The sequence below is a fragment of the Streptomyces sp. NPDC058665 genome (genome assembly GCF_042714995.1).
Taxonomy (GTDB): domain Bacteria; phylum Actinomycetota; class Actinomycetes; order Streptomycetales; family Streptomycetaceae; genus Streptomyces.
Genome location: NZ_JBHXRX010000012.1, coordinates 1 through 56735, shown reverse-complemented (window position 1 = coordinate 56735; position 56735 = coordinate 1). Strand labels below are relative to the sequence as shown.

52 protein-coding genes (1 of these 52 running past the window's edge) are annotated in these 56735 nt (G+C 68.4%); 35 read left to right on the top strand and 17 right to left on the bottom strand.

The features are described from left to right. The 4 genes from ACFWV8_RS10225 to ACFWV8_RS10210 all read right to left on the bottom strand — a co-directional run. A protein-coding gene (locus ACFWV8_RS10225) for a hypothetical protein (RefSeq protein ID WP_384199477.1) crosses the window boundary here: on the bottom strand, positions 1 to 207 show its 5' portion. 237 nt of this gene lie to the left of the window's left edge; the window shows 207 of its 444 coding nt (coding positions 1-207); its start codon is at positions 205 to 207; its stop codon lies off the left edge, out of view. 65 nt (positions 208 to 272) lie between these two features. Beyond that, positions 273 to 695 (bottom strand): DUF3592 domain-containing protein, encoded by a 423-nt coding sequence (locus ACFWV8_RS10220; protein ID WP_384199475.1) that lies wholly within the window; start codon positions 693 to 695, stop codon positions 273 to 275. A 10-nt stretch (positions 696 to 705) separates the two neighbouring features. Further along, entirely contained in the window at positions 706 to 1377 is a 672-nt protein-coding gene (locus ACFWV8_RS10215) for a hypothetical protein (protein ID WP_384199473.1), read from the bottom strand. A gap of 25 nt (positions 1378 to 1402) precedes the next feature. Beyond that, the gene (locus ACFWV8_RS10210) at positions 1403 to 2935 is read right to left on the bottom strand and encodes a hypothetical protein (RefSeq protein ID WP_384199471.1); all 1533 of its coding nucleotides are present in this window, start codon (positions 2933 to 2935) and stop codon (positions 1403 to 1405) included. A 377-nt stretch (positions 2936 to 3312) separates the two neighbouring features. On the opposite strand from ACFWV8_RS10210, the gene ACFWV8_RS10205 reads away from it, so the two are divergent. The 19 genes from ACFWV8_RS10205 to ACFWV8_RS10115 all read left to right on the top strand — a co-directional run bounded on the left by ACFWV8_RS10205 (position 3313) and on the right by ACFWV8_RS10115 (position 24112). Continuing rightward, on the top strand, positions 3313 to 4191 hold the full coding sequence (locus ACFWV8_RS10205; RefSeq protein ID WP_384199469.1) for a hypothetical protein: 879 nt from the start codon (positions 3313 to 3315) through the stop codon (positions 4189 to 4191). Between the two features lie 131 nt (positions 4192 to 4322). Then, on the top strand, positions 4323 to 5030 hold the full coding sequence (cpaB, locus tag ACFWV8_RS10200) for a Flp pilus assembly protein CpaB (protein ID WP_384199467.1): 708 nt from the start codon (positions 4323 to 4325) through the stop codon (positions 5028 to 5030). Between the two features lie 7 nt (positions 5031 to 5037). After that, on the top strand, positions 5038 to 6285 hold the full coding sequence (locus tag ACFWV8_RS10195) for a CpaE family protein (protein ID WP_384199465.1): 1248 nt from the start codon (positions 5038 to 5040) through the stop codon (positions 6283 to 6285). A 114-nt stretch (positions 6286 to 6399) separates the two neighbouring features. Further along, positions 6400 to 6816: a TadE/TadG family type IV pilus assembly protein gene (locus ACFWV8_RS10190; RefSeq protein ID WP_384199463.1), complete on the top strand. Its 417-nt coding sequence runs from the start codon at positions 6400 to 6402 to the stop codon at positions 6814 to 6816. A gap of 1 nt (position 6817) precedes the next feature. After that, entirely contained in the window at positions 6818 to 7198 is a 381-nt protein-coding gene (locus tag ACFWV8_RS10185; protein WP_384199461.1) for a TadE family protein, read from the top strand. Between the two features lie 64 nt (positions 7199 to 7262). Beyond that, complete coding sequence (locus tag ACFWV8_RS10180) at positions 7263 to 8603, top strand: CpaF family protein (protein WP_384199459.1); 1341 nt, start codon at positions 7263 to 7265, stop codon at positions 8601 to 8603. Between the two features lie 69 nt (positions 8604 to 8672). Beyond that, complete coding sequence (locus ACFWV8_RS10175; RefSeq protein WP_384199457.1) at positions 8673 to 9614, top strand: type II secretion system F family protein; 942 nt, start codon at positions 8673 to 8675, stop codon at positions 9612 to 9614. Positions 9615 to 9634: 20 nt separating this feature from the next. Further along, positions 9635 to 10525 (top strand): DUF5936 domain-containing protein, encoded by an 891-nt coding sequence (locus tag ACFWV8_RS10170; RefSeq protein ID WP_329382349.1) that lies wholly within the window; start codon positions 9635 to 9637, stop codon positions 10523 to 10525. Between the two features lie 58 nt (positions 10526 to 10583). Next, complete coding sequence (locus ACFWV8_RS10165; RefSeq protein WP_384199455.1) at positions 10584 to 11915, top strand: sensor histidine kinase; 1332 nt, start codon at positions 10584 to 10586, stop codon at positions 11913 to 11915. Positions 11916 to 11981: 66 nt separating this feature from the next. After that, positions 11982 to 13088, top strand: a complete 1107-nt coding sequence (locus ACFWV8_RS10160) for a response regulator (RefSeq protein ID WP_384199453.1) — start codon at positions 11982 to 11984, stop codon at positions 13086 to 13088. Continuing rightward, on the top strand, positions 13081 to 13803 hold the full coding sequence (locus tag ACFWV8_RS10155) for a pilus assembly protein TadG-related protein (protein WP_384199451.1): 723 nt from the start codon (positions 13081 to 13083) through the stop codon (positions 13801 to 13803). Before ACFWV8_RS10160 ends, ACFWV8_RS10155 begins: the two co-directional genes overlap by 8 nt. Before the next feature lie 30 nt (positions 13804 to 13833). Further along, positions 13834 to 14421, top strand: coding sequence for a hypothetical protein (locus ACFWV8_RS10150; protein WP_384199449.1), 588 nt, complete (start codon positions 13834 to 13836; stop codon positions 14419 to 14421). Beyond that, positions 14421 to 15089 carry an OmpA family protein gene (locus tag ACFWV8_RS10145; RefSeq protein ID WP_384199447.1) on the top strand — a complete coding sequence of 223 codons (669 nt, stop codon included), beginning with the start codon at positions 14421 to 14423 and terminating at the stop codon, positions 15087 to 15089. Before ACFWV8_RS10150 ends, ACFWV8_RS10145 begins: the two co-directional genes overlap by 1 nt. A 254-nt stretch (positions 15090 to 15343) precedes the next feature. Further along, positions 15344 to 16012: a TnsA-like heteromeric transposase endonuclease subunit gene (locus ACFWV8_RS10140; protein WP_384199627.1), complete on the top strand. Its 669-nt coding sequence runs from the start codon at positions 15344 to 15346 to the stop codon at positions 16010 to 16012. Next, positions 16009 to 18144 (top strand): Mu transposase C-terminal domain-containing protein, encoded by a 2136-nt coding sequence (locus ACFWV8_RS10135; protein WP_384199445.1) that lies wholly within the window; start codon positions 16009 to 16011, stop codon positions 18142 to 18144. The genes ACFWV8_RS10140 and ACFWV8_RS10135 overlap by 4 nt, the downstream gene beginning before the upstream one ends. A 32-nt stretch (positions 18145 to 18176) precedes the next feature. Beyond that, positions 18177 to 19256: an ATP-binding protein gene (locus ACFWV8_RS10130; RefSeq protein WP_384199443.1), complete on the top strand. Its 1080-nt coding sequence runs from the start codon at positions 18177 to 18179 to the stop codon at positions 19254 to 19256. Beyond that, complete coding sequence (locus tag ACFWV8_RS10125) at positions 19253 to 21895, top strand: TniQ family protein (protein ID WP_384199441.1); 2643 nt, start codon at positions 19253 to 19255, stop codon at positions 21893 to 21895. The genes ACFWV8_RS10130 and ACFWV8_RS10125 overlap by 4 nt, the downstream gene beginning before the upstream one ends. A 319-nt stretch (positions 21896 to 22214) precedes the next feature. Continuing rightward, positions 22215 to 23840, top strand: coding sequence for a pentapeptide repeat-containing protein (locus ACFWV8_RS10120; protein ID WP_384199439.1), 1626 nt, complete (start codon positions 22215 to 22217; stop codon positions 23838 to 23840). Positions 23841 to 23893: 53 nt separating this feature from the next. Beyond that, complete coding sequence (locus ACFWV8_RS10115) at positions 23894 to 24112, top strand: hypothetical protein (protein ID WP_384199437.1); 219 nt, start codon at positions 23894 to 23896, stop codon at positions 24110 to 24112. A gap of 167 nt (positions 24113 to 24279) precedes the next feature. Here the strand turns inward: ACFWV8_RS10115 and ACFWV8_RS10110 are convergent, their stop codons facing one another. Then, positions 24280 to 26955, bottom strand: a complete 2676-nt coding sequence (locus ACFWV8_RS10110) for a KGGVGR-motif variant AAA ATPase (protein WP_384199435.1) — start codon at positions 26953 to 26955, stop codon at positions 24280 to 24282. Between the two features lie 5 nt (positions 26956 to 26960). Beyond that, positions 26961 to 27377: a hypothetical protein gene (locus ACFWV8_RS10105; RefSeq protein WP_384199433.1), complete on the bottom strand. Its 417-nt coding sequence runs from the start codon at positions 27375 to 27377 to the stop codon at positions 26961 to 26963. Between the two features lie 442 nt (positions 27378 to 27819). Here ACFWV8_RS10105 and ACFWV8_RS10100 point away from each other — a divergent pair, with 442 nt between their 5' ends. After that, positions 27820 to 28452, top strand: coding sequence for a DUF2461 family protein (locus ACFWV8_RS10100; protein ID WP_384199431.1), 633 nt, complete (start codon positions 27820 to 27822; stop codon positions 28450 to 28452). Between the two features lie 20 nt (positions 28453 to 28472). Here ACFWV8_RS10100 and ACFWV8_RS10095 read toward each other — a convergent pair whose 3' ends face one another. Beyond that, a complete protein-coding gene (locus tag ACFWV8_RS10095; protein ID WP_384199429.1) occupies positions 28473 to 29036 on the bottom strand; it encodes a dihydrofolate reductase family protein in 564 nt (187 codons plus the stop codon). 281 nt (positions 29037 to 29317) lie between these two features. Between ACFWV8_RS10095 and ACFWV8_RS10090 the strand changes: the two genes are divergently transcribed. From ACFWV8_RS10090 to ACFWV8_RS10075, 4 genes are all read left to right on the top strand, one after another. Next, the gene (locus ACFWV8_RS10090) at positions 29318 to 29551 is read left to right on the top strand and encodes a hypothetical protein (RefSeq protein ID WP_189110170.1); all 234 of its coding nucleotides are present in this window, start codon (positions 29318 to 29320) and stop codon (positions 29549 to 29551) included. Positions 29552 to 30039: 488 nt separating this feature from the next. Further along, on the top strand, positions 30040 to 31470 hold the full coding sequence (locus ACFWV8_RS10085; RefSeq protein ID WP_384199427.1) for a polymorphic toxin-type HINT domain-containing protein: 1431 nt from the start codon (positions 30040 to 30042) through the stop codon (positions 31468 to 31470). Then, positions 31470 to 31871: a hypothetical protein gene (locus ACFWV8_RS10080; protein ID WP_384199425.1), complete on the top strand. Its 402-nt coding sequence runs from the start codon at positions 31470 to 31472 to the stop codon at positions 31869 to 31871. Before ACFWV8_RS10085 ends, ACFWV8_RS10080 begins: the two co-directional genes overlap by 1 nt. A 64-nt stretch (positions 31872 to 31935) precedes the next feature. Continuing rightward, on the top strand, positions 31936 to 32745 hold the full coding sequence (locus ACFWV8_RS10075; protein ID WP_384199423.1) for a hypothetical protein: 810 nt from the start codon (positions 31936 to 31938) through the stop codon (positions 32743 to 32745). A gap of 24 nt (positions 32746 to 32769) precedes the next feature. On the opposite strand, the gene ACFWV8_RS10070 is transcribed toward ACFWV8_RS10075, so the two are convergent. Next, complete coding sequence (locus tag ACFWV8_RS10070; protein WP_384199421.1) at positions 32770 to 33141, bottom strand: DUF192 domain-containing protein; 372 nt, start codon at positions 33139 to 33141, stop codon at positions 32770 to 32772. A 286-nt stretch (positions 33142 to 33427) separates the two neighbouring features. Between ACFWV8_RS10070 and ACFWV8_RS10065 the strand changes: the two genes are divergently transcribed. Next, complete coding sequence (locus ACFWV8_RS10065; RefSeq protein WP_384199419.1) at positions 33428 to 34354, top strand: prepilin peptidase; 927 nt, start codon at positions 33428 to 33430, stop codon at positions 34352 to 34354. Positions 34355 to 34376: 22 nt separating this feature from the next. After that, the gene (locus ACFWV8_RS10060; protein ID WP_384199416.1) at positions 34377 to 35174 is read left to right on the top strand and encodes a class I SAM-dependent methyltransferase; all 798 of its coding nucleotides are present in this window, start codon (positions 34377 to 34379) and stop codon (positions 35172 to 35174) included. Between the two features lie 19 nt (positions 35175 to 35193). Here ACFWV8_RS10060 and ACFWV8_RS10055 read toward each other — a convergent pair whose 3' ends face one another. Next, entirely contained in the window at positions 35194 to 36390 is a 1197-nt protein-coding gene (locus tag ACFWV8_RS10055) for a winged helix DNA-binding domain-containing protein (RefSeq protein WP_384199414.1), read from the bottom strand. 127 nt (positions 36391 to 36517) lie between these two features. On the opposite strand from ACFWV8_RS10055, the gene ACFWV8_RS10050 reads away from it, so the two are divergent. Continuing rightward, a complete protein-coding gene (locus tag ACFWV8_RS10050) occupies positions 36518 to 36907 on the top strand; it encodes a winged helix-turn-helix transcriptional regulator (RefSeq protein ID WP_384199412.1) in 390 nt (129 codons plus the stop codon). Between the two features lie 259 nt (positions 36908 to 37166). Here the strand turns inward: ACFWV8_RS10050 and mgrA are convergent, their stop codons facing one another. Beyond that, positions 37167 to 38204 (bottom strand): L-glyceraldehyde 3-phosphate reductase, encoded by a 1038-nt coding sequence (gene mgrA, locus ACFWV8_RS10045; RefSeq protein WP_384199410.1) that lies wholly within the window; start codon positions 38202 to 38204, stop codon positions 37167 to 37169. Positions 38205 to 38391: 187 nt separating this feature from the next. Here mgrA and ACFWV8_RS10040 point away from each other — a divergent pair, with 187 nt between their 5' ends. The 5 genes from ACFWV8_RS10040 to ACFWV8_RS10020 all read left to right on the top strand — a co-directional run bounded on the left by ACFWV8_RS10040 (position 38392) and on the right by ACFWV8_RS10020 (position 44328). Continuing rightward, entirely contained in the window at positions 38392 to 39156 is a 765-nt protein-coding gene (locus ACFWV8_RS10040) for an isoprenyl transferase (RefSeq protein ID WP_384199408.1), read from the top strand. A 412-nt stretch (positions 39157 to 39568) separates the two neighbouring features. After that, positions 39569 to 40885 carry a PhoH family protein gene (locus ACFWV8_RS10035; RefSeq protein ID WP_329382315.1) on the top strand — a complete coding sequence of 439 codons (1317 nt, stop codon included), beginning with the start codon at positions 39569 to 39571 and terminating at the stop codon, positions 40883 to 40885. 390 nt (positions 40886 to 41275) lie between these two features. After that, a complete protein-coding gene (locus ACFWV8_RS10030; RefSeq protein ID WP_384199406.1) occupies positions 41276 to 41977 on the top strand; it encodes a transglycosylase SLT domain-containing protein in 702 nt (233 codons plus the stop codon). A 132-nt stretch (positions 41978 to 42109) separates the two neighbouring features. Further along, entirely contained in the window at positions 42110 to 43501 is a 1392-nt protein-coding gene (locus ACFWV8_RS10025; protein WP_384199404.1) for an AI-2E family transporter, read from the top strand. Further along, positions 43498 to 44328: a hypothetical protein gene (locus tag ACFWV8_RS10020; protein ID WP_384199402.1), complete on the top strand. Its 831-nt coding sequence runs from the start codon at positions 43498 to 43500 to the stop codon at positions 44326 to 44328. Before ACFWV8_RS10025 ends, ACFWV8_RS10020 begins: the two co-directional genes overlap by 4 nt. A gap of 6 nt (positions 44329 to 44334) precedes the next feature. Here ACFWV8_RS10020 and ACFWV8_RS10015 read toward each other — a convergent pair whose 3' ends face one another. Genes ACFWV8_RS10015 through ACFWV8_RS10005 form a run of 3 tightly spaced genes read right to left on the bottom strand, consistent with a single transcriptional unit; the run spans position 44335 to position 46091 of the window. Continuing rightward, entirely contained in the window at positions 44335 to 44880 is a 546-nt protein-coding gene (locus tag ACFWV8_RS10015; protein WP_384199400.1) for a carboxymuconolactone decarboxylase family protein, read from the bottom strand. 9 nt (positions 44881 to 44889) lie between these two features. Continuing rightward, complete coding sequence (locus tag ACFWV8_RS10010) at positions 44890 to 45159, bottom strand: hypothetical protein (RefSeq protein ID WP_384199398.1); 270 nt, start codon at positions 45157 to 45159, stop codon at positions 44890 to 44892. Further along, entirely contained in the window at positions 45156 to 46091 is a 936-nt protein-coding gene (locus ACFWV8_RS10005; RefSeq protein ID WP_384199396.1) for an SPFH domain-containing protein, read from the bottom strand. The genes ACFWV8_RS10010 and ACFWV8_RS10005 overlap by 4 nt, the downstream gene beginning before the upstream one ends. 263 nt (positions 46092 to 46354) lie before the next feature. Between ACFWV8_RS10005 and ACFWV8_RS10000 the strand changes: the two genes are divergently transcribed. After that, the gene (locus ACFWV8_RS10000) at positions 46355 to 48625 is read left to right on the top strand and encodes a transglycosylase domain-containing protein (RefSeq protein WP_384199394.1); all 2271 of its coding nucleotides are present in this window, start codon (positions 46355 to 46357) and stop codon (positions 48623 to 48625) included. A gap of 22 nt (positions 48626 to 48647) precedes the next feature. On the opposite strand, the gene ACFWV8_RS09995 is transcribed toward ACFWV8_RS10000, so the two are convergent. Both ACFWV8_RS09995 and ACFWV8_RS09990 read right to left on the bottom strand, forming a co-directional pair. Continuing rightward, the gene (locus ACFWV8_RS09995; protein ID WP_384199392.1) at positions 48648 to 50111 is read right to left on the bottom strand and encodes a catalase; all 1464 of its coding nucleotides are present in this window, start codon (positions 50109 to 50111) and stop codon (positions 48648 to 48650) included. Between the two features lie 241 nt (positions 50112 to 50352). Continuing rightward, on the bottom strand, positions 50353 to 52272 hold the full coding sequence (locus ACFWV8_RS09990) for a SpoIIE family protein phosphatase (protein WP_384199390.1): 1920 nt from the start codon (positions 52270 to 52272) through the stop codon (positions 50353 to 50355). Positions 52273 to 52418: 146 nt separating this feature from the next. Here ACFWV8_RS09990 and ACFWV8_RS09985 point away from each other — a divergent pair, with 146 nt between their 5' ends. After that, positions 52419 to 52553: a hypothetical protein gene (locus ACFWV8_RS09985; protein WP_384199388.1), complete on the top strand. Its 135-nt coding sequence runs from the start codon at positions 52419 to 52421 to the stop codon at positions 52551 to 52553. A gap of 255 nt (positions 52554 to 52808) precedes the next feature. Here the strand turns inward: ACFWV8_RS09985 and ACFWV8_RS09980 are convergent, their stop codons facing one another. Then, complete coding sequence (locus ACFWV8_RS09980; RefSeq protein ID WP_384199386.1) at positions 52809 to 53483, bottom strand: DUF402 domain-containing protein; 675 nt, start codon at positions 53481 to 53483, stop codon at positions 52809 to 52811. Positions 53484 to 53598: 115 nt separating this feature from the next. Continuing rightward, complete coding sequence (locus ACFWV8_RS09975) at positions 53599 to 54993, bottom strand: class II fumarate hydratase (protein WP_384199384.1); 1395 nt, start codon at positions 54991 to 54993, stop codon at positions 53599 to 53601. A 106-nt stretch (positions 54994 to 55099) separates the two neighbouring features. Between ACFWV8_RS09975 and ACFWV8_RS09970 the strand changes: the two genes are divergently transcribed. Beyond that, the gene (locus ACFWV8_RS09970; protein WP_384199382.1) at positions 55100 to 56674 is read left to right on the top strand and encodes a ricin-type beta-trefoil lectin domain protein; all 1575 of its coding nucleotides are present in this window, start codon (positions 55100 to 55102) and stop codon (positions 56672 to 56674) included. Positions 56675 to 56735 lie beyond the last annotated feature (61 nt).

Here is a 56735-nt window from a genome sequence, read left to right as displayed (position 1 = left end):
GGGGAGGTGGATCAGCATCAGTCTGCCGTTGAAGGTCTCCAGGTTCGTCGAGGTGGCCAGATGATCGTTGACCAGCGTGGTCTGGAGATACTCCGTCACGAGCAGGACGACGATGCCGGCCGCCCAGGCGCGTGCGAGCGCGAACACCGCCGCTCCGCGTCCCTCGTCCCGTGGGGTCGACGCCCCCGGGTAGCCGTACCTGGTCATGGCAAACCGCCTCCGTAGTGCTTGTGTTCAACGGGTCCGGAGGCGGGAACCTGAATCCCGCGCTCTCAGACCACCGTGAGAAGAAAAACCGCCGCGAAGCCGGCCGCCGCCAGCCCGCAGCCCGCCACCAGCACCCCGTACTGGAGCACCGGCGACCAGTTGCCGCGGCCCGCGACCGTCGCGGTGCGTTCCGGGGCCGCCGGGTCGTACGCGACCGTCACCGGGTCGCCCACCCGTACCGACCGGCCCGCCAGATCCTCGAACTCGATCTGGCGCCCGTCCGGCGTGCGGAACGCGAAGAAGTACTGCCGTGCGTCCGAGCGGTTGTACGGCTCCTGCTCGATCCGTACGCACGTGCCTTCCGCCCGAATACCCGATCGCAGCGCCCGATTCACGCCCGAAAGGCGACGCGCGTAGTGCGTGGCCAACCAGCCGAAAAGCAGAATCATGCCGCCGAAGAAAAGGTAATCGCCGCCCGGAACATCCATTGTGGACCGCCTATTTGACCGTGATCGATTCGATGATCTTCGTCAGATCGCTTTTGCTGAGCTTCCCCTTGACCGCGTCGATCCGCACCGCGTACGTCCGGTCACCGGCGTCGAGGCCCGCGACGATCACGCCGGCGACCCGGGTGCCCGCCTTCGGGTCGAGCGTCCCGCCCGGGGTCCCCGCCCCGGATCCCGCGCCCGAATCCTTCTGGGTGAACTCGAAGTTGACCTGGCGGGCCTCTTCGTCGCCGTCCGGGCCGGAGACCGTGATCTCCTCCTGCTTCCCGAGCGTCGAGCCGAGCGCGACCCCGGCCTCGGCGCCGATCGCCGCCTCCTCCACCGAGTCGGCGTCCGTGAAGTCGAGCTGCACCGTGATCATCCCGACGGTCCCGCTCTCGTCGTCGAGCGTCGCCGCAGCCGCGTTGTACTTGCTGCGTTCACTCGCGCCCTGCGCCTTGAAGGCGGGCGGGTGCGCCACCGTGACCGCCGGGGTCTTGAGCGTGCCCCAGCCGTCCGGCACCGTGCCGCTGCTCGCCTCCGAGCCGCACCCCGCCGCGAGCAGGAGCGTCGCGAGCGCGGCGGACGCCGTCGCGTAACCCGTGCGCACGGCCGCCCCGGCGGTCCTGTCTCTCGATGTCGCGTTCCGCGAGTTCTCCGCGTTCTTGCCGGTCATGGCTCTCATGGCGAGTGTGCTCCTGTCCCCGAGATCAGTTCGCACAGTAGCTGTACGGGACGTAGCTGCGGTTGTTCCCCTGTGGCGCACCCAGGAACTGCGCGTCGTTGAGGTTCTCCTCCTTCTTCTCGGTGGAGACCGAGAAGCCGAAGCTCAGCCCCAGGTTCAGCTCGAACCCGTACTCGGCGGCCTCCGTCTGGCCGGTGTACGTGTTCCTGCTGGAGAGGCCCTCGTCGAAGAGGAGCTGGCCGAACGGGTCGTCCGCGCCGGGCCGCTTCGTCGGTGCGTGGTCGTCAAACATGTAGGCGAACGGCGCCCCGTTGTCGCCGGTGCCGTCGAGCCACTGCTGGGCGATCGCGCGCTGCTTGGCACCCTCGGCACCCGGCTTGAGGACGATGGAGTTGGTGACGACCTCGATCCCGGTCTCGTTCTCGGTGCCCTTGCCGCTGCCGCTGCCGCCGCGCTTGTCGCCGTCCTTCTTGCCGTTGTCGCCGCCGACAGTGACGCCGTCCTTCGTGGCGCCCTTCTCGACGGTACGGGTCATGTCGATCCGCAGCAGCTCACCGGTCGTCTTGTCGTGGCTGACCGTGATGGTGCCGGTCTGTGTGTTGGTCGCGCTCGACTCGCCGCTGATGGGCCCGGCCTCGTAGCCGACCTTGCCCGTGTACTCGATGGCGGCGCTGTACGTGTACGACTTGAGGTTCCGGTAGTTGTTGTCGGTCCACGTCACCTCGGGCGAGAACTTGAAGCTGCCGCCGAGCGTCCCGCTGAGCTTCTTCTCGTCGCCCGCCGAGAGCTTCAGACCGCCGGCCGCGCTGGCCTCCAGGCCCACCTTGCCGTAGCTGATGTGCCGGTTGCCGAGCTTCTCGTCGATGCGCTTGCGGAGCTGCTCCTCCTCGTACATCGGGCCGCTGTCGAACAGGTACGCGATGGCGTTGCCGAGCCCGCCGCCACGTGAGTTGGCGTGCCGGTTGGCCAGCTCGTACGTCTTCAGGTCCTCGATGTCCTCGCGGAACTTGGCCGCGTCCTCCTCGCTGTCGAAGACCCAGGTGTCCCCGTTGGTCACCTTGATCCCGGCACCGAGCTCCACCTTGTCCGAGCCGAACTTCCCGACCTTGGCGCCCGGCTTCCAGTCCTTCTTGGCGGCGATGGACGCGGCGTCGGTGAACGTCATCATCACCTGCTGGTCCTTGTCGTCGACCTTGCCGTCCTTGTTCACGTCGTTCTTGGACTGGAAGGTCTGCTGCTGGAAGCCGTACTCCTCGCCCCACTCGATGAACAGCAACTTGCCCTTGGCGCCCGCCTTGTCGCTGATCGAGGAGATCTGGCAGAGCGGCGGCTCGTAGTCGGCGTCCGTCTTGGGCGCGGCCTGGCCCGGCTTCCCGTTGCCGGGGGTGCACGGCCCGAACGTGACCAGGCACTTCAGCTGTTCGGCGATGGTCCCGTCAACTCCGGTGCCCACCATCGCTCCCGCGACGGCGGCCACGACCACGACCATGCCCACGTACTCGGTGGCCGAGGTGCCGCGGTCGCCCCGTGGTCGTCCCCGTACCAGTTCCCGTCTCATCCGACCGTCCCCCTCGGTGGCCGTACACCTTCGCGTGTACGAATCGATTTGGAGCGTACGGAGGGCCTGCCACCCGTGGCGTGGGTCCGTGGACCCAACCCGGACCCCAACCCGGACCCAAACCGCCCCAGTTGCCTGGTGGGCGCTTCTCGGGTCGGCTAGTTTCGAGATCAAATGAAACATGGGTTAACGCCTGACTGCTTCGTCCGATTTTGGTGGTGCGTACGGTGAGAGCGACGTACCACTGGCATCTGTGAGGTGTTCTCTGCGTCCTAAGTCGTGGATAAAGTGCCTACCGAACACCGACCAGTAGTCCGCAGCAGAAGAGAGAACCGCGGCCGCCGGAACTCCGACGGCCGAGCTGAACGGGGAACCAGGTGTCAACCGCCATAGCCGTCACCAGTCATGACCTGGTGCTGCCACCCACCGACCAGCAGACGCCCCCGGCGGCCCTGCTGCAGGCGCCCGATGCCCAGCCTCTGGAGGCCGCGCTCGCGGACATGCAGGTTCTGGTGGAGCAGCACGGCTACGTCGTCGCCGTCTACCCCGCCTCGATCTCCGTGGCGCACGAACAGCGGCTGCACACGGTCCGTTCCGTCCTGGAGAGCGACCGTATCTCCCTGCTCAAGCTGGATCTCCCGCCGCTCGGACTCGCCGTACTCGTACGCCAGCTACGGCAGTTGTCCATCTGTGACTTCAGCGCCGGCGTCGTCGCGTCGGCCGCGCGGCTGCTCTCCCACTACATCCACGCCGGCGCTCTCCTCAACTCGGTCACCAAGCTCGACCGGGTCCCTGTCAGTCTCAAGTCGCACGCCAAGTCCTGGGTCCCGGGCTCGCAGTTCGGTGTCCTGGCCAATCCCGATCCCCAGTTGATCAAGATCGGCAACGGTGAGCTCACCGGACCCGAATTCGGGACACAACTGCTGGTGGCAAAGGGACAATTGCAATCGGACTGGGTGACCGCGACACTCGCACCCGCCTGGCGGGTACAGGGAGTACAGGAGATGTCACTGCTCTCGGATTCCCCGCGCTGGTGGGGGACGTCCAAGATGATCGAATTCGCCGCGTTCCTGCCGGATATCTCCGTTCTTTACCAGCTGGTTTCATCCGTACGTCGAGAGGTGTGTTCCTGGTGCGGTCTCGAACTGATCGGTGATCGCTGCGGATTCTGTTCGGCTCCGCTGCCGACGGCCGAGAACCAAACGAACGGCTCAGGTGTCCTGAACCAAGGAACACAAACGCGCCACGGGTCGTAACCCGCCGGCCGGGCGGTCCCCGCGGAACGGAGGCCGGCCGGCTCCCGGGCCGTCACGGAAACCGCTCTCTCCGTGTCCCCGCCCACCCAGCCAGTCCCCGTCCCACGTCTTCGAACGAGGTTGTCCCGCTCATGAATTCACGGCAACGCCGCGGCATCATTCTCCTGCTCCTCTCCGTCCTCTGCGCCTTCGGCGCCTTCGCCGGCGTGCTCTCGGTGATCAGCGACGTGAATTCGAAGGTCGGCCCCGAGGTGCCCGCGTACCGGCTGAAGGCGGACGTCGCTCCGTACACGGCGCTCGAAGAGGGGCAGTTCGAGAAGATAGAGATGCCCAAGCGCTGGCTTTCCGACAACGCGGTCACCGACCTCTCGGTCCTCTCCGGCAAGATCGCGGTCACCCAGCTCAAGAAGGGGTCGCTGCTCCAGGACGACATGATGGTCAAGCGGCCCGCCCTCGCCAACGACGAGCAGGAGATCGCGATCATGATCGACGCCGCGACCGGCGTCGCGGGCAAGATCAACGCGGGTGACCTCGTCAACATCTTCGCCACCTTCGACGCCCAGGACCAGGACGGCAGCCCGGAGTCCCGGATCATCGTGCCCAACGCCAAGGTCATCGACGTCGGTTCGCTGACGCCGCTGGAGCCCAAGGAGGACGACCGGAGCAGCCGGCCGACTTCGGCCGTCCCGATCACCTTCGCCCTCAAGACCAAGGACGCCCAGCGCGTCGCTTACGCCGAGTCCTTCGCACAGCACGTACGCCTCGCCCTGCTTCCCGACGACAGCCCCACCACGCTGCGCCCCGGGGAGAGCACCTACACCCTCGAAGGGGACAAGTGAGGGACGAATGACGACCAGAATTCTCCCGGTCGTCGGTGACGCCGACGCCGCCCGATCCATCACCACCCTGCTCAGCCAGCTCCCTGACGCGGAGCCGGCCGCGCCGGTCGGTGACTCGACCTCGCTGATCGACACCCTGGCCAGGCTGGCCGCGGAGTCCATCGACGAACTGCCGGAAGTAGTTCTGGTACATGAGCGGATCGGTCCCGTCCCAGCCCTGGAGCTGATTCGGGAGGTGGCCCTCCGCTTCCCGGCGGTCGGGGTCATTCTGGTCACCGCCGACGCGAGCCCCGGCCTCTACTCGGCCGCCATGGACTCGGGCGCGCGAGGACTGGTCGGACTGCCGCTCAGTTACGAGGAACTCGCCCAGCGCGTCCAGGCCGCCGCCGCCTGGTCCGTGGGCGTACGGCGCCATCTCGGCCACGGCGGCGACGTGTTCACCGGTCCCGGTGGCACCGTCGTCACCGTGAGCGGCGCGAAGGGCGGCGTCGGTACGACCGTGGCAGCCGTCCAACTCGCCCTCGCCGCAAAGGCGTCGGGCATGACGGTGGCACTCGCCGACCTGGACCTCCAGGCCGGCGACGTCGCCTCCTACCTGGACGTGCAGTTCCGCCGCTCGATCGTGGACCTCGCCACCATCCAGGACATCTCGCCCCGCGTACTCCAGGACGCGGTCTTCACCCACCACACCGGCATCGGGCTGCTGCTCGCGCCGGGGGAGGGGGAGCGGGGCGAGGAGATCAACGACCGCTCGGTGCGCCAGATCGTCAGCGCGCTGCGCAACCGCTACGAGGTCGTGATCATCGACTGCGGCACGCAGACGACCAGCGCCAACGCGGCGGCGATCGAGATGGCCGACACCACCCTGCTGCTGACCACACCGGACGTGGTGGCGGTACGAGCCGCCAAACGCATGGTCAGGCTCTGGGACCGGCTCCAGATCCGCAAGGCGGAGGAGACCACGATCGTGGTCAACCGCTATATGCGGAACACCGAGATCCAGCCCCCGCTGATCGAGAAGATCACCAGCACCAAGGTGTCCCGGATGGTCATCCCGGCGAACTTCAAGGAACTGCACGCGGTGGTCGACGCGGGCAGGATGCAGGACCTGGAGGCCAAGTCGACGGTGAAACAGGCCCTCTGGGGGCTCGCCGGCGAGCTCGGTCTGGTGAAAACCCCCGAAGGCGCGGAGAAACAGGGGAAGTTCAAGGGAGACCGGGGCTCGGTCGGTGTCCGCCGCGGACGATCGAAGTGATGACGGGGGAATGACAGGGGTGACGGGGACGGGGACGGGGACGGGGCCCACGGGGACAACGGGGGCGACGCGGATGACCAGAGGGACGAACAGGCCGAGGGGGCACGTTGAGCCATGAGCAATCCACAGATACGGACACCTGAGCGCGGCAGAGCGGCGGTGACGGCACGCCTGCGCGGCGACAGCGGCCAGGCCGCGGTCGAGTTCACCGGCATGATGCCGATCATCCTGATCACCGCCGTCCTGCTCTGGCAGGCCGCGCTGGTGGGCTACACCTTCTCGCTCGCGGGCAACGCGGCGGACGAGGCGGTGCGCGCCGGGACCGCGGCGTACCCCGGCACGGGCCAGCAGGCCTGCCAGGAAGCCGGCGAGAAGCATCTGCCGGACGCCTGGAACTCCGAGATCGACTGCAACACGGACGGGGAGCTCTACAAGGCGCGGGTCGATCTCGACGTGCCCCTGCTCTTCCCCGGCTCGGTCAGTCTCCCGATCACCATTCCGGGCCGCTCCGCCGCCGTGAAGGAGAGCTGACATGCCGAAGCGATTCCTCCTCCGGAGGACCGGCGCCGAGACCGGCGAGAAGGGCCAGGCCGCGATCGAGTTCGCCGGCCTCGTCACCCTCATGATCTTCGTCGGCCTCGCAGCCGTCCAACTCGGCCTCGTCGCCTACGCCGTACAGCAGGCGGGCACGGCATCACGCGCCTCGGCCCGCGCCGCCTCCACGCTGGATGTCGACTACGCCCAGGTCGGCCGGGACTCCATGAGCGACTGGCTGGCCGACGGCGCCACCTTCGAGCGGAAGCCGGCCTTCGGCGACGAGGTCAAGATCACCGCCCGTGTCCCCGTCCCGGCGATACTGCCGGTCTTCGACTTCGGGGACGCGGAGAGGTCCGCCACCATGCCACTCGACTGACCCGCGGCGGCAGCACCCACGCACCACCCGAGCATCACACCAGCAGCATCTGGGAGTTGAGGACATGAGCCTGAGGGCACGCATCAACAGCCCTGAGCCTTCGAACGGGCTCAGCGAGGAGAGCCTGCTCGTCGGCGTGTACCGGGGCAAGCTCCTCGAAGAGATCGACCTCGCGGAGATGTCCTCGCTGGCCGCGGCCGAACGCCGCGCCAGGCTCGAACGCGTCCTCGGCCACATCATCAGCCGCGAGGGCCCCGTCCTCTCCTCCGGCGAGCGCTCCCAGCTCATCCGCCGCGTCGTCGACGAAGCCCTCGGCCTCGGCATCCTGGAACCCCTGCTCGAAGACGCCTCCATCAGCGAGATCATGGTCAACGGCCATGAGCAGGTCTTCGTGGAGCGCAGCGGCCGGCTGGAAATGCTGCCGATGCGGTTCACCTCCAACGAACAGCTGATGCAGACCATCGAGCGCATCGTCTCCACCGTCAACCGCCGTGTGGACGAGGCGAATCCGATGGTCGACGCGCGACTGCCGTCCGGCGAGCGTGTCAACGTCATCATCCCCCCGCTGTCGCTGAGCGGGCCCATTCTCACGATCCGGCGCTTCCCCCGGGCCTTCACCCTCCAGGAGATGATCAGCCTCGGCTCGCTCGACGAGCAGATGATGATCCTGCTGTCCGGGCTGGTCCGCGCGAAGTTCAACGTGATCGTCTCCGGCGCCACCGGCACCGGCAAGACCACGCTCCTCAACGCCCTGTCCGGGCTCATCCCGGACGGCGAACGCATCGTCACCATCGAGGACTCCGCCGAACTCCAGCTCCAGCAGCAGCACGTGATCACGCTGGAGACCAGGCCCGCCAACGTGGAGGGCAAGGGCCAGGTCACCATTCGCGACCTCGTACGCAACTCCCTGCGTATGCGCCCCGACCGCATCATCGTCGGTGAGGTCCGTGGCGGTGAGACGCTCGACATGCTCCAGGCGATGTCCACCGGTCACGACGGCTCGCTCGCCACCGTCCACGCCAACAGCGCCGAGGACGCGCTGATGCGACTCCAGACCCTGGCGTCCATGTCGGAGGTCGAGATCCCCTTCGTGGCGATCAAGGACCAGATCAACAGCGCCGTCGATGTGATCGTCCAGCTGACCAGGCACGCCGACGGCTCCCGCCGGATCACCGAGATCGCCATCGTCGACTCCCACGGCCGTGAGGAGTACCGGATCGTCTCGGTCTGCCGCTACCTCGCGCAGCCCATGGCGGCCGACGGACGCATCCACGGCCACTTCGAGTACTACCCCCTGCCCCGGCGGATCGCGGAACGCCTCTACATGCGCAGCGAACCGCTTCCCCCCGCCTTCGGCGTCGCCGAGTCCGAGGAGCAGCTCGCGCTCCGGAAGTCGGCCGCCTGACCGCGGGCCCGCCCACCCGCCCCCACAACCGTCCCTGCCCGCCGCTCACCCAGAAGGTCCCCGCACGACATGGATAATCTCCCGCTCCTGACGATAGGCATCACGCTGCTGACGTGTGTGCTCGGCGTCATCGGCGTGCACGTCTACTCGGCGGGCAAGGCCCAGCGACAGGTGCTCGTCGACCGGATGTCCCAGACGGGCCAGATGACGGCGGTCGGCGGCCGGCGACGGCGGTTCACCGGGCTCGACCGAAAGCTGCGCGACACCGGCATCGGCAGGCGCATCGAGCGCAAACTCGCCGTGACCGGCCTCGATCTGACACCGGGTGAGTACTTCATCTATGTGCTCGCCGGGCTGCTCGGTCTCTACTTCATCATCGGCGCCATCTTCGCGCCGTTCTTCGGTGTGCTGGCCGCGCTCGTCGGCGTCTGGGGCGGCAACGCGTTCCTCAACTGGCAGCGGGTCAAGCGGACCGAGGCCTTCATCAACCAGCTGCCCGAGCTGACCCGCGTACTGGCCAACGCCACCCAGGCCGGCCTCGCGATGCGTACGGCCCTGGTCATGGCCGCCGAGGAGCTGGACAACCCGGCCGGCGAGGAACTGCGCAAGGTCGCCGACCAACTGGCCGTCGGACACTCCCTGGACGACGCGCTCGGCGAGCTGGCGGAACGGCTGCCCTCGCGTGAACTCGTCGTGCTCGTCACCACGCTGATCCTCTCCAGCCGCGCCGGTGGCCAGGTCGTCAGCTCGCTGCGCAACCTCACCGAGACGCTGGAGGAGCGCAAGGAGACCCGGCGAGAGGTCAAGACGATGCTCTCCCAGATCCAGGTCACCGCGCTCGCCGTCCCGATGCTCGGTCTCGGCTTCCTGCTGATGATCAACGCCACCACCCCCGGCGCGCTGGACAAGATGACCGGCTCGGCGCTCGGACAGATCGGCACCGTTGTCGCGTTCGGTCTCTACGGCGTCGGCTTCTTCTTCATCCGCCGCATGTCCCGCATCCAGGTCTGAGAAAGGAGGGCACGCACACCATGGAACTTCTGCTTTCGGCCCTCATGGGGCTCGCCGTCTACGGCGTCTTCCACGGCGTACGGCTCTACCGCGCCGACGCCAAACTCCCCAGCGACCTGGCGATCGCGCTGGAGGTCGGCGCCACCCGCACCACCGCCGTCGGCTCCGGCATCGACCGGATGGGCATGCGCTACGCCCCGTCCGTACTGCGGATGATGGGCCCCAAGCGGGTCGACGCCCTGCGCCGCCGCCTCGACATGGCGGGCAACCCCGGCGGTATGACCGTCGACCGGTACGCCGCCCGCCGGGCCGTCTACGGCGCCCTCGGCGCGATGGCCGCGCTGTCGCTGATCGTGCGCGGCCAGACGGTCATCGCGGTCGTCGCCTTCGCGTACGGCATGCTCTGGACCGACGTCATCATCCGCAGCGCCATCCGCAGGCGCCGCTCGGACATCGAGCGCACACTGCCGGACTTCCTCGACGTCCTCGCGGTCGTGGTCTCGGCGGGCCTCGGCTTCCGGCAGGCCCTGGAGCGGGTCGCGGAGAAGTACAAGGGGCCGTGGTCGGACGAACTGCGCATCACCCTGCGCCAGATGGACATGGGTGTCAGCCGCCGCGAGGCGTTCGACCAGCTCCGCAAGCGCAACGCGTCCGAGCAGGTGTCGATGTTCGTCACCGCGCTCCAGCAGGGCGAGGAGCTCGGCGCCCCGATCGTCGACACCCTGATCCAGATCGCCAACGACATGCGCCGCACCGACGCGCAGAACGCCCGGCGCAGCGCCGCGCAAGCGGTGCCGAAGACCACCCTCGTCGTCACCATGGTGATGCTTCCGGCGACCATGATTCTTATCGTGCTCAGCTTCTACTACGGTTCCGGCGTGGACTTCGGCGAGATTCTCTCCGGAGGCTGAGGCACCAGTTGAACGCGTCCACCCGAAACCCAGGCACCCGAGCGGGAGGTGACCCCCGATGGCCCCACGGACCACGACTCTGACCGGCGGAATCCACAGCGAGATCCCGGGTACGGCGACCACGCCGAACCACATTCCCTCGCTGCCGATCCAGGTCAACGCCCTTCAGGCGCTGTGCCGTCAGACGTTCGGCTTCCGGATGGCGATGATCGTCCTGGCCGCCCCGTTCGCCCTCGAACGCACGGCGCCGGGATTCGCCACCTGGCTCGTGGGCTCCTCGGTGCTCGTCACCTTCATGGTGTCGTACATCCTGCTCCGGGACTGGGAACGCTTCGGGCCGATCCTGCTGCGGCACCCGTCGCTGCTCGCGGTCGACACCCTGTTCGGCGCGCTGCTGCTGGCCACCGCGTCCCCGGACTCGACCCTCGCGTACGTCACCATCTGTACGCCGCTGCTGGCCGGGCTGGTCTACGGCTGGCGCGGCGCCGCGCTCTTCGCGGTGCTCCAGTCCCTGATCGTGGGAGGTGCCTACGCCGTCAACACCGAGGTGGAGGTGGCCTTCAACGCTCTTCTGCTGCCCGGTCTCTGCATCGTCGCCGGTGCGATCGGCAGCACGCTGCGCAATCTGATGCTCGGCTTCGGCACCGCCAGCCAGGCGCTCACCGAGGCCCGCGCCCGGCTCGCCGTCACCGGCGCGGTCGAGGAGGAACGGGCCAGGCTCGCCCGGGAGATGCACGACTCGGTGGCCAAGACCCTGCACGGTCTCGCCATGGCCGCCGACGGTCTCGCCAGCACGGCCGACCGGATGGACCCGCTCACGGTCAAGCACCAGGCGGAACTCGTCGCGCGCTCGGCCCGCCGCGCCGCCGCCGAGTCCCGCGAACTCCTCTCCGACCTGCGCCGGGAGTCCGGTCTGGACGGCGGGGTCGACGTCGCCGCCGAACTCCGTTCACGCACCGAGGACTTCGGCCGGCGTCATGGCCTCCAGGCGTCCTTCCGCGAGCTCGGCGAGAGCGGTATGCCGCCCATTCCGCAGGCCGTGGCCCGGCACGCGCTGACCATCGCCACGGAGGCGATGGAGAACGCGCAGCGGCACGCGCACCCCACGTACGTCGACGTATCGGCGGGGGTGGTGCGCGACGTGCTGCGGATCAGCGTGTACGACGACGGCAAGGGCCTGCCCGAGGGCACCTCGCTCGAAGACCTCAGACGCGCCGGCCACTTCGGCCTCGTCGGCATGGTGGAACGCGCGGCGTCGATCGGGGCCCGGATCCGGATCGGCAGAGGCCGGGCGGCGAAGGGCACGGAAGTACGACTGGAACTCTCGCTCGACGCTCTGGGCCTGTCCCAGAACGTGACTCCGCAGCAACCCGCACCACTGCTCAACTGATCCAGGAGCACCCGACCGCACCGTCAACCAACCACCGTTCCCACCCATGGAGAGGAGGCCGCAGCCATGCCGGACGATTTCTCACGGAGTTCCGGGCAGCACTGGACGCAGCAGTCGCACGTATCGCAGCACTCGTCCTCGCACGCCACCCCGCTCAGCTCGGAGCACACCGCTGGAGTCCCCACGTCAGCACCGCCGGCGGCATCCGAAGGATTCCCCGCCCTGCCAGGTCCGATGCCCACAGCGCCCCCACTGCGTGTCGTGGTCGCGGACGACAACCCGGTCGTACGCGCGGGGCTGACCGTCCTGCTGTCGGGCCGTGACGACATCGAGGTCGCGGCGGAGGCCGCCGACGGCCGCCAGGCGTACGAACAGACGGTCCAACACCACCCGGACGTCGTCCTGTTGGACGTCCGTATGCCGGGTGTCGACGGGATCTCCGCCCTGCCGCATCTGGTGCGGCTCGCGCCGGTGCTGATGATGACGTACAGCCGCGAGAGCGAGATCGTCCATGAGGCGCTGCGGCTGGGCGCGGGCGGCTATCTCGTCCACGGTGAGTTCACCGCCGACCAACTGGTCGCGGCCGTACGGGACATCAAGCAGGGCCGGGCCCACTTCACGCACTCCGCGTCCAGCGCGCTGCTGGCGAGTGTGCGGGGTGCGGGCGGCGCGGACCCGGGCGCGGGCGCGCTTCCCGAGGGGCTCGGTACGGCGTTCACCGGACCCGGCTACCAGCCCGCGCAGCCGGGCCATTCATCTGCGAACGCACACGCGGGCCAGGGCCATCCGCCGTATGTTTCTCCCCCAAATCACCAAGTAACACCCGGTGATCGGGAGTTGAACCCGCAACAATTTGCTCCTGGGTCTTCGCTTTCGCAAGCGAATGTGGCACATTCTTCTCAGGGGCAGGCGATGCCGGGGATGCCGGGCACGGCTGGGGCCGCCGGTTCGCCGGACAGCCTCTACTCGGAGCTGAGCCAGCGGGAGGTGGAGATCATGGACCTGATCGCGTCGGGAATGACCAACCAGCAGATCGCCTCCGCCTGCTTCATCAGCCAGAAGACCGTCAAGAACCACATCAACCGCATCTTCGCCAAACTGAACGCCGGCAGCCGGGGCGAGGCCATCGCGTTCTGGCACGGAGCACGAGGGGGGTCGGCCGGTCGTGGCTGAGCGTGCTGAGGGCCTTGAGGGCCGGGAAATCGAGAATTCGGGCGGGCGCGACTCCCGCGAGGCGGGGCAGGCCGCTCCCATATACATCACGATGGTGGCGGCGCTGCTCTTCCTCGCGCTCGCGTTCTTCGCGGTCGGCCAGGCGGGCGCCACCCGTAACGGCGCCCAGTCCGCGGCGGACGCGGCGGCACTCGCGGCGGCCCAGGAATCACGGGACCAGTTCCGGCTCGACCTCCTGGCGAATCTTCTTCAGCCCGGCTATCTGGACGACATCTTCAACGGCAACCCCCTGGGCACCTACAACGGCTGCGTCGCCGCCGGTCGCTTCGCCGAGGAGAACGACGCGGACGTCGACGTGCCCGAGGGCGGCTGCGGCTGGACGGGTGACGGCAGGTGGGGCTTCACGGTCCATGTCGTCACCAAGGAGACGATGGGCGACAGCGTGCTGGGGGACGAGGCCGACGAGAAGGCCAGGGCCCACGCCACGGCGGTCGTCGAACCCCGGTGCAGCTTCAAGCCGGCGGAAGAAGACGAGGGCTCCGACGAGGGATCCGAGGAGCCCGATGAGGGAGACGAGGGAGATGAGGGTGAGGAAGAGCCTGTCTCCCCGGGTGAACTCGACTGTGATGGTAAGGGTCTTGTGACCATCGACCCGAAGAACCCCGTGCTGCCTGACATGTCTGTCCTGTTCTCCGTCCGACTGGCCGAGGACTGACCGCGAGTGAACGCAAAGGATCATTTACTGATGAATATCCGGCATGGAATGAAGGCCCGTAGGGTGGCGGGCTGCGCCCTCGCGGCCGTGGCGCTGACCGTGTCTCTGACGGCGTGCGGCAGTGGCGACGACGGCTCGAAGGACGACGGCGCCTCGTCGTCGGCCCCGAGCGGGGACAAGTCGAAGGACGACGACGGCGGCAACACGGTGCCGGACACCAGCCAGACCCTTGCGACCATCAACGGGTCCAACGGATTCCAGGTGGTGATCAACACGGCCGCCCGCGACGACGGCGGATTCCTGACGGTCTCGGGGACCATCAAGAACACCAACGGCGACAGCACCCAGGTGCCGCTCCAGTGGAACGGCCAGGAGAACCAGGTCAAGCGCACCGGCCGGTCCCTCGCCGGGATCACGCTGGTCGACAAGACGGAGAAGAAGCGCTACTACGTCCTGCGGGACACCGACGGCTACCCGCTGACCACGACGGGCATCACCCGTCTGGACGGCAACGCCACCGAGAACTTCTTCGCCCAGTTCCCGGCGCCGCCCGACGGCACGTCAGAGGTCGACATCCAGGTTCCGCTGATGCCCAACGCGACGATTGAGATCTCCTGATGCGTGCCACCACGGCGCGCACGCGCCGGGCCTGTGTGCGGCCGGCGGCGACGGCCATCGCCGCCGCGGTCCTCTTCACCAGTGTTCAGTTCACGATGGCGGCGAGCGCGTCGGCCGACGAGTCGCCGAGCACCCCGCCCGGCACGGAGTCGACGCTGCCGCCGCCCGAGGTCGACGGCGACAACCCGGGGCTGAAGCTCAGGGACGGTGCCACTCTCGCCCCGGCGCGGGTGCTGCCGATCATCTCCGTGGTCGAGTCCGAGGGCGGTGAGGAGCGCCGCGAGGACACCAGCGAGACGGTGAAGTTCGCGCTCCAGTCCGAGGTGCTCTTCGGCAAGGACAGCGCGAAGCTCTCCAGCGCCGCCAACGACCGTATCGCCGCCGTGGCGGCGGAGATCGAGAAGCAGGGCGCCCAGAAGGTCCGCGTCTTCGGCTTCACGGACAACCTGGGCTCGTCGGCGCACGGCGACGTCCTCTCCAAGGAGCGCGCACAGGCGGTGCACGGAGTCCTGGAGAAGGAACTGTCCGCCGCCGGCATCACGTACGAGATCCGGGGCTACGGCGAGCAGTACCCGATCGCGGACAACGGCAGCGAAGAAGGACGCAAGAAGAACCGCCGCGTGGAGATCTCCTTCCCACGCGGCGACGCGGACAGCTCCCAGAACTGATCCGCCGGTTTTGTGGGGTCTCAGATTTCTTGGCCGAATCTCAGAGGAGATGGCCAAGCGGTGGCAGATATGCCGTAGTTCTGAGACTGCCTGTTCAGGCGGTTCACTCGTTTGGGTGGCCCGGACTCCGGTTCGGGCCACCCAAGCAATGATCGTTGGCACCGTGGTCTCACAGGCGAACGCCTGTGAACTGGGGGTGCGGAATGGGAATCGCTGCTGCGACCGTGAGTGTTCGCCGTCAAGACGGCACGGCTGTGGAAGATCGGGCGTGGGAGACCACGCCCGTTGAGCTTCTCGGGGCGGCAGTTCCGTGGAGGACGTTCCGCTGGCACAAGGGGCAGCGCCACTACTCGGGGACCTATTGGTCTGCGACGGTAGACGGCCACGTGATCTACGAGTCGCGTCTGGAGCTTGGACGTCTCCTCTTCGCTGACTTTGATCCCGGCGTCCGTCACATCGTGGCGCAACCCTTCCTGCTGAAGGTCGTGCTTGGGGGGAAGGTGCGCAAGCACATCCCGGACTATCTGCTGCTCGCCGAACAGGGCCCTGTGGTGGTGGACGTCAAGCCGCTGCGCCGGGTGTCGAAGCCCGAGGTGGCCTTTACCTTCGACTGGACCCGTCAGTTGGTGGAGTCGCGGGGATGGCGGTACGAGGTCTGGAGCGAGCCGCCCCCGGTGGAGCTGGAGAACATCCGATTCCTGGCCGGTTACCGCAGGAGCTGGCTGTTCGGCCCGGCGATCATGGATGAGTTGGCCGGGGTGGAGCTTGACGGAGTCTCTCTGGGGCAGGCCGCGGGCTTACTGCCGAGTCATTCGGAGCCTCAAGTTCGAGCCGCCGTACTGCATCTGCTCTGGAAGCAGGACTTCACCGTCGATCTCGGCATGCCCATTACGCCCTCGCATGTGCTCAGGAGGGCGGCATGAGCAGGGCGGGAGCCAGGGTCGGTGTCGGCACACGGTTCCGCTATGACGGCGAGACTGTCGAGGTGGTGGAGATGGCTGCTACCACGGCCGGCAACGAAGTGGTTCTGAAGGATGGCCAGTGCCGTCTTCTTCGCCTGTCCCTCCGGGAGTTGTTGTTCGCCGAACGGGCCGCCATCGTCCCCGAGGCCGACGGACCGTCGGCAGACGATGCCGACGAGATCGCCTCTGTCGTACTGGGGCAGCTTGACATGGACGAGAAGCGGAAGGTCCTCGAGCGGGCTGAGCACGCCCGTGAAGTACTCACGGGCTATCGGTCTGGCAGCCCGGAACTCGCGCGCGAGGGCGAGCCCCGGCCCGAGTACTCGCCTGAGGCGCCCTTGGAGGCCCGATACGAGGCGAAGGCTGAGGAGCTCGGGGTCGGCAAGCGCTCTGTCCGGCGTTGGGTCGCCGAGTTCCGCGAGCATGGAGAGGCGGGCCTGGCCCGGAAGAAGGGACTGGACCACAGACCGCAGGCGAAGGCGGACGAGCGGTGGGTGGAGACCGCGTTGGAGGTGATGGTCGAGCACACCGGGGAGTCGAAGCCGTCGCGGACGATGGTGATCGAGAGGACTCGGGCCCGTGTGATCGCGCGGTACGGGGCGGATGTGGTGAAGCTGCCGAGCCGGGCGACGGCGTTTCGGCTGCTGGAAGATTTGGAGCGTCGGCATCCGCTGTTCCGGCTTAGCACGAAGCGGAACCGGGACATCGCCGATCGCCCGGACGGGGTCTATGGGAAGCTGCGGCCGACGCGGCCGGGTGAGTACCTGGTGATGGACTCCACGCGGCTGGATGTGTTCGCGTTCGATCCCCTCACGCTTCAGTGGCTGCAGGCTGAGCTTTCAGTCGGTATGGACTGGTACACGCGCTGCATCACCGGGATTCGGATCACGCCGGTGTCGACGAAGGCAGTGGATATCAGCGCGGTTCTCTACCAGTCGTTCCGTCCCCGCCCGGCGGGGCATAACTGGCCACGGCACGCAGTCTGGCCCGAGCACGGCATCCCCAGGACGGTGCTGGTTGACGTCGATGCGGTCGAGGGGCCGGGGATGGCCTCGCCGCCGCTGGTGCCGGAGACGCTGGTGGTCGATCACGGCAAGGTCTACGTCTCGGAGCATCTGACCAGCGTCTGCCGCCGGATGGGCATCTCGATTCAACCGGCGAGGCTGCGAACGGGCCGTGATAAGGGACCCGTTGAACGCTATTTCCGCACCCTCCGCGAGGGGCTGCTGCAAGCCCTTCCGGGCTACAAGGGACCGGATATCCACTCACGGGGCGAGAGCCCCGAGGACGATGCGTTCTTCTTCCTCGACGAGTTGGAGGCGCTCATCCGGGAGTGGACCGCGACGGTGTATCACGGTCGGCCCCATGCGGGTCTGGTCGACCCGGGGTTGCCGGGGCTGCGGCTGTCGCCCGCCAAGATGTTCGAGCACGGCATGGCCAGGGCCGGCTATATCGAGGTACCCAGGGATCCGGATCTGGCCTTTGAGTTCCTGAAGACCGAGTGGCGCACGATCCAGCACTACGGTGTCGAGATCGGCCGCCGCCGCTACAACGGGCCCGCACTCAACCCGTACCGCAACACCAAGAGCCCCTACCAGGGCCCGGCCAGGGACAGTTGGCCGTTCCAGGTGGACCCCGACGACATTACCCGGATCTACCTCCGTGATCCTGCCGATCGCCGCTGGCATCCGCTGGTCTGGGAGCACGCGCCGTCGGCGGATATGCCGTTGAGTGAGGACGCGCTGGCGTTCGCCCGGAAGCTGGCGGCGGCGAAGTACCGCTACCCCGATGACCGGCTGGCCGTCGCCGATCTGCTGGAGCGCTGGAACCTCGGTCTTGGCACCTCGATCGCCGAGCGGCGCATGGCCCTGCGACTGTCGCGGGAGCAGGCAGGCATCGAGCTGCCGGAGATCGAGGCGGAGCCGGTCATCTCCCTGCCGTCCGTACGCAAGGCCCTGGGACAGGAAGCGGGGCGGTCCGAGACGGCGGATGCGGAGCCGGTCGTCGCCGAGACGGGTGATGACGACGACGTCGATCTGGAAGACCTCACCGACGAGGACGACTTCTACGCGGACGCCCTGGAGGATGCGTGAGCCTTGATGCCGGACTGCCGAATCCTGGCAATTTGGCTCTGTCGAAGAAGGAGGACTTCAAGGCGTTCGCTGACGCCCCCCGACGAAGCCAGCCCGAGTTGTTGACACGGGCCCGGCTCAAAGCGTTGAGCCCGCAGGCGAGGGCGGAGTACGACCGGTTGCGGCGGATCTGGCATGCCAACCTCGGGCCGATCAAGACTCCGCAGCTGATCGAACTGCACGAGGACCTGTGGGACATCACCGACAGTAACTTGCAGGACGGCGACAAGGCCAAGGGTGCCGTGGCCGTCGACGCCTTTCCCGGCCTGGGCAAGACGACTTCGGCGCTGGCCTTTCTGCGCGAGTTCCACCGCAGGGAGATCGCGGAGAACGGTGAGTTCACCGCCGAGGGGCACGAGCGCTGGCCGGTCTGCCGGGTCGGACTGACCGGCAACACCGGAATGAAGGACCTGAACCGGGCCATGCTGGAGTTCTTCGAACACCCCGGACGCGTCCGCGGCACCACCGTCCAGTTCGGCCGGCGGGCCCTGGACTGCATATTGTCCTGCGAGGTCCGCGTGCTCGCTCTGGACGATCTGCACTTCTTGAAGTGGCGGAAGACCAGCGGCATTGAGGTGAGCAATCACCTCAAGTGGATCGCCAACGAGTTCCCCGTGACCCTGCTGATGATTGGAGTCGGACTCGTCGACAAGGGCTTGTTCAGCGAAGGCGAGGCGACGGGGGACGCGGCACTGGCCCAGACCGGCCGCCGCACCACCCGGCTGAGTATCCGCCCATTCACGATCGACAGCGAGAGCGGGCGCCGGGAATGGAGGCAGATGCTCCTGGCGCTCGAACAGCGCATCGTCCTCGTGGACAAGCATCCTGGAATGCTCGCGAACGACCTGTCCGACTACCTCTTCGCCCGCAGCACCGGCCACATCGGCTCACTCATGACACTGATCAACCGCGGCTGCCAACGGGCCGTCCGCAGCGGGAGCGAGTGCCTCGACCGTGATCTGCTCGACCGCGTGAAGAACGACGAGGCGTCCGAGAACGCCCGCCGCGAACTCGAAGCCGCCTTGGAAAACCGCCGACTGACCAGCCGCCCCCGATCGCGTCTGTCCGCATGAGGAACACCCTGGGGACGTTCCCCATCAGGCTGAAGCCACTACCGGGTGAGGCGCTCGATTCCTGGCTCGAGGCCCTCGCACACCGCATGCACACCCCCCTCGGCGACGTCCTTCTGGCCCTGGGACTGCACTCACAAGACCAGGACGGGCCATACAGCGACTCGACGCGGACTCTGACCAGGCTCCTTCCCTCTGGCGCCGCGACGGTCATCTCGCGGGTCACCGGCACTGCGCCCGACATCCTCCACGCGATGACTCTGGCCCACTACGACCAGCGAGTTCTGACCCTCGACCATGCTTCCGGACTGGTCAGCAAGGCGTCACTCTGGGGGAGGAGCACCGGCTCCCGGTTCTGCCCGGACTGTCTGGCCGACTCCGGTGGGCGGTGGCTCCTGACCTGGCGACTGGGCTGGGTTTTCGCCTGCGTTGAGCACAGTCGGCTGCTGGCTGATCTCTGCCAGCAGTGCGGAAGTGTCCAACGGCGCCGATCGCCCGCCACGAGTGACATCCCGTCCCCGGGGCACTGCTCGAATACCCCTCACGAGGACGGCCCCGATCGCCGGAAGCGGCGCTGTGATGCCGATCTGACCCAGACCATCACCCCTCTGCTCGACCGAGGCCATCCTGCGATGGCCGCGCAACGGCTCCTGGACGTGTTGGCCGAGTCCGGTATCGCCGACTTCGGCCTCTATGCCGACGATCCGCAACCCGCAACCAGCGCGCTGGCCGACCTGCGAGCCTTCGCCGGACGCGTCCTCGCCCACACCGCCAGAGAAGCGCTGGCTGAACATCTCCCGGAGGGTCTTGCTCTCACCCGTGACGAGACGAACACCCTGTTCTCGCCGGAGGACCCTGACTCATTGGCCCGCCGAGGGATACTCGCGCCGAAGAGCGCCGCGATCACGGCTGTCGGCGTCACCATCGCCATGAACGTCCTGACCCGGCAGGACATTCAGCTGGCCGGCGCCGCCATGCGATGGATCACCACTCCACATTCCCTGCGGCGGCCTGCGAAGAGTGTGAAGATCTCGGCTCCTTGGGGACGGGGCACCACCGTACTCTTCCGGTCGGTACAGCTTGCCGCCGTCGGACCTCAGCTCAGAGCCATCGACCAGATCCGCTACCGCGTCCTCACAGCCCGCCCGGGCGCCCTCGCCCACCCACGCAACCGGGCTCACCAACGCGTCCGTTCCATCCCCGCCATGCTCTGGCCGGAGCTCGCACTGCCGATCGCGCCGCCCGACCACCACCACTACCGGATCATGAGACCAGCCCTGGCCTGCCTGGTCGGACTCGTCGGAATCCGTCAGTCCACCGATGCCGTTGCCCGGCACCTGGGCAAGGCCACCACCGGCTTCATGGCCTCCCGCATGCTCAACCAGCTCCGGGACCACCGCCACTGGCCGGACATCCAGACCGCGCTCACCAACATCGCGGACTACCTCGACGCACAGCCCGCCCCGATCGACTACCAGCGACGACGGCGTATCGACTACACCCACCTACTGACCGACGACGAGTGGGCCGACATCGCCCGGCACCTCGAAATCCCCCGCGGCAGCGGCGTTCAGGCAAGACTCTTCCGAGGCCATCTCTTCAAGCGCCTGAGCGGCCTGCCGTCACACCTGGCCCCGCCCACCTGCACCCCCACAAACGCATCCTTCCGCACACAGCAAGGCATGATCTACCGGAGGCTGACCCCGGGACTTTCCGCGCGCCTCGACCAAACCGGCCTGATGTTCCTCCGCAGCAAAGGGATCACCGACGAACCCGTGACCTGGCACCCTCCGGCCAGCCTCATCAACGGCCTCACCCTGCCCGGCCCCGACCCGGCCGAAATCGACACCAAGGCCCTGCACCGGCTGATCCGCGACTCCGGAATGACAGCCACCCAGGCCGCAGAACATCTCGGTACGACACTCGACATGGTGCGATGCCTCCTCGACCGGGCCCCGGCCCCAGACCTGACCATCCGCCAGCCGCGTCGAACCCCCGTCGCTGACACCATCCGCCCCTATCTGGACCGGGACACCTTCACCAAGCTCTATCTCGAGCAGCGGATGTCCTTGGGTTCGATCGGCGAGATATACGGTGTCTCCGCCGACGTAGTCAGAGGTATCGCCAACGAATACGGCATCCCGATCCGCACCCCGAAGGAGTACCGGCGCGGACAGGAGATCACCCGCGAATGGCTCCACGAGCAGTACATCACCTGCCACCGTTCGCTCACTGACATCGCCGAGGAAGTCGGCATGACGAGTTCGAACATCGCCAACTGGGCCAAGAAGCACAAGATTCCCTTGCGCCCGCGCGGTGGCGCAAGCCATGACGAAAGTCTCCGCATCCGGGACACCGCCAAACAGGCACCGCGCCTTCTGCGTCCCGCCCTCAACGGCCTTGGCGCCGAGGAACGGCTCCGGCGATTCGTGAAAGCCTCCACCTACCCAACCCTCGGCGCGGCTGCCCGCGACATGGACCTCAACGGCCCAAGACTCGTCATGCAAATCAACCGACTCGCCCGAGAGTTGGGCGGTCCACTCTACGAACGGGCTGAACGGGGCCGCCCCATGAAGCTCACGCCACTCGGCAAGCGAGTTGTGAAAGCCGCAATGGACTGGCTCTCAGAGCTGAGGCGCTGACGCCTCTCAACAAGAACGGCGTCGCTGATGCCAGATGCTGGCCTCGCTCAAGCGCGACCCGGGCGCGGTCGGGCTTGACTCCCTGCTGACGGAGATCACCATGCCGACACTCAGGCTCTGACTCTGATCGTGTCTTGGGGAGATGTGGTACCGCCCTGCAACTACTTGCGGCGTGTCTGCGTCTTGCTTGTATGTGATTACCCTTCATTCGATTAGCGGGCCGCCGTGGACGTACTGTGCGCACGGCGCGAATGAGACCGTCGGCGGCTCGGTGTGCTGCAAGGGCCGCACCATCGCGCATGATGTCTGCCTGGCGCATATGTCCGATGCTCAGCGTGCTGAGCATCTGGACAGCTTGGGCCCAGGCAGCAGTCTCGACTACCGGGGGACGACATTCACCCCAGAACTACTGGAGGAACTGCTGGCTTCCGTCACTGGTTCCGGGCCCCGGGAGATCACGCGTGCTAGCTTCACCAAGGCGGTGTTCACCGATTATGCCGATTTCAGCGGGGTCACGTTCACCGGCGTAGCCGACTTCACAGCAGCTGAGTTCCCTGAGGGAGCCCGCTTCACCGGAGCGACGTTCGGTTCAGCTCACTTCGAAGGTGCGGTATTCGGCTCGGACGTTCAGTTTGATGGAGGAGTGTCCTTCACCTCTGTCTCTTTCGGCGGGGCCCGCTTTGGCGGAGGTGCCTTTTTCGACTCGGCTGACTTCGGCTCTACCAAAGAGCTGTTCCCCAATGTGACGTTTGCCTACGGCGCGCATTTCACGAAGGTGGAGTTCAAGAGCAGAACACACATGGGGCCGCTAGTGTGCGTGAGAGGTGTTGACCTGACGCATTCAGTGTTCAGAGAGTCTGCAACAATCGAGGCAGCGGCGGATCACCTTGAGCTCCGACACACCCAGTGGGATTCCACGGCAGCGCTGCGGCTGCGCTATGCGACGGTGGATCTGAGCAATGCCCGCTTCGAGTACCCGATAACCATCACCTTCCACTCCGAGCCTTTCTCCATCACTCACCAGGGTGGACGCCTAAACCTCGACTTGCGGGCGGCCGCAGTGGACCTTCCCACTCCCGGCGATGACCTCCCTGAAGATCCTCTGCATGGCCATGACCGCGCCGTACAGGTGACATCTCTTCGTGGCGTGGATGCCGCACACCTGACCCTGACCAACATCGACCTGACAAAGTGCGTGTTCTCCGGCACGATCCACCTCGACCAGCTACGCATGGAAGGTCGGTGCCCGATGGCCCCGGCCCCGTCCGGCATCTCATGGCGCCGCGGTCTGCCCGTACGCTGGACACGTCGGCACACCCTTGCGGAGGAACACCACTGGCGGCGTTCGCAACACACAGCCGGTGAGTGGGTACAGGCTTCCGACGACGTGCAGGTGATCCACCCGCCGGAAACGGCAGCGCTGTACCGGCAGCTGCGCAAGTCGTTCGAGGACGGCAAGAACGAACCGGACGCTGCGGACTTCTATTACGGCGAGATGGAGATGCGGCGCAAGGACACCGGCCGGCCCAAGGGTGAGCGGGTCCTGCTCACTGGGTATTGGGCGGTCTCCGGATACGGACTGCGCGTCTCCCGTGCGCTGGGCTGGCTGCTGTTGGCCGTAGTCCTGACTGTGGCGCTGATGATGCTGTGGGGAGTACCGCAGGACGTCCCACAGCAGGAGACGACGGGGAAGCTCACCGGCCGGGAAATCACCCTGACTACCGACACCCCTGGCCCGACCGATCCTGACGGAAAGTTCCTCGAACGTATTTCCGCTGAGCGGTTCGAGAAGGCACTGGGCATCGTCACCAGCGCGGTGGTCTTCCGTGTCCCTCGCCAGGAACTCACCACCAGTGGCACGTATATCGATATGAGCTTCCGTGTCGTCGCACCCGTCCTACTCGGCCTCGGGGCCCTCGCTGTTCGTGGCCGCGTTAAGCGCTGACCAGGCGCAGACCTGACGTATTCCGGCTGGCCTCGATCTTGACCGATTGCCAAGTGATTCTTATCGTGTCGCCGCATTGGAGATGTGAACTGCTGTTGACCGCATCGAGCGGCGAACAGTTCCTGAGTCTGCTCGACGTGCTCCCCGCCACCTTCGACACGCTTCCGGAGACCTTGGACGCGGTGTCCAAGGCGGACATCGCCGGTCGCATGGAACGAGTATCGGCCCAGCGTGAGTGGGGCGGAGTAGATGCCTGCGGAAGCCAGTTCTGAAGAAATGCCACGAATCTGAGATGCGAACTCGTGGACAACAAGGACTGAGACAGCCCGAGAAGGTGCTGGTCAGCGCGACGCGCTATGACACGGAGCGCGAGATCGCTACAACAGCGATGTAGGGTCTCAAAACTCGCTGCATAATCGCCGTGAGACTCTTCCGGGTTTCACACACCCCGAACCACGCGTGCCCTGCCTTGCGTGCGGAAGCCTAGGGCGTGACGGTAGATTTCCGGCATTCGGTAGCGTCCGTCAGCGTCCCTGGCCATTGCGCCCCACTGCTCCAGGGCCTCGACATCATCAGGAGCCAGGTTCAGGTCAGCCGCGTCAAAGGGCATCTTGACGGACTCCGAGAAGGTTGCCATGTGCCGCAAGAGTTTCCCGAGCCGAGGATTTTCCTGGTTGATCTCCTCGACTTTCGCACGGCTGCACGCACCCAAAGCGCGGCGCATGGCCGCTGGGATCAACACTCGGTCCGGCCAGCGCTCATCGCCAGTCGAAGCGGTAGCCGCCTCGCGCAGGAAGCGGACGACATCGCGGGCTTGAATCTGTTCTTTGAAGTCCGCGAGAGCAGCAGGAACCCACCGCTCTGTCCATGCTTCACGTGAATTCTCGGTACCGAGCTTCGCGCCCCAGAGGGGAAGGAGCGCTTGGGCGATTTCTTCGAAGGTCATGTCCGCGATCGGAGGCTCTGGCGTCGTTACGGCGTTGGCACTTGACGCAATCCACAGCGAGAGCCTGAGCGCGTCTTCGGTGTCCCAGCGGAGCTCGTAGGGGGCGTAGCGGTCGAGGAACTGTCCGAGGTTCTGCTTGATGGCCGCGCGGACCAGGTCCTGACGCACGAATACCACGAGGCCGAGCGTGCGATTGCGCAGGCGACGGAGCCAGGCCGGAACCTCAACCAGCAGTGTTCGGAGGGCGATGCGCCGAGGTTCCGCCTCGAGGGACTCGAGCCAGTCCTCCAAGCCGTCAATCACGAAGACACAGGCTCCGGACGTGTCCAGGGTCCGCTGGATGAGGAATTCCTCAGCTGGTTCGTCATGTGCGGCACCGGCTGACCACGCCAGGCATTCCAGCCAGCGCCGCTTCCAGAACTCTGCGTCATGGGCCTGTGTGTCCGTGAGGCCGGCGTTCAGATGGCTGCGGAGTTCATCAGCGGTGACGCCTGGCCCACCTGCCGCGCGGTCTCTGAGTACTTGCGGTGAAAGCACGCCGGTTTGCGGCTCCGCGATATTGGCCGGGTCCAGGACAGGAATGACCATTGCTGTCCGCTCGACGCTCTGACCGTTCTCGCGCGCGAATGCGTCCCATGTCCCAGCCGTGCACATCCTGGCGAACGTGAATGTCTTGCCCGCGCCCTTCGCACCGACGACCACCGCTACTGGAAGGTCAGTGCTGTGATCTGCGATCAGGCGACGTACCGGCTCGGTCGTGAGGAAGCCGAGGCTGGAGTCCATACCCCGTCGCTCAGCGAAGACGAGACGACCTGCTGTGCTTTCCAGTGCACGTCGACGCTCGTCCAGGGTTGACGGCTCGTCCGCAGACGTGGGTACCGCTTGTGTAGCGCTTGGTGCGAACTCGCTGAGCAAGCTGGGCAGACCGCAGCGTCGGATGACTTCCACAACTGCGTCCCAGCTCTGCGGAAGCGCGAGCAGCTCTTCGCGGAACGGACTCAGCAGCGGCTCGGTCAGGACTTGTTCGTCCACTGCGAGATCATCTGAGGTGTACTCATCAGTGGCCGCAATGGCAATGGTGGACGACAGCGCTGCGGACAGCCCCCTTCGTGCCTCCTCGGCATGAAGGTCATGGACGTCCAGCCGGTACTGCGTCACGATCGCGCCGGGAGTCGGATCCGTTCGTGCTACCGCCGGAGACTGGGCCCCCAACTGCCGGATCATGGTCTCGGTTCCCTGAAGGGACTGGCTACTGACTGTGGTAACGAAGATCCGCGTCACGCGGGGGTCCAACAAGATGGGCGCTGCCAGCTCAGAGGCTCCGGCCCGCAAGTCCAATACGACGGTGTCGACCTCGGCCGCGACGGCGAGGGCCGCAAGGGATTCGCTGAGGAAGTACGGTGAGCGATCCTCGGTCAAAAGGTCGGTGGGGCCGATTCGGGGCGGACCGAGTCGACTACGTCGGCTGACGGGAAGCACGGTCACGCGGCCTAGCCCCGGATAGCGTGAGACTCGCTGGTTGGGAAGATACGCGGCAGCAATTTCCACCGCCTGTGTGGGGTCACCCAGCTTGGAAGAGTGCAGGAGGGCGAGGACATCCTCGTACGCGACATCACAGCGCCCCCCCTGTGCTTGGTACATCCAGGTGATGCCGGGGGCCTCCAGGTCTGCGTCCACGAGGAGAACATGCTGGCCTTGGGAGGCCAGGAGGTCAGCCAGCGCCACGGCGTGCAACGTGCGCCCCACACCACCCTTGAATGAGTGGAATGCGATGAGTTGCTTGTCGCCGGCAAACTGAGCGGCCTCCGGACGCGGCAGTGCGTCCCCCAGCGCAGAGGTGACACGACGCTCACTGAGCTTCGGACGGCGTGGGGCCGCTCCGGAATCGGTCGCTTCGATCAGGCGCACAGGTAGCGACTGGGGGGCGTGAGCTGTGGGGCGATCCAGGGTGAGTTCCAGGCCCGCATCATGTTCGGCGGCTGATCCAAGGCCGAACTGACTGTCTAGCCAGTCGCGGACGGCCGTGCTCTCAGTACCCGGACGAACTGTCAGCTCCAGTGTGTCCCACCAGGCGTCGACCTCCAGCAGCCACTGCGGCCACTGGCCCTCGGTGGCTGCATGCGCCAGTTGAGAATCGATGTCCACCCAGGTGAAGAGCTTGCCGGCCATAACGCTCAAGATCCTTTCCTGGCGTCCTTCACCAGTGCTTTCAATGCTTCCAGCGCAGCTTTCTGATCATCTGCGCGTAGTTCTGCACCATAGCGCCAAGCCTCGTGCAGCTGATGGCTCTCGATCCAAGTGCTGTCCTTGTGCCGACGGCAGCGCAATGGGTCTTGCCCGGGGGTGGGGTCCTGAAGATTCAGTGCCTTGGCCAAGCGGCGCAGATTGTGCGATCGCAGGTCACTGGGTAGGCCAGAAGTATCCTCGCGCTGCAGAATCCAGCGCAGCACCTCGGCCTTCAACCCGCACTCGGCAGCATAGAAGAGCAGCAACCCGCTGCTCGCCCCATCCCCCGCTTGCTCGGCGGCCTCTCCCTGTTTCGCGAGCCGCTCGCGGCTTCGCCGCAGCTCGCCTACCCCCACGTCGACCATCGCATCAGACTACTGGCGGAGGAGCGGCTCCTCCCGGAGATCCTCGGATGTGGCAGTCAGGACTCGCATCGTCAACCGCATGACGCGAGCAAGGCTGTGCGTGAGCGCAGAACAGTTGATCGCGGAAACCGGCCCGAAGAAATGCCACGAGACTGAGACTCAAGCACGTGGACAAGAACTGAGACAGGCTGGGAAGCCGATGGTCAGCGCGACGCGTTGTGACACAGAGCGCGAGATCCTACAGGTTTGTAGGGTCTCAGACCTCGCTGCGTAATCTCGGCGAGAACCGCACGGCGGCGGCACTTGTGCCGCCGCCGTGAGACTCGCAGGCCGGAGCGTCACCTGGTCGGTGACGAGAACAGTGGCGAACGTTCCGCGGCCACCAACTCCAGTGCCGCAGCAACTCTCCGCGTGCGATCAATGGGTGAGCTAGCATCCGCGCATGCGTGGACAGTTCACCGGCTGGCCGGAGCAGGCCATGGATGTGTTGTGGCAGCTCCAGGGCGAACCGGCCCACGCGACCCGCGAGCGCTGTCGCGCGGACCGTGAACGCCTGGTCCGGCAGCCGATGATCGCCCTTCTCAACGAGGTTGCGGACACCGACCCCCGGTACGAGGACTTCTCCGTCTGGCACTACCGCACCGACTCCTGGTGGTGGCAGCACCAGGGCGCGGTGATCCGGCTCGGGCGCAAGATCGAGATCGGTCTCCGGTTCTCCCTGGACGGCCTGCGGATCCAGGGCGCCTGGTGGTACCCCGATCCCGGCCAGGTGGACATGTTCCGCAGAGCCGTGGCCGCCGAGGGGAGCGGCCGCGAACTGTCCGCCATCGTCGAGGACGTGCGGAAGAAGGGCTACGACATCTCCGGGGACGTGATGAAACGCCCCCCGCGCGGCTATCCGGCAGACCACTCCCGTACGAACCTGCTGCGCCACCGTTCGCTGATCGCCGCGCGTTCCCTCGGCTGCGAGGAGTGGCTGCACACCCCCGAGGCGGTCGGCCGGGTTCTCTCGGCCGCCGCCGACCTGGACGCCCTGCTCATGTGGCTGGTCCGCCACGTGAAGCGCACCGCCTGACAGCGCTCCCGGACCTGCGCTCAACGCCTCGTCTCGTACCTGTTCAGGATCACGCCGCCTTGAAGCGTCCGCGTCTCCACCAGGTTCAGGTTCACCCAGCTGTCCAGCGCGGCGAAGAACGGCGTGCCGCCGCCCACCAGCACCGGCGCGGTGGCCAGCACGTACTCGTCGATCAGCCCGGCCCGCATGGCCGCCCCGGCGAGCGTCGCGCCGCCGATGTCCATCGGGCCGCCGTCCTCGGCCTTGAGCCGGGTGATCTCGGCGACCGCGTCGCCGGTGACCAGGCGGGTGTTCCAGTCGACCTTGTCGATCGTCGAGGAGAACACCACCTTCGACATGTCCCGCCAGCGGCGCGCGAACTCGATCTCCGCCGGGGAGGCGCCCGGCTGCTGGTCGCCGGTCGGCCAGTAGGAGCTCATCGTCTGCCACAGCTTGCACCCGTACAGCGTCAGCTCGGTCGCCCGCAACTGGTCGGACCAGAACTGGAACAGCTCGTCGCTCGGCACGCTCCAGCCGATGTCGTCGCCGGGCGCGGCGATGTAGCCGTCCAGGGACACGTTCATGCCGTAGATCAGTTTCCGCATGGCGCCAGCCTTCCGTGAATCGGTCTCACGCGTACAGACCGACGCGGCGCGGGAAACTCATCGGTGCGCGATCCGCCGAGCCGGTTCTCTGTCCCCCGGGCCCAATTCGACGGTTGGGCCCGGGGTTGGGCCTTGGGGCCCATGCCCGTAGGAGCGTGCCGCCGTATGTTTCTCATGTCGCCAGCGAGACCGGCCAGGAGGAAGCCGGAAGCGCGGGAGACACCAAAGACTCGTACGAGTCGGCCGGTCGTCGGCCGGCCTACACACAGGGGGAAAATCTCATGTCGAACGTCACGCTGAAGGCCGCCACCAACGCCAAGCTCTACGTCGGCACCTGGGCGAACACCGCCGTCGCCGCCATGAAGCGCCGCAGCGACAAGGGCCAGGGCGCGGTCGAGTACGTCGGCGTCATCGTCCTCGTCGCGCTGATCATCGCCGCGATCGTCGGCTCCGGTGTCGCGGACGAGATCGCCGGCGGTCTGTCGGACAAGGTCGGCGAGATCCTCGGCGGCTGATCCACCGGACTCGCAGCGAGCAGGGCAGGCCGCATTCATTCCCGCCAGGATGGTGCCGGACCTGCCCTTCTCGCTTCCGTGACAGGGGTCTGTACGGCAGACCCCCGATGACCCCCCACCTCTGCCCCGTCCGCCTGTACGCCAGGCGGCCGGGGCAGTGCCCTGTCCGCGCGCCGGCCTGCCCGCGCCCGGCCTGCCCGCGCCCGGCCTGCCCGTCCGCCGGACTGCCCGTCCACCGCTCACGTCCGCTGCCCGGTTCGGGCGCCGGGGTGCCCGGTTGCCCCGGAACTGAGCCCGTTATTGGGCCCTCGGGCCCATGACCCGGCCCGAGTTGGCGCCGTAGCGTCGTGTGTATGTTGCCATCGGGGGTAGTACGTCGGATTCGTCATGTCCGACGTCGGGCGCGGCAGTCCCTGCCGCGTACCGACGTCCGGCTGCTGGGCGCTCTGCGCGGGGCTTCACAGCGCGGACAGGGAGCGATCGAGTACGTGGGCCTGATCGTCGTCGTGGCGGCGATCGTGGGGGCGCTGGTCGGTACGGGGGTCGGGCCGGCGCTGGCCGAGGGGATCAGCACACAGGTCTGCAAGATCACCGGCGGGGGAAACTGCGGTGGCGGCAGCGACACGGTCGCGGAGGACGACGAGGGCGGTGACGACGTCCCGCCCGGCGGCACGGACGACCCCGCCTCCGATTCCGGCGGCGGCGACGGCAACGGTGACAAGTCGCAGGCGGAGCTCGACTACGACGCCGCGCTGAAGGAACTCCAGGACGCGCAGGCGGCGGAGAAGAGCGACAGCGACAAGGCGAAGGAAGCCGCGAAGGAACTCGCGAAGATCCTCGCCGACGAACTGGGCATCACGGACGCTCTGGACTGCATCACCAAGGGCGACATGGGCGCCTGCACGGAAACCCTGATCAACGTGCTGCTCAGCATCGTCGGCGGTGCGGTGGGCAAGCTGGCCGCGAAGTACGGCGCTCCATGGAAGTGGAAGAAGGCCGTCGAGCTGGTCAAGAAGCTCAAGAAGCACGGCGGGGATCTGTACGACGGTCTCAAGGGCCTGATCAAGAACCGCAAACGTGTCGACGACGCCGAGGACAGACTCGCCGACGCGAAGAAGAAACTCGACCAGGAGAAGAAGGACAAACCCGACGGCGACAAGCCGGAGGACAAGCCGGAGTCGTGTGCCGTCAAGCACAGCTTCCTGCCCGGCACTCCCGTGTTGCTCGCCGACGGCCGCCGGATGGCGATCGACAAGGTCCGGGCCGGCATGCGCGTCGTCGCCACCGACCCGGAGAGCGGTCGGACGCGGGCCCGCGCCGTCGAACGCACCATCACCACGTACGACGACAAGGACTTCACGCGCCTCACGGTCCTCACGGACTCCGGCACCGAGGTTCTGACGGCGACCGATACGCACCCCTTCTGGCTGACGGACCGGGGTCGCTGGGCGGACGCCGGGGACATCGTGCCCGGGGACGACCTCCGTACGCCCGCGGGTACGTCGGTGCAGGTCACGGCCGTCGACCGCTACACCAAGCGGCAGACCACGCACGACCTCACCATCAACGGCATCCACACGTACTATGTCGTCACCGGCGACACACCGGTCCTGGTGCACAACAACGACTGGTGCACCGACGAGGAGCGGCTCGAAGACGCGGGCGACATCGCCAAGGGGCATGCGGACAACAAGCACGCGAAGGACTTCCCGGGTGTCTCGGCGGAGGATCTCGGCAAGCTCGCCACCGACGTCATGAAGAATCCCTCGCGGACCAAGCCCCTCGGCAGCGGCCGGAAGGCGTACCTCGGCAAGGACGGTACGACGATCGTGATTCATGACCCGACGCATCCGGACGGTGGAACCATCTTCCGCCGGGACCCGACGACGCTGGACGACTACTGGGAGGAACTCAGCTGATGGCGGGAAGCGACGTGGCGGCGAGCGCCCTGCTCGCCGACGACGAGACCGCGCTGCTGCGGCGGGCCCTCCTGGAGTGGGGCGGGCCCGCCCGGTGCGGCGATCAACTCGCCGTCGGCATGGGGTTCGAGAGCGAGCGCGATCTGCTCGACCAGTGTTCCCGGCTGCGGCGCGCGCTCGCCGACGACGTGCCGCTCGCCCCGGTCGACTGGGCGCGGATTCTGCTGGCCGTCGAGATCGTGTTCGTCAGCGACCTGGTCGGCACGGGCTTCGAATGGCCGACGACCACCGGGCGCAGTGACGAGACGACGATCAAGTCGCTCCGGTCCATCCAGCGGAAGCTCGGAAAGACGGTCAGGCCCTACTACGGCGGGACCCCGAGCGACGCGGGAAACGAGTGAGCGTCAGCGGTCGGAGCAGGCCGGCGGAGCCGGTGAAGCCGGTAGAGAGCGAGATGGGAAACAGATGAGGACGCGCACCGCAGGTACGGCACGGCGGACCGGCACGGTCGCCGCACTGGCCGCGCTCGTGCTGGGGGTCACCGCTGCCTGCGGCGGCGACGACGCCGACGGGAAGAAGCCGGACGCCTCCGCCAGTGGCACGGCGGAGGCGAGGGACCCGAAGGACCCCGGGCAGGTCTCGGAGCCGCCGGCCCTGGAGGACCAGCCGAAGACCGTCAACCCGGAGGTGAAGGGCGTCGGCGCGGGTGGCGGCAAGGAGCTGACCAAGGCCGAGCTGGACGCCGCCGTGCTGGCCACCGGCGATGTGCCGACGTTCAAGTCCGGCCCGATGGACGGGCCGCCGGAGCAGGGCGAGAGCGCCGACAAGCCGGACTGCGCACCGCTCACCGCGATGATCAACGGCAAGCCCGAGCCCGAGCCGTCGGCGGTCATCTACCGTCAGCTCGTCGGCGCGAAGACCGGCCGGCCCGCCATCTCCGAATTCCTCGCCACCCACGGGACACAGGGCGCCACCACTCTCTTCAACCGGCTCAGCGAGGCGGTCAAGAACTGCGAGGACGGCTTCAAGGGAACCGGCGCGGGCAGCACGTCGACGTACGCGGCGGTGAAGCGGCTCGACGTCCCCAAGGCGGGCGACGACACCCTCGCGTACCAGGTGACGGGCGAGTTCGAGGGCGATCCGGTGCCGATGGTGTTCCAGGTCGTACGCGTGGGCGGCACGGTCGCGACCTTCTACACCGCGAACTTCGAGGGCACCACGACCCCGGAGATACCGTCGATCCTGCTCGCGACCCAGGCGGTGAAGCTCAAGTAGCCCGCCGGCGAGGGGCCTTGGGGATCAGGCGCCGGACAGGCTCTGGGCGTGCACGCTCAGCCGCACGCCCGGACGCAGGCCCCACCGCTCCATCGCCCCGGCCTCGGCCTCCAGCACATGCCGGGCCCGCAGCCGGGGCAGCGGCATCCGGCCGGGCTTCACCGTGTGGACGTGGACGACCTTCAACTCCTTGTCCAGATAGGCCACATCGATCGTGAAGCCCATCCGGAACGTGTGCACGCTGCTGCACGGCGTGATCAGCAGCGCGCCGTCGAGCCCGGTCCGCCCCAGCAGCCCGCGCCGCCGCGCGTTGTACGAGGCGGCGATCTCCAGCGCGACCGGCTCGTCCCGGCCCTCGATCGTCAGACTGCCCTTGCCGTTCTGCCATTTCCCCATGGCGCTAGACCATACGACCCAACGCCCCGCGATCCGGCCGCGGAGCCCAATTCCCGGCCTCCTCATGGCGGATATGGGTCATAGGGGGTGTCTTTCCGATCTTGCCGGGCTCGCGGGATCTGGCACGCACGCTCGCCGCGTTGTCGTCGGTCGCCATGGCTCCGCCATGTCTCCCTCCTCCGCCTTGCGATCGCACGCACCAGATCCCGCTCCCTGATCCGGCCTGACCGGAAAGACACCCCCAGGACCTATGACCCGCCACGCGGTTCGCTCTAAGGTCGACCATGTGCACGCCATGCTGATCGTTGTCGCTGTCCTCTGGGGCGCAGCCGCCGGGCTGCTCCTTCCGCGCGCCGCGTACCGGCTCTCCGTCGAGCCCGATGAGGCGTACCGCGACAGCTGCGAGGCGGGGCACCCGATCATCGGGCCCGCCAAGGGCTGGCTCGGCAGGGCCGGTTGTGCGACCTGCGTGGCGGCGGGCGGTGTGGTCACGGCAGCGGGCGGGCGTACGGACTCAGGGGCCGCCGCGTCCCCGGGGCGTGCGGAGGCCGGCGAGGCCGCGCTTCCCCGCACGGACGAGTCCGCCCCCGCGCCGGGTGAGGCGTCCCCGGAGACCGGCACCGACGACGCGGAGACCAGCACCGCCCCGGCACCCGTCCTGCGCGGCGCGCGCTACGTCCCCTCCCTCTACGTCACCGTCATCACCGCCCTCGTCTGCGGCGCCCTCGCCGCCGCCACCGGGCCCCGCCCCGAACTCGCCGTCTGGCTGCTGCTCGCACCCTTCGCCGTACTGCTCGCGCTCGTCGACCGCAACGTGCACCGCCTCCCCGACCAGTTGACGCTGCCGCTCGCGCTGGCCGCCGCCGTGCTGCTCGGGATCGCCGCGCTCCTCCCGGCGGACGGCGGCTCCTGGCCGACCGCGCTCCTGGGCGGACTCGCCCTCGGCGCCTGCTACTTCGTCCTTTTCCTGATCAACCCGAACGGCATGGGCTTCGGCGACGTCAAGCTCGCGCTCTCGCTGGGTGTCGTGCTCGGCTGGTACGGCTGGGCGGTGCTGTTCGTCGGTGCCTTCGCGGGATTCCTGTTCGGGTCGCTGTACGGGCTCGGGCTGATGCTCCTGCGCCGGGCGAACCGTAAGTCCGCGATCCCCTTCGGACCGTTCATGATCACCGGGGCGCTGCTCGGCCTGGTGCTCGGCGCCCTCGCGGTCTGAGCCGGCCCCGGACCCGGGCGAAATGCGTTCGCGGTCCGCACAGCGCCCCTGGGAGCATCCCCGCATGTCTTCCTTCGATGACCTGATCGCCGAGGCCGGCGCCGTCTCCGTCGACGGCTGGGACTTCTCGTGGCTCGACGGGCGGGCGACGGAGGAACGGCCCCCGTGGGGCTACGCCCGTGCCATGGCCGAGCGGATGGCGCGCGCCACCGCCGCCCTCGACATCCAGACCGGCGGCGGTGAAGTCCTCGCCTCCGTACCGGCGTTGCCGCCGCTGACCGTGGCCACCGAGGGCTGGCCGCCGAACGTGGCCCGCGCCACCGCGCTGCTGCACCCGCGCGGTGCGGTCGTCGTCAGTGACCAGGACGAGCCGCCGCTGCCCTTCGCGGACGCGGCGTTCGACCTCGTCGTCAGCCGGCACCCGGTGAAGGCGTGGTGGACGGAGATCACCCGCGTCCTGCGGCCCGGCGGCACGTACTTCTCCCAGGAGGTCGGCCCGGCCAGCGTCTTCGAACTGGTCGAGTACTTCCTGGGGCCGCAGCCCGACGGCCGCACGGCGCGCGACCCCGAACGGGCCAGGGCGGCGGCCGAGGCCGCCGGGCTCGACGTGGTGGATCTGCGGACGGCGGCGCTGCGCACCGAGTTCCACGACATCGGCGCCGTCGTCTACTTTCTGCGCAAGGTGATCTGGATGGTGCCCGGTTTCACCGTCGACCGTTACCGCGATCAACTCGCCGCCCTGCACCGCCGTATCGAGACGGAGGGCCCCTTCGTGGCCACCACGACACGCTTCCTGATCGAGGCGGTCAAGCCCGCCTGACGGAGCCCCCGGTCACGGCCTAGGCGTGCGGCCCGACCGCCACCGTCCCGATCGTGAGGCGCGGCGTGCCCTGAAGGATCCGGCCCGTCCGTTTCACCTGCTCATCGAGCTCCGCGCGCCGCGCGGCCGTCAGCGGGCGCAGCGGTTCCACCGTGACGTCCAGCCACTTCCCTGAGCGGCGCTGGTGCCACACCCCGGCGACGACCCCGTCGATCAGCACCACGGGGTAGTTCCCGGCCTGCCCGCCCCCGAGCGCCCGCTCGTACGCCGTGCCGGGGAAGAGCCGTTCGCGCGGCTGGGAGGCGATGGTGAAGGCGTCGAAGTAGGGGAGGAGCCGCAGACCGCGAGCCACCGGCCCGGCCGGGAAGTCCGTGTCGCCCGCCACCACCCAGGCGGGCCCGCCCTCGTAGGAGACCCGCTCGGTGCGGCCCTCGGCCGCGAGCGTGTCGAACAGTTCCCTGGCCCACTTCACCGGCGTGGTGAGCCACTTGGCGAAGTGCTGTGGGGAGGCGGGCCCGTACGCGTACAGATAGCGCTCCACGAGCCCGGCGAGCGCCTTCGGCCCCGCCAGCGGGACGAATCCGGGCAGCAGCCGGTGGGGATTGGTGTATGTGACCTTCCGCCCACGGTTCGGCCCGAAGCAGAGCGCGCCGCGGTGCGCCGCCGTGTGCGTCATCTGCCGCCAGCGCGGCCACTTCGTCTGGAACGCGTCCATGACCAGGTCCCCGGCCCAGGGCCCGGTGCGCCCCACGATCTCGTCGGTCAGCTCGTCGACGGTGAGGTCGTCGTCCGCCAGCGCGTCGGCGATGGCGGCGACGACCTGGTCCGTCTCGGCCTCGCTCATCCGCACTCCTGCGGGCATGGGGTTGCCCGTGGGCAGCGCGGAGAGCGCCCCGGTCCACAGCGGCAGCTCGGCCGACGGCAGCAGATGTACGGTGCCGCGCGGCCCGAACGTCTTGACCAGACTGCCGTCGGTCCACAGCGCGCCGCGCACGGCCTCGCGTGTCTCGCCGCCGTCCAGCCGCAGCGCGACGGACAGTTCGGCCGCGGACAGCACCTGCGCGTGGGCGCCGACCATGGCGCCGGTGACGGCGGCGGGGCCGCCGCCCGAGGGCGCGGCGAGCCCCTGCCGGGCCAGCCGCCGGGCGTTGGCGGTGGCCCAGCTCACGGACACGGACCCGGACTCCGGCACGGACTCGGTCTTCTTCGTCGTCATACGGCCGACCCTAGGAGCCATACAGGACAGATTCCGTCCGCATGAAGGCGCCATCGCGAAGAGCCCTCGTAGGCTTTCCTGTGGCGGAGTACTGCCACAAAGGTAAGTAGAAGCATCCGGCGAGGAGTTGGCAGTGACACGACGGCCCGGGAACCCCTTCGTCTGCGGTCTCGACGCGGCGGTCGCCGTCGTCGGCGGGAAGTGGAAGCCGCTGATCCTCTGGGCGTTGAACGACGGGGGCGTCCTGCGCTTCGGCGAGCTGAGGCGCCATGTCGAAGGGGTCAGCGAGAAGGTGCTCATCCAGCAACTGCGCGAGCTGGAGGCCGACTCGATCGTGAAGCGCGAGGTCTACCGGGAGGTCCCGCCGCGCGTCGAGTACTCCCTCACGGAGCTGGGCCGGGCGCTGAACACGGCGCTGATCCCACTGGGCGGGTGGGGACGCGAGAACATGGACGTCATCATCGCGAACAAGGCGAAGGCCGCCGCGAAGGTCCCCGCGAAGGCCGCCTCGCTCTGAACCGCGTACTCCCAACGGGTGGCGACTTCACGCCAATCGAAAACCCCCGGAAGCCCGCCCGGCCCCGCTGTCCAGGGCCTTTTACATGCCGGACGCACCAAACCGGCAACTCCGCAGCGTAGCGACCGGCGTGCGTGGCACCCAGCACTACTTACAAAGGGTTATGGTGGAAACCCCCCCTCGGGCCGGTCCGTATCCCCCCCACGGACCGGCCCGTTTTTTCATGTCCACACTCCGTCAAGTTCCTGACGGTGGCGCGTTAGCTCCGTCCGGCCCAGATGTTGGTGCCCTCCGTGTCCACCGCGAAGCCGTCGATCTCCTTCAGCTCCTCCGCCGTCAGCGTGGCCCCTTCGAGCGCCGCGACGTTCTCCTCCAGCTGCTTGGTGCTCGACGCGCCGATCAGGGCCGACGTCATCCGCTCGTCACGGAGCACCCAGTTGATCGCCAGCTGCGCCAGCGACTGACCGCGCCGCCGCGCGATCTCGTTGAGCCCGTTGAGCCTGCGCACGACCTCGTCCGAGAGCAGGCCCGGGTCGAGGGACTTGCCCTGCGTGGCCCGTGACCCCTCGGGAATCCCCTGGAGGTACTTGTTGGTGAGCAGGCCCTGCGCCAGCGGTACGAAGGAGATGCAGCCCATGCCGGCCGACTCCAGCGTGTCGAGCAGGCCGTCGTCCTCGGTCCAGCGGTTGATCATCGAGTAGGAGGGCTGGTGGATGAGCGCGGGAACGCCCATCTCCTTCAGCAGCCGCGCCGCTCCGGCGGTCTGCTCCGCCGTGTACGACGACACACCCACGTACAGCGCCTTGCCCTGCCGTACCGCGGACGCCAGCGCGCCCATGGTCTCCTCAAGGGGGGTGTGCGGGTCGAAGCGGTGCGAGTAGAAGATGTCGACGTAGTCGACGCCCATCCGCTTGAGAGAGGCATCGAGTGACGACGTCAGATATTTACGGGAACCCCACTCGCCGTACGGGCCGGGATGCATCAGATATCCGGCCTTGGTCGAAATGATCAATTCGTCGCGATAGGCCGAGAAGTCCTGAGCGAAGATCTTGCCGAAGTTCTCCTCGGCGGACCCGGGCGGGGGGCCGTAGTTGTTCGCCAGATCGAAGTGCGTGATACCGAGATCGAAGGCGCGGCGCAGGATCGCGCGCTGCGAGTCGATGGTCCGGTCGTCACCGAAGTTGTGCCAGAGGCCCAGGGAGAGCGCGGGGAGCTTGAGGCCGCTGCGTCCGCTGCGCCGGTACTCCATGGAGCCGTAACGGTCGTCGGCTGCGAGGTAAGTGGGGAATTCAGTCACGAGTCCTTGCCTATCACGGACTTGTGACAGACCGGGTTGGGCCGTCGTGCCGCCCGCGCAGTACTGTGACGGCTTCGGGTGCCAGGGGCGCTCCCCTCTTTTCGCGGACGGCCCTCCCCGCGGTGGACGTGCCGCCCCGCGGGCCGCCTGACGGGCGGTCCCCGGCAGAAATCGAGAGGTGGAATCGGTGAACTTGCGCGACCTGGTGTACGGGCTCTACGCGCGCCGGGTGGAAAGGCGCCTCGATCACACCCAGGTGCTTCCCAAGCACATCGGTGTCGTCCTCGACGGGAACCGCCGCTGGGCGAAAGCCTCCGGCGGCACGAGCGAGCAGGGCCATATGGCCGGCGCCAGCAAGATCCAGGAACTGCTCGGCTGGTGCGTCGAGACGGACGTCGAGGTGGTCACCCTGTGGCTGCTCTCCACGGACAACCTCGACCGCCCCGACGAGGAGCTGATCCCCCTCCTCGGCATCATCGAGAACGCCGTTCGCGACCTCGCGGCCGACGGCCGCTGGCGGGTCCACCACGTCGGCACCCTGGACCTGCTTCCCTCCCGTACGCAGACCGTCCTCAAAGAGGCCGAGCAGGCCACCGACGGCAACGCCGGAATACTGGTCAATGTCGCCGTCGGCTACGGCGGGCGGCAGGAGATCGCCGACGCCGTCCGCTCCCTCCTGCTGGACCACGCCGACAAGGGCACCTCCTTCGAGGAGCTCGCGGAGATCGTCGACACGGACCTGATCGCCTCGCACCTCTACACCCGTGGCCAGCCCGATCCCGACCTGGTGATCAGGACCAGCGGCGAACAGCGTCTCTCCGGCTTCATGCTGTGGCAGAGCGCCCATTCGGAGTACTACTTCTGCGAAGTCTTCTGGCCGGCTTTCCGCAAGGTCGACTTCCTCCGCGCCCTGCGTGACTACGCCGCGCGACACCGCCGCTACGGAGTCTGAGGCCCGGTCCCGCAAGCCCTCCGATACCCCTCCCCGGAATCTCCCCGTACGCCACACCGAACGCTCGTTCGCCGCTGGACGTACGTTCCGTCATCCCAGGTTCACACGGTGGTCGTCATACGCCGTGGCATGGCCGCGGGTGTTCGAGGGAATACCTCTCCACAGGTCGGCGTCCGAGCAGAACCGTCAGCGATGACGGCGGGCGTCGAATCTCAGCGGTCGGCCCAGCCGTCCGCCCGGGAGGCCCTTTGCACCAGGACGATCGTACGGTGACGCGTACGGGCGCCGTGGAGGGCCGGTCCTCGGCCCGCGCACATGGGCCCGAGTCCGGTCCGTCGTCCGCCGTCAGGCGGGCGACCACAGCCCGTGACGCCGTCGCATCCCGACCTCGTCCGAGGGGGTACGTCCTTCCGTGGTGACAAGCACAAAGCGCCGCATGCCCGACAGGCGCACCTATGTTCTCGACACCAGCGTCCTGCTGGCCGATCCCAACGCCATGTCCCGCTTCGACGAGCACGAAGTCGTGCTGCCGATCGTGGTGATCACGGAGCTGGAGGCCAAGAGGCACCATCCGGAGCTGGGGTACTTCGCCCGGCAGGCCCTGCGCCTGCTCGACGACTTCCGCATCCGGTACGGCCGCCTCGACGCCCCCATCCCGCTGGGCGACCTGGGAGGCACGCTGCGCGTCGAGCTCAACCACTCCGATCCCGGCGTCCTTCCCGCCGGCTTCAGACTGGGGGACAACGACTCGCGGATTCTCGCGGTGGCGCGCAATCTCCAGGCCGAGGGGTACGACGTCACCGTCGTCTCCAAGGACCTGCCGCTGCGCATCAAGGCATCGTCGGTCGGACTTCTCGCCGAGGAGTACCGCGCGGAGCTGGCCATCACCGACTCCGGCTGGACCGGAATGAGCGAGATGGCGCTCTCGGCCGAGCAGGTCGATCTCCTCTTCACCGAGGAGACGCTGTACGTGCCGGAGCTGAGCGACCTGCCGGTGCACACCGGACTGGTCCTCCAGTCCGACCGCGGCAAGGCGCTCGGCCGGATCACGCCCGAGGGCAATGTGAAGCTCGTCCGCGGCGACCGGGAGGCCTTCGGGATCCACGGCCGCAGCGCCGAGCAGCGCATCGCGCTCGACCTGCTCCTCGACCCGGACATCGGCATCATCTCGATGGGCGGCCGTGCGGGCACCGGCAAGTCGGCCCTGGCGCTGTGCGCGGGCCTGGAGGCGGTCCTGGAGCGCCGTCAGCACAAGAAGGTGATGGTCTTCCGGCCGCTGTACGCGGTGGGCGGGCAGGAGCTCGGCTATCTGCCGGGCACCGAGGCCGAGAAGATGAGCCCTTGGGCGCAGGCGGTCTTCGACACGCTGTCGGCCGTCGCCGGCCGTGAGGTGATCGAGGAGGTGCTGGGCCGCGGCATGCTCGAAGTGCTGCCGCTGACGCACATCCGCGGACGGTCGCTGCACGACGCGTTCGTCATCGTGGACGAGGCCCAGTCGCTGGAGCGGAACGTCCTGCTGACGGTTCTCTCCCGGATCGGGGCCGACTCCCGCGTGGTGCTGACCCATGACGTGGCGCAGCGCGACAACTTGCGTGTGGGCAGGTACGACGGCGTGGTCGCGGTCGTCGAGAAGCTCAAGGGGCACCCGCTCTTCGCGCATGTCACCCTCAACCGCTCCGAGCGCTCGCCGATCGCCGCGCTCGTGACCGAAATGCTGGAAGAAGGTTAGTTCTCCGCCTGAATGCGGCAGTTGGCGCCGCCCGGAAAGGCCCAAGAGCCTAGCCGGGCGGCGCTCTGCCGCGCGGCCATTTCCGTGAAACCCGTGTGGCAAACGGGGTGTGAGCTATCCCACGCAACGAAGAATTGCCTTGCGGCGTCCGGGTCCGGCAGAGTCTTGCTTCCGTCAGGCCCCGCATACGACACACCCGCATCTTCAGGGATGCCGCACCACACAACTCAACACTTGACGTCGTATGCCGCCCGCGCTTCATCCGGCGCTTCCGCCATGGAAGTTGCCGACGGGCCCGTGTCTCCCGTGACGTGCGGTACGGAGACCAGTGCCAGGGGCACGATTGCATCCGTGAGGTCACGTACACGGACGCTGCTGGAAGGAAACCGTGTGAGCCGGATCTCGGTCCGGGGATTCGCCGTGGCATCAGCTACAGCGGTCACCACCGTCGGCGCAGTCGTGGGAGTGGCTTCGGGCGCTCCCCAGGCCTCGGACGACAATTTCGAGGCGACCGCAGCTGACACGACGCTCCTCGCAGACATCCCCGCGGGCCAGCACGCCCAGGTCCAGACTGTGTCACTGGCGCAGCAGGCCGACGCGCAGGCGAACGCCGCCGACGTGGCAGCGAAGAAGTCCGCCGAGGAATCGGCTCGTATCCAGGCCGCCAAGGACGCCGAGGCGAAGAAGCAGGCCGCCGAGGAGAAGGTCGAGCAGGAGCGCGAGGCCAAGGAGAAGGAGGCCGAGCGCGCCAGCCGTTCGGAGACGCGTGACTCCTCCGACTTCGTGGTCCAGAGCTCGTACTCCGTCGCCGAAGTCCAGGCGATGGCCCGCCAGATGATCCCTGGCGACCAGTACCAGTGCTTCAGCAACATCGTGGACCACGAGTCCACCTGGAACTACCAGGCGTCCAACCCCTCGTCGGGCGCCTACGGTCTCGTCCAGGCGCTGCCCGGCTCCAAGATGGCCTCCGCGGGCGCCGACTGGCAGACCAACCCGGCCACCCAGATCAAGTGGGGCCTGAACTACATGAACGACCGCTACGGCAGCCCGTGCGGCGCCTGGTCGTTCTGGCAGGCCAACAACTGGTACTAGCCCGACCCGTTCTTTCCCGTCGGTATTCAGGCCGTCGACGCTCAACCTTGTGAAGCCCCTCTCCGTCCTACGGTGAGGGGCTTTGCGCGTGTACCGTCAGACCGGTACGACTCCGGGGAAGAAGGATTCAGCATGTCGAAACTGCCGGGGTGGCTCGGCCGGGTCGGAGCCGAACTGACCCAGCTGGGAGAGCGGTTGGGGGAACGCCGTACGGAGGCTACGGCGGACGACGTGCCGGGGGGCGGACGCGGACCGGAGACCGTTCCGGTCCCGCCGGACCACATTCCTGGCGCCCAGGCCAAACCGGAGCCCGCGGCGGCCATTCCGTGGGGGATGCGGGTCGCCGCCGAGGCCGCCTGGCGGCTGCTCGTACTGGCCGCCATGCTCTGGGTGTTGATGAAGATCATCGGCGCCGTACAGCTCGTGGTGATGGCGTTCGTCGGCGCGCTGCTCGTCACCGCGCTTCTCCAGCCCACGGTCGCCAGGCTCAAGAAGTGGGGCCTGCCGCGTGGTGTGGCCACCGCGGTGACCGCCTTCGCCGGGTTCGTCATCATGGGCCTCACAGGCTGGTTCGTGGTGTGGCAGGTCGTCGAGAACATCGACGTGCTCTCCGACCGTGTCACCGACGGCATCGACGAGCTCAAACGCTGGCTCCTCAACAGCCCGTTCCATGTGACCGAGCAGCAGATCAACGACCTCGCGAAGAGCCTCAGCGACGCGATCGGCACCAACACCGAGGAGATCACCTCCGCGGGCATCCAGGGCGTGACCGTCGTGGTCGAGCTGCTGACGGGGATCCTGCTCGCCGTGTTCTCCACGCTGTTCCTGCTCTACGACGGCCGGCGGATCTGGGAGTGGTCGCTCAAGCTCTTCCCCGCTCAGGCCCGTCCGGGTCTGGCCGGTGCCGGGCCGCGCGCCTGGCGCACGCTGACGGCGTATGTACGGGGGACGCTCATTGTCGCGCTGATCGACGCGGTCTTCATCGGCCTCGGGCTCTACTTCCTCGATGTCCCGCTCGCGGTGCCGCTGGCCGTCTTCATCTTCCTCGGCGCGTTCATCCCGCTCGTCGGAGCGGTGATCTCCGGCGCGCTCGCCGTGGTCGTCGCGCTGGTCACCCAGGACGTGTTCACGGCGCTGATGGTGCTGATCGTCGTTCTCGCCGTCCAGCAGATCGAGGGCCATATCCTCCAGCCCTTCATCCTCGGCCGCGCGGTACGGGTCCATCCGCTGGCCGTCGTCCTCGCCGTCGCGACGGGCGGACTCGTCGCCGGTATCGGCGGGGCGGTCGTCGCGGTGCCGCTGGTCGCCGTCACGAACACCGTCGTCGGCTACCTCCGCGCGTACAGCCGGGAGCCTTCGCCGCGCGACGGTGGCCCGGGGCCGCACGCCGCGACGGTGGGGCTCACTGTCGCGCCGACGCCCGTCCCGGTCACCCCTGCCCCGGCTCCGGCCGCCCCCGCGTCCCGTCCCGACGCGCCCGTCTCCGACACGCCTCCCGCCGAGCCCCGGAACGGATCGGAATGATCTCCGAACCGGAACTGGAAGGCGAGGCGTCCGCGCCGGTTCCGCCGCCAAGACGCCCCGGGCTTCCGGGCGACGCCGGCTTCCGCCCGGCTCCGGGCCCGGCCGGCGCCGACGGGCCGGAGCACGAGCCCGAGACGATGGGCGCCGACGGGCGTCCCCTGATCCGGGGAGTGCCGCTGCGGCAGCGTCCGTGGGTCTGGGGGCTGGCCGGGGTGCTGCTGAGCTCCGCGGTGTGGGCGGGCGGCCTGTGGGCGTACAACAGGGTCGCACCGGACCTCCAGGGCTACGGCGTCAGCCGCAACCTCTGCCTCGACGCCGACCTGTCGGCGCTGTCCGCCACCATCGGCGAGAAGCGGGACCCGTTCGCCGCGGTGGGCGAGGACAAGGCGCTCGACCAGTCCGTCTGCACGGTCAGCCTCGTACCGAAGGCGTCGGTCGGAGAGAAGCACCGTGAGGGGCCGATCGTGCGCGCGTACGCCGAGATCACGTACACGCTGCACAAGAAGACCGATCCGGGGCCGCAGTTCGACGCGTCCCTGATCCACCCGGCCGACCAGGGTTCGGGGGAACAGACCCTGAAGCTGGTCCCCGAAGTGGGGGAGCGGGCCTATCTGGTGAGTCAGGCCGGGGGCGACAACCCGGTGCTCGAAGTGCTCGACGGACAGGCCGTACTCTCGCTCTCCGTCGGCCAGGTCGTCGACTACGACCGGAACCGGCGGGACTCCGACTTCGATCTCGACCAGCAGCAGGTCCTCCATCTGGGCGGGCTGGAACCGGCCATGGTCGAGGACATGCTGGCGCTGATGGAACAGCTCAAGAAGGACTGACGGGACCTACGCGTCGTGGAGACCGTCCAGGACGGCCTCCGCGTCGAGCGTCGTCGCCAGGGCCTGGATCACCGCCGCGATCTTGATGCCCTCCTGGATCGTCTCGCGGTCCTCTCCCAGCCGTCGCAGCGCGCCCTCGTGCGCGTCGAGGCAGAGGCCGCAGGCGTTGACCGCGGAGACCGCGAACTGCCAGAACTCGAAGTCGGCCCTGGTGACGCCCGGATGGCCCGTGGCCGTCATCCGCAGGCCCGTACGCAGCTCTCCGTAGGTGGGATCGGAGAGCAGATGCCGGGTCCGGTGGAACACGTTGTTCACCGCCATCACCGCGGCGGCCGATTTGGCCGTCGTGCACGCGTCGGCGGAGAGCCGGGCGCCGGCCTCGGGCGCCAGCTCGCGCAGCACGCGCGCCGAGCGTGCGGCGATCGCGCAGACCAGCACCGTGCCCCAGAGCCGCTGTTGGGAGAGCGTGCCCCGGTCGAGCACCGCGTCGAGATTGCGCCGCAGATCCCTGGCGTAGTCGGGAACGGCGGCCTTCAGGGCGTCCAGTGACATCGTGCTCTCCTACGGATGGTGATCGTCCGGGGCGGAGTCGGACGCGTCGCCGGGTCCCGCCAGAGGCGGCTTCCCGGGCGGCTCCTGGGCCTTCGGCGGTCTGCCCCTGCGCGGGATCGGCCTCGCGTCGCCCGGGAGCCGGCCCCCCTCCGCCAGGGCCCGGCGGAGCAGGAACTCGATCTGCGCGTTGGCGCTGCGCAGTTCGTCGGACGCCCACCGTGCCAGGGCGTCGTACACCGCCGGGTCCAGGCGCAGGAGAACCTGCTTCCGTTCCGTCACTGGTAAAGAGTGCCCGTGTTCACGACCGGCTGCGCGGCCCGGTCACCGCAGAGCACGACCAGAAGGTTGCTGACCATCGCCGCTTTCCGCTCGGAGTCCAGCTCGACGATGTCCTGTTCGGTCAGCCGGGTGAGGGCCGCCTCGACCATGCCGACGGCGCCGTCCACGATCAGCCGGCGTGCCGCCACGACCGCGCCCGCCTGCTGGCGCTGGAGCATCGCCGAGGCGATCTCCGGAGCGTACGCGAGATGCGTGAAGCGCGACTCGATGATGTGCACACCGGCCGCCTCGACCCGGGCGTGCAGCTCGACCGCGAGCTTCTCGGTGATCTCCTCGGCGTTGCCGCGCAGCGAGAGACCGTCCTCCTCGTGGGCGTCGTACGGGTACTCGATCGCGATGTGCCGGACGGCGGCCTCGGTCTGGGTGGAGACGAACTCCAGGAAGTCGTCCACCTCGAAGAGCGCCTGCGCGGTGTCCTCGACCCGCCAGACGACGACCGCCGCCAGCTCGATCGGGTTGCCGTAGGCGTCGTTGACCTTCAGGACGGCGGTCTCGTGGTTCCGCACCCGGGTCGAGATCTTCGCGCGTGAGGTGAGCGGGTTCACCCAGCGCAGGCCGTCGACGCGGATCGTGCCGCGGTAGCGCCCGAAGAGCTGGACGACGCGTGCCTCGCCCGGCGCCACCATGTTCAGCCCGCACATCGCGAAGAACGCGGCGATCGCGAGCAGGATGCCGAGCAGGATCAGCACGGCCTTCGCGCCGGCCGAGTCGAGGGAGGAGCCGATCACGATGAGGGCGATCCCGCCGGCCAGACCGATCAGACCGAGCAGCAGCGCGAGGCCGCCGCCGATGCTGCTCGCCTGGAACTCACGGACCCGCGGCGCGGGCATCTCGGGCAGATCGTCCACCACTGGAGTGCTGGTCGTAGGCATGTCGGGTCCCCGTTTCTCGCGCTGTCACGCCGATCGGCGTAGATAGCATTGTGATTACACATTAACGCGCTTCGCAACCCTCCGCGCCTCTCGTGAGTCGGTTCCTCTGAGACAGGTGCTGATTGTCACGTCTGATAAGACCGGATCGAGGCTCTTTGTCACAGGGGACGGTGTTAGCTTTCTGAGCTGATTCCGGCAAGTGCGACAAGTGGACCAGGCCCGGCGAGGCGAGACACGAGACCCGAGAACGGAGCGACTGAGCGATGGGCCGAGCGGAAGCGCGACAGGCCCGGCAGCGTGGAGCGCGCCGGGCGACGAAGGCCGGCGGCATACGTGGCTTCCTCAGCTTGCGGAAGCTGCTCGGTACGTTCCTCGGGCTGTGCCTGCTCGGCATGGGCGCGTTCGTCGTGATCTATTTCCTGGTCCCGGTCCCGACAGCCAACGCGCAGGCCGAGATGCAGAGCAACGTCTACAAGTTCAGCGACGGCACGGTCCTCGCGCGGACCGGCGAGATCAACCGGGAGATAGTCGGCCTGGAGAAGGTCCCCAAGGACGTCCAGCGGGCCTTCGTCGCCGCCGAGAACAAGTCCTTCTACAAAGACTCCGGAGTCGACGTCAAGGGCACCGCCCGCGGCCTGATGAACACCCTCTCGGGCAAGGGCAAACAGGGTGGTTCGACCATCACCCAGCAGTACGTGAAGAACTACTACCTGGACCAGGACCAGACGGTCACCCGCAAGCTCAAGGAACTGGTGATCTCGCTCAAGGTCGACCAGCGGATGGACAAGAACGAGATCCTCGCCGGGTACATGAACACCAGTTACTACGGGCGGGGTGCGTACGGCATCCAGGCGGCGGCCCAGGCGTACTACGGCGTGGACGCGACCAAGCTGAACGTCGCGCAGGGCGCGTATCTGGCGGCGCTGCTCCAGGCCCCCAACCAGTACGACTGGACACAGGCCAGTGAGACGGGCAAGAAGCTCGTCACCGAGCGCTGGAACTACGTCCTGGACAACATGGTCGAGGAGAACTGGCTGGACGCCGGCGAGCGCGGCGGGCTCAAGTTCCCCGTACCGCAGAAGCCCAAGCCGGCTCCCGGCGCGGAGGGGCAGGCGGGCTATCTCGTCGAGGCCGCCAACAGCGAGCTGGAGCGGCGCGGCGTCGACAAGGCGGACATCGACGCCGGCGGCTGGACGATCACACTCAGTGTCGACAAGAAGCGGCAGAAGGAACTCGTCGGCGCGGTCGACAAGCAGCTGGAGTCCAAGCTCGACCGCGAGAAGAACAAGGTCGACGCGACCGTGCAGGCGGGCGCCACGTCCGTCGACCCGAAGACCGGCGCGGTCGTCGCGCTCTACGGCGGGGTCGGCGCCACCGAGCACTGGATCAACAACGCCACCCGCACCGACTACCAGCCCGCGTCGACCTTCAAGCCCGTCGTGCTCGCCTCGGCGCTGGAGAACGAGTCGAAGACCCAGGACGGCCGGAAGATCGGCCTCAAGACCGTCTACGACGGCACGAGCAAGCGGCCGGTCGTCGGCAGCGACACCCCCTTCGCGCCGCAGAACGAGGACGATCGCGACTACGGCGACATCACCGTCCAGCAGGCGGCCAACGACTCGGTCAACTCGGTGTTCGCGCAGATGGTCGTGGACGTCGGCCCGGAGAACGTGAAGAAGACCGCGCTCGATCTGGGCATGCGGGACAAGAACTTCCCCGAGCGGCCCGCGATCACCCTGGGCACGATGGAGGCATCCACCTGGGACATGGCGGGCGTGTACGCGACGCTCGACAACCACGGCGAGAAGGTCACACCGTCGATCCTGAAGTCCGCCGAGCACAAGGACCGCACCGTCGACCTGCCCGAGCGGATCGGCGAGCAGGCGATCAGCCGCGAGTCCGCCGACACCGTCACCTCGGCCCTCACCGGCGTCGTGAAGAACGGCTCGGGCCGTGAGGCGAGCACCGACGCGTACGAGGCGGCGGGCAAGACCGGTACGTCGGAGGACAACAAGTCGGCGTGGTTCGCCGGCTACACCCCCGAACTGACCACGGTGGTCGCCCTGTTCGGCGAGTCCACCGCCGAGGGCGGCGGCCAGGTGACCCTCACCGGCACGGCCAACTCCGGCCGCGCCAACGGTGGTGGCTTCCCCGCCAAGATCTGGGCCGACTACACGCTGGGCGCGCTGAACGGCGGCTCCGACGCCTCGTTCGACCTCGATCTCGCCGAGCCCGCCTACCAGCCGCCGAAGCCCCCGCCGCCGCCCTCCGTGCCGCCGCCGTCCAGCGAGGAGACGACCCCGCCGCCGCCCGACCGGCCGGACCCGAGCGACACCGAGAGCGACCCGCCGGTGTCCCAGCCCCCGCCGTCCAGCGAGCCTCCGGCCCCGCCGCCGGAGCCGGGCGACGACTCCGGCGGCGGAGGGAGCGGCGGTGAGGAGACCGGCGGCGCCAACGGCGGCAACGACAACGGCGGTACGGGCTCCGGGGGCGCGGACGGAGGGACCGGCGGCCTGCGGCCACCGGCTCCCTAGGGCCTGATCCAAACGACGGGCCCTAGCCTCCGTTGACCTTCCCGGCGATCCGGTCGCCGATGTTCTTGTCGATGTTGCGCCAGTACTGGAACGCCCGGTCGAGGACCGGGCGGCTGACGCCCTGGAGCAGATGACCGGAGACGTTCGACACCAGACGGTCGCGTGCCGCGTCGTCGAGCACGTTGCGGACCTGGGTGCCCGCCTGGCCCCAGTCGTCGTCCTCGCGCCGCTTCGTGTACGCCTCGCGGACCATGTCGCCCGCCGCCGCCCAGCCCGCCGGATCGCCGTAGCGCTCGGTGTCGGCGGCGGGGCCGCCGTAGGAGTTCGGCGCGTACGGGGCCGAGGCGTTCGACGCGACGTACCGCATCGGGCCGTCCTTGGCGTACGAATTCACCGGCGAGTGCGGCCGGTTGGGCGGCAGTTGCGCGTAGTTCGGGCCGATCCGGTACCGGTGCGTGTCCGGGTACGAGAAGAGCCGGCCGAGCAGCATCTTGTCCGGCGACGGGCCGATGCCCGGAACCATGTTGGACGGCTCGAAGGCGGCCTGCTCGATATGGATGAAGAAATTGTCCGGGTTCTTGTTGAGCGTCATCCGGCCGACGTCGATCAGCGGGTAGTCGCCGTGCGGCCACACCTTCGTGAGGTCGAACGGGTTGAAGCGGTAGTCGGCGGCGTCCTCGAACGGCATGATCTGGACCTTCAGGCTCCAGGTCGGCGCGTTCCCCGACTCGATCGCCTCGTGCAGATCCCGGCGGTGGTGGTCCGCGTCGGAGCCCGCCATCTCGTCGGCGTCCGCCTGGGTGAGATGGTCGACGCCCTGGTCGGTCTTGAAGTGGTATTTGACCCAGGAGCGTTCACCCGCGGCGTTGACCCACATATAGGTGTGCGAGCCGTAGCCGTTCATGTGGCGGAAGGACTTGGGAATGCCTCGGTCGCCCATCAGCCAGGTGACCATGTGCGCGGATTCGGGTGACAGGGTCCAGAAGTCCCACTGCATGTCGTTGCTGCGCAGTCCGGTGGCCGGATGGCGCTTCTGCGAGCGGATGAAGTCCTGGAACTTGATCGTGTCGCGTACGAAGAAGACCGGCGTGTTGTTGCCCACCAGGTCGTAATTGCCCTGCTCCGTATAGAACTTCAGGGCGAAGCCGCGCGGGTCGCGCCAGGTGTCGGGCGAGCCGAACTCGCCGGCGACGGTGGAGAAGCGGGCCAGCATCTCGGTGCGCTTGCCCGGCTGGAAGAGGTCGGCCTTGGTGAACTGGCTGACGTCGTTGGTCACTTCGAAGACGCCGTACGCGCCCGAGCCCTTGGCGTGGACCACCCGCTCGGGGACCCGTTCCCGGTTGAACTGGGCCATCTTCTCGATGAGGTAGTGGTCCTGGAGCAGGAGCGGACCGTCGGGTCCGACGGAGAGTGAGTTCTCGTCGCTCTCCACCGGGATACCGGCGTTGTTCGTCGTGTACGGGGCCTTGGGCGTCGACTCGGTCACGAGCGTTTTCCCGTCGATAGGGGTTCCCGCGGCCGGAATCGGGCGACACGGGACGACAGCGGTCGTATCCGGCCGCCTGCCCCAGTCAAACCCGCCGACACATCGTCGGCAACATTTGCCGGGGGCCCGCGGGGCCGCCCGGGGGACCCGCGGGGACCGGGTCCCGGACCGGGTCGTACACCGGTCCCGGACCGGTCCAGGACCGCCCCGCGGACGCTCCGGGACGGGTCTGCGGACCGGTCTACGGACGGGTCGAGATCTCGAACCAGACGACCTTGCCGGTGGACAGCCGTGTCGCGCCCCAGCGCCTGGCCAGCCGGTTCACCAGGAACAGCCCCCGCCCGCCCTCGTCCGTTTCGCGGGCCCTGCGCTGGCGGGGCAGTTGGGGCGAGTCGTCGCCGACCTCGCAGCGCAGCACGTCGGTCCGCAGCAGCCGCAGGGTGACCGGCCGCTCCGCGTACCGGACCGCGTTGGTCACGACCTCGCTGATCAGCAGCTCGACGGAGTCGCTCAGCTCCTCAAGGCCCCAGCGCGACAGGGCCCGCCTGGCGAGCCTTCTCGCCCGCCCAGGCGCCGCGTCCTCCGGCTCCAGGAACCAGTAAGCGACATCGCTCGGGGCGATCCCGTCGAAGCGCGCGGCCAGCAGCGCGATGTCGTCGTCACGGTCACCGGGACCGAGCACGTCCAGCACGTCGTCGCAGAGCGCCTCCAAAGGAGGCGAGTGGTCGGGACCGGTGAGCTGCGCCGTCGCCGCGAGACGCTCCCGCAACTGCTCGATCCCGGTCCACACGTCACGCAGCCGGGACTCCACGAGGCCGTCCGTGTAGAGGAGCAGCGTCGCGCCGGCCGGCGCGTCCAGCTCGACCGCCTCGAAGTCCACCCCGCCGACGCCGATCGGGGCGCCGGGCGGCACCCGCAGCACCTCGGCCCGGCCGCCCAGATGGAGCAATATGGGCGGCGGATGGCCCGCGTTGGCGATGGTGATGCGGTGCGAGACCGGGTCGTACACCGCGTACATGCAGGTGGCCATCCGGTCGGTGCCCAGGCGCTGCGCCTGCTCGTCGAGGTGGTGCAGGACCTCCTGCGGCGGCAGGTCGAGACCGGCGAGGGTCTGCGCCGTCGTCCGCAGCTGGCCCATGATGGCCGCCGACGTCATGGAGTGACCCATCACGTCGCCGACGACGAGGGCGACGCGGCTGCCGGGCAGCGGGATCGCGTCGTACCAGTCGCCGCCGACCCGCGCGGTCTCGGCTGCGGGCAGATAGCGAGAGGCGAGCCGGACACCCGTGGGCTGCGGCAGCCCTTCCGGGAGCATCGTGCGCTGGAGCTCGTCCGCGATGTACGCCTCGCGGCCGTACATCACCGCCTTGTCGATGCCGAGCGCGGTGTGCGTCGCGAGCTGCGCGGCCACCAGCAGGTCGTTGGGCTCGAAGGCGGGGCGGTCGGGCCTCCGCAGGAAGACGGCGGCGCCGATGACGCGCCGCCGGCCGCGCAGCGGGGCCAGGATCCCGCGCCGGCCGCCCGGAACGGTCATCTCGCCGCCGAGCAGCTCGGGCAGCGCCGCGCGGGCGGCGGCGGAGTCGCCGAAGACCGGCCGGACACCGCGCAGGATCTCGGAGAGCGCGCCGCCGGACGCCACTTCGCAGAGCTGCGCGGCGGGCATCACCTCGGTCTGCGGGTCCGGGACCGACGCCCGTCCTGCCTCGGCCTCGGGGAGTTGGATCCCCGCGCCGTCGGTGTCCTCGCCGGTGGCGCGCAGCCAGTCCGTACGGCGCAGCCTCAGTACGAAGGGGGCGACCGGGCGCTCGTCGCCGACGGGCAGCGGGTCGCGCAGATACACGAGGATCGAGTCGGAGAAGGTCGGGACGGTCGCCCGGCAGAGCCCGAGCACGATCTCGTCCAGGTCGATGCCCCGGGCGATACGACGGGTGGCGGCGCCCACGAAGCGCAGCCGGTCGCCCTCGCGCCGCGCGGCGCCCACCGGGTCCTGCGGAGGCGCGGCCGGGGGAACGATGGCCTGCGCGGACGCGGGCGTGGGTACCGGCGGCACCGACGGCTGCGGTACGGCGGCGGCGGGAGCCTCCTGCCGTGGCCGGGTGCGTTCCTGGGACCGGGCAGCCACGGGCTGCCGGCCTTCATGGGAGGTGGGATGCTCCGTCACGCGTGGGATTCCGTCCGTCCGGGCCGGTGGTGCGAGACAACCGATTCGACTAAGTCCTGTCCGGCGGATCTTCGCGGATGAGCCCGGGGCGTCTGGCGCCGGACAGGACCCGGTGATGCGGCCCTTGTCCAGGGCGCGCCGGGTCTGTGACCGCACGGGCTCTCGCGGCCGGGCATCGGTACCTTGCGGCGGAAACGGCCTTCAAGGGCCCCGAGAACGCGGATGTCGGCACGGCAGGCGTCCTGCACGGCTCCACCCCCTCGTCGATGTCCAGCGGCTGATGTGCGCTGTCCTGCTGCTGTCTGCGGCTTGTTCGTCGTACGAATCGTTCTGGCGTGCGTCGTGCGTCGTGCGGCTCGTTGGTCCAGCGACATGACCCTAAGTCAGCTCCGCGACCCCTGCGGCGCGTTGGTCAGGCGCAGCCTTGCGGAGGACGATCCTACGTTTGAACCCTGGGGGCGCATCAAGGGTCTCACGACGTCGGCGAACCCGCCCCGGCGATCACCAGGTACGTGCGGCCACCAGCCGTTTTTGCCTCATCTGGTCCGGACCTTTGCCGGTTCGGGCGCGCGGTCCCAGCCCTCCGGCAGCTCGGGCACCGACCACCGGGGGTCGGGCCGCCAGTCCTCCCAGCCCGCGGAGAACGGCGCGCCCCACTCCTTGATCATCTCGACCGCCGCGCTCCCGGCCTCCCGCACCCGCAGCGCCTGGCCGGCGTCCAACAGCCCGACCCGCTGGGCCTCGGCGAACTCGTCCTCGTCCCGCCAGAGCCAGCTGCGGTCCGGGTAGACCGAGATGTCGAGGAAGTGGTCCTCGGAGTCGATGCCGCCCGCCCAGCGCAGCCGGGGCTCCTCAAGATTCACGTACCAGCTGCGGAACTGCCATCCCTGGTCCCAGAAGAGCCAGATGGACCACGGGTCGTCCGGCCGCGCCAGCTTCAGCACACCGGTGCCCTCCCAGTGGGCACGGGCGGTGGTGCGCGGCGCCGTGTACCGGGTGGCGAGCGGTTCGTGGTGCACGGGAGTGCCGTCGGCCAGCACCGGCTTCACGCACTCGGTGCCCGGCGCCATCCACACGGCGAGCAGCTCGTCGGTGTCCTCGACGACGGTCACCGGTCGGCAGATGTGCACATGCCGGGAGCCGTTGTCCCGGTAGCGCCAGAGAATCCGCTCGCCCCGGTCCCAGTGTCGAATGCCGTCCACACCTGTCATGCGCAGATCTTAGAGCCGGTGCCCCTCGGGCGCTGTGAGGTGCGCCCGGACGGCTCGATCTTGTCGGTCGTGATCATCGCGGGGGCCCGCCGTACGCCCGGAACGGGGCCGGGTCTCACGGCTGCGTCATCCGGAGGACGTCCAGGGCCTCGTCCAGCTGCTCCAGCGTGAGATCGCCGCGCTCGACATAACCGGCGTCCAGCACCACCTCGCGGATCGTCCGCCGCTCCGCCAGCGACCTCTTCGCGACCTTCGCCGCCTCCTCGTAGCCGATGTACTTGTTCAGCGGGGTGACGACGGAGGGAGACGACTCCGCGTACTCGCGGGCGCGCTCCACGTTCGCCGTGATGCCGTCGACGGTGCGGTCCGCGAGCAGCCGGGAGACGGCGGCGAGCAGCCGTACGGACTCCAGGAGGTTCCTGGCGATCACCGGCAGCATCACGTTCAGCTCGAAGTTCCCCGCCGCCCCGGCCGTGGCGACGGTCGCGTCGTTGCCGGTGACCTGGGCGGCGACCATCAGGACCGCCTCCGGGATCACCGGATTGACCTTGCCCGGCATGATCGACGAGCCGGGCTGGAGATCGGGCAGATTGATCTCGGCGAGACCGGTGCGCGGTCCCGAGGCCATCCAGCGCAGATCGTTGGAGATCTTCGTGAGCGAGACGGCGACGGTACGGAGCTGGCCCGAGGTCTCCACGAGCCCGTCGCGCGCGCCCTGCGCCTCGAAGTGGTTCCTGGCCTCGGTCAGCGGCAGCCCGGTCGTACGGGCCACCTCGGCGATGACGGCGGCGGAGAAGCCGGGCGGTGTGTTGATGCCGGTGCCCACCGCCGTACCGCCCAGGGGCAGTTCGGCCAGGCGCGGCAGAACCGATTCCAGCCGCTCGATCCCGTACCGGACGGCGGCGGCGTAACCGCCGAACTCCTGGCCCAGCGTGACGGGTGTGGCGTCCATCAGATGCGTGCGGCCCGACTTCACGACGTCCGCGAACTCATCGGCCTTGCGCTCAAGCGAGGCGGCGAGATGGGCGAGGGCCGGGATCAGATCGGCGGTGACGGCGGCCGTCGCGGCGATGTGGATGCTGGAGGGGAACACGTCGTTGGAGCTCTGCGAGGCGTTGACGTGGTCGTTCGGGTGCACCTCGCGGCCCAGGCGCTCGGTGGCGAGGGTGGCGATGACCTCGTTGGCGTTCATGTTGGACGAGGTGCCGGAGCCGGTCTGGAAGACGTCCACCGGGAAGTGCTCGTCCCAGCGGCCGTCCGCGACCTCGGCCGCCGCGCTCCGGACCGCGTCGGCGATGTCCCGGTCCACGACGCCGAGTTCGGCGTTGACGGTGGCGGCGGCTGCCTTGATACGGGCCAGGGACTCGATGTGGGCCCGCTCGATGGGCCGGCCCGAGATGGGGAAGTTCTCGACGGCCCGCTGGGTCTGGGCGCGCCATTTGGCGTCCGCCGGGACCCGGACCTCGCCCATGGAGTCGTGCTCGGTGCGGTAGTTCGCGTCGCTCGTCATCAGGGTCGTACCTCCTAAAGAAGGTGAGCAATTGTCTTGTTCGGAGTGTTCCCAAGGGCCCTACCCGCCAGTAAAAACCTCTGGAACCACTGTGATCGGGGAGGCCATGCAACGTATGAGACCCACGTTCCGAAGTACCGTCGCCACGCTCGCCGCATGCGCGACCGTCGTCGGCGGACTGGTCGCCCTGACGCCAGCGGCCCAGGCGTCTGCGCAGGCATCGGCGTCGGCATCGGCCCCTGCGGGCGCGCCCGCCGCGGTTCGCGCGTCCACCCCGCTGCCGCCCGCCCTCGAAGCGATCCGCGCCGCCGAGGCCACGCGGCTCTACGGCGCCCCCGGAGAGCGCCCGCCCGAACAGCGCAAGACCGGGCTCATCGCGCTCGGCGACAGTGAGATCTCCGGCGAGGGCGTCGGCACGTACGAGCCGGGGACGAACGGCCCCGACAACTGGTGCCACCGTTCGCCCGACTCGGCGATCCACCGCACCGCGATCGCCGCGGACGTCACCTACAACGTCTCCTGCTCGGGCGCGTCGACCGTCAACATCCGGGTCGGCGGCACGGCGCAGTTCGCCGACGAACTCGTACAGAGCGACAGCCTCGCCATCAAGGCGCGCAACACCAGGCTCAAGATGGTGGTGCTCGTGGCGGGCGCCAACGACGATCTCCAGTTCGGTCCGGTGATCACCGACTGCGTACTGCGCTGGTTCACGCTCCAGGGGCCCTGCGCCGACAAGTACCGGCCGGGCTGGCAGGCGCGGGTCGACGGACTCGTCCCCAAGGTCGAGTCGACCGTGGCCGACCTGCGGGGCGTGATGCGCGACGCGGGTTACGCCGACGGTGACTACAAGCTCGTCGTGATGGGCTACCCGGGCCCCCTCACCCCCGACTACGCCGACAATCCCAATTTCCCGGGCAAGATCCCCGGTGGCTGCACCGGCCACGACGCGGACGCCGCCTGGGCCCGTGACGGCGCGGTCCCCGCCTTCCAGAGCGGTATGCGCAAGGCCGCGAAGAACTCGGGCGCGGTGTATCTGGACAACTCGCGGCTCTTCCACGGCCATGAGGTGTGCACGGACGACGACTGGGCCCGGGGTCTGTTCATCGACATCGGCAACCCCTTCCCGCCGAACGAGAATTCGGTGCGCCAGTCCTTCCATCCGAACGCCGCCGGGCATGTGGCGTTCGCGTCGTGTCTGACCCAGCTCTACAACTCGGGCCTGAGCGAGGCGAGTTGCGCCGACCCGGCGAGCACGGGGCGGCCGGTGCTCCAGCCGGGCGGCTGGGACGACGTTTTTCAGCCATTGAAGAACGAGGGAACGGGCACCTGCGTCGACGTCAGCGCGTCCAGGACACGTAACGGCTCCAAGATCACCGGCTACGGCTGCAACGAGGGCCGTAACCAGGGCTGGTGGTACGACACCGGGACAGGCGCCGGGGCCCGGTCGCTGCACAGCGAGCTGAGTCACGACCGCTGCCTCGACGTCCCGTCGGGCACGTACCGCGCGGGCGCCGCGGTCACCCTCTGGGACTGCCACGGCGGCGCGAACCAGAAGTTCGCCATCGAGGCGGGCACCATCCGCCCGGCGTCGGCGGGCACGCTCTGTCTGACCCTGGCGTCGGAGCGGGACCCGCTCCGGCTCCAGAACTGCGACGGGTCGGCGAACCAGCGCTTCGTCTGATCGCGGGCGCGGGCGCGGGCGCGTTCCCGGGCGCGGTCCCGGACCCGGCCGGGTCCGGGAC

Excerpts from the sequence above, each read along its gene's own strand:
- ACFWV8_RS10220 (WP_384199475.1), bottom strand. The coding sequence starts at position 695 with ATGGATGTTCCGGGCGGCGATTACCTTTTCTTCGGCGGCATGATTCTG.
- ACFWV8_RS10215 (WP_384199473.1), bottom strand. The coding sequence starts at position 1,377 with ATGAGAGCCATGACCGGCAAGAACGCGGAGAACTCGCGGAACGCGACA.
- ACFWV8_RS10210 (WP_384199471.1), bottom strand. The coding sequence starts at position 2,935 with ATGAGACGGGAACTGGTACGGGGACGACCACGGGGCGACCGCGGCACC.
- cpaB (WP_384199467.1), top strand. The coding sequence starts at position 4,323 with ATGAATTCACGGCAACGCCGCGGCATCATTCTCCTGCTCCTCTCCGTC.
- ACFWV8_RS10195 (WP_384199465.1), top strand. The coding sequence starts at position 5,038 with ATGACGACCAGAATTCTCCCGGTCGTCGGTGACGCCGACGCCGCCCGA.
- ACFWV8_RS10190 (WP_384199463.1), top strand. The coding sequence starts at position 6,400 with ATGAGCAATCCACAGATACGGACACCTGAGCGCGGCAGAGCGGCGGTG.
- ACFWV8_RS10185 (WP_384199461.1), top strand. The coding sequence starts at position 6,818 with ATGCCGAAGCGATTCCTCCTCCGGAGGACCGGCGCCGAGACCGGCGAG.
- ACFWV8_RS10180 (WP_384199459.1), top strand. The coding sequence starts at position 7,263 with ATGAGCCTGAGGGCACGCATCAACAGCCCTGAGCCTTCGAACGGGCTC.
- ACFWV8_RS10175 (WP_384199457.1), top strand. The coding sequence starts at position 8,673 with ATGGATAATCTCCCGCTCCTGACGATAGGCATCACGCTGCTGACGTGT.
- ACFWV8_RS10170 (WP_329382349.1), top strand. The coding sequence starts at position 9,635 with ATGGAACTTCTGCTTTCGGCCCTCATGGGGCTCGCCGTCTACGGCGTC.
- ACFWV8_RS10165 (WP_384199455.1), top strand. The coding sequence starts at position 10,584 with ATGGCCCCACGGACCACGACTCTGACCGGCGGAATCCACAGCGAGATC.
- ACFWV8_RS10160 (WP_384199453.1), top strand. The coding sequence starts at position 11,982 with ATGCCGGACGATTTCTCACGGAGTTCCGGGCAGCACTGGACGCAGCAG.
- ACFWV8_RS10150 (WP_384199449.1), top strand. The coding sequence starts at position 13,834 with ATGAATATCCGGCATGGAATGAAGGCCCGTAGGGTGGCGGGCTGCGCC.
- ACFWV8_RS10145 (WP_384199447.1), top strand. The coding sequence starts at position 14,421 with ATGCGTGCCACCACGGCGCGCACGCGCCGGGCCTGTGTGCGGCCGGCG.
- ACFWV8_RS10135 (WP_384199445.1), top strand. The coding sequence starts at position 16,009 with ATGAGCAGGGCGGGAGCCAGGGTCGGTGTCGGCACACGGTTCCGCTAT.
- ACFWV8_RS10125 (WP_384199441.1), top strand. The coding sequence starts at position 19,253 with ATGAGGAACACCCTGGGGACGTTCCCCATCAGGCTGAAGCCACTACCG.
- ACFWV8_RS10120 (WP_384199439.1), top strand. The coding sequence starts at position 22,215 with ATGTCCGATGCTCAGCGTGCTGAGCATCTGGACAGCTTGGGCCCAGGC.
- ACFWV8_RS10110 (WP_384199435.1), bottom strand. The coding sequence starts at position 26,955 with ATGGCCGGCAAGCTCTTCACCTGGGTGGACATCGATTCTCAACTGGCG.
- ACFWV8_RS10105 (WP_384199433.1), bottom strand. The coding sequence starts at position 27,377 with ATGGTCGACGTGGGGGTAGGCGAGCTGCGGCGAAGCCGCGAGCGGCTC.
- ACFWV8_RS10100 (WP_384199431.1), top strand. The coding sequence starts at position 27,820 with ATGCGTGGACAGTTCACCGGCTGGCCGGAGCAGGCCATGGATGTGTTG.
- ACFWV8_RS10095 (WP_384199429.1), bottom strand. The coding sequence starts at position 29,036 with ATGCGGAAACTGATCTACGGCATGAACGTGTCCCTGGACGGCTACATC.
- ACFWV8_RS10090 (WP_189110170.1), top strand. The coding sequence starts at position 29,318 with ATGTCGAACGTCACGCTGAAGGCCGCCACCAACGCCAAGCTCTACGTC.
- ACFWV8_RS10080 (WP_384199425.1), top strand. The coding sequence starts at position 31,470 with ATGGCGGGAAGCGACGTGGCGGCGAGCGCCCTGCTCGCCGACGACGAG.
- ACFWV8_RS10075 (WP_384199423.1), top strand. The coding sequence starts at position 31,936 with ATGAGGACGCGCACCGCAGGTACGGCACGGCGGACCGGCACGGTCGCC.
- ACFWV8_RS10070 (WP_384199421.1), bottom strand. The coding sequence starts at position 33,141 with ATGGGGAAATGGCAGAACGGCAAGGGCAGTCTGACGATCGAGGGCCGG.
- ACFWV8_RS10060 (WP_384199416.1), top strand. The coding sequence starts at position 34,377 with ATGCGTTCGCGGTCCGCACAGCGCCCCTGGGAGCATCCCCGCATGTCT.
- ACFWV8_RS10055 (WP_384199414.1), bottom strand. The coding sequence starts at position 36,390 with ATGACGACGAAGAAGACCGAGTCCGTGCCGGAGTCCGGGTCCGTGTCC.
- ACFWV8_RS10025 (WP_384199404.1), top strand. The coding sequence starts at position 42,110 with ATGTCGAAACTGCCGGGGTGGCTCGGCCGGGTCGGAGCCGAACTGACC.
- ACFWV8_RS10020 (WP_384199402.1), top strand. The coding sequence starts at position 43,498 with ATGATCTCCGAACCGGAACTGGAAGGCGAGGCGTCCGCGCCGGTTCCG.
- ACFWV8_RS10015 (WP_384199400.1), bottom strand. The coding sequence starts at position 44,880 with ATGTCACTGGACGCCCTGAAGGCCGCCGTTCCCGACTACGCCAGGGAT.
- ACFWV8_RS10005 (WP_384199396.1), bottom strand. The coding sequence starts at position 46,091 with ATGCCTACGACCAGCACTCCAGTGGTGGACGATCTGCCCGAGATGCCC.
- ACFWV8_RS10000 (WP_384199394.1), top strand. The coding sequence starts at position 46,355 with ATGGGCCGAGCGGAAGCGCGACAGGCCCGGCAGCGTGGAGCGCGCCGG.
- ACFWV8_RS09980 (WP_384199386.1), bottom strand. The coding sequence starts at position 53,483 with ATGACAGGTGTGGACGGCATTCGACACTGGGACCGGGGCGAGCGGATT.
- ACFWV8_RS09975 (WP_384199384.1), bottom strand. The coding sequence starts at position 54,993 with ATGACGAGCGACGCGAACTACCGCACCGAGCACGACTCCATGGGCGAG.
- ACFWV8_RS09970 (WP_384199382.1), top strand. The coding sequence starts at position 55,100 with ATGCAACGTATGAGACCCACGTTCCGAAGTACCGTCGCCACGCTCGCC.